Source organism: Allosalinactinospora lopnorensis (genome assembly GCF_000981225.1).
In the GTDB taxonomy this organism is placed as follows: Bacteria; Actinomycetota; Actinomycetes; order Streptosporangiales; family Streptosporangiaceae; genus Allosalinactinospora; species Allosalinactinospora lopnorensis.
The window spans coordinates 1-55,557 of sequence record NZ_LAJC01000035.1; the positions used below are offsets into that span (position 1 = coordinate 1).

The following is a 55,557-nucleotide window of genomic DNA, read 5'->3' on the forward strand; positions in this document are numbered from 1 at the left end:
CGCGGCGCTCGGAGCCTCCGGCCCGCCCTCGTCGGCGTCCTCGTCCTCGTCGTCGTCCGTGGCGCCGACGAGGGCGTGGAAGCCGCCGCGGTCCGACGGCAGCTTCCACGCCGCAAGCGTGTCGGCGACCCCGCGGTCCTCCCACGCGGCCTCGGAAAGCTCGGCGATCGCCCACAGGACCTTCAGGGTGTCCTCGTCGAAGTCGGCGGACTCGTAGTCGGTGTGGTCGCGGTACTCACCGCGGGGGCCGAGGACCATTTCCAGGGCGGCGCCGAGGACGGTCGTGCGCGAGTCGCCCTCAGCGCCCGAGAGCACCTGCGGCAGCATGTCGACACGGACCCCGCGGGTCGCCGCTCCCCCGCGCCCCAGGGCGAGGAAACCGAGCTGCTCCGGTGTCCTCTGCCCGCAGTGAGGCCACGAGTCGCCGAACAGGCCGTCGTAGCCGACCCTGCTCCGGCCGCTCCGCAGGACGCGGCGCACGCATTCCCGGGGGACCTTCTCGCCGTGGATCACGGCCAGGGCGACCGCCGCGGTGAACGTGTTGTACAGGTGGCCCGCGGCCATCTGGTGGGCCAGCGCCACCGTCACGGTGGCGTCCTCCGGAGAGGCCAGCATGCCCAGCGCGAACAGCTCGGCGGACAACGGGTCGTCGCCCACGCTGTTCCCGCCCGCCAGGTCCTTGGGGACGAGCAGCGAGGAGGCCCGGGTGATCGCCGGGACGAGGGTGTCGGCCTCCTCGGGGAAGAACGCGAGAACGTAGCAGGCCCACTCGGCGGCGCCGTCGACGCTCCGCCGGTTCGCCGCGCCTTCGAGCAGCCCCCGCAGCTCGGTCACGCGCTCACGGACCGCGTCGTAGACCGCCAGTTCGGCCTCGAGGAGAGCGGGGCCATTGTCCTGCGCGAGGATGTCCAGGCGGTTGGCCATACTCCGGTACTGCTGTTCGTCGGAGGCTTCGCTCAGCCACGTCCCGTACTGTTCGCGCACCGCCCGCACCTCCGTGCCGACCACCCACGCCACCTCGTCGCGCCAGAGGGCGAGGTCGCGGCGGCGGGGCAGCCGGGCCGCCGGATCAGGGACGACGAGCTCCAGCAGCAGGCTGAGCGGGCGCCACCGGGCCGCCGGCGAGGTCTCCGGGGCGCAGGCGATCGTGACCAGGAACTTCGCTATCTCCGGAGCGGCGAGGTAGCCGGAGGTGGGGAAACGGACGATGTCGTAGAGGGCGGAGAGGCTCTGGACGGGATCGTTCCCGCTCGCGGCCCCGCCGTCGGCGAGGTCCCGGAGCAGGGCGGGGATCTCCTTGCCTCCGTCGGGTGCGAGTGCGTCCCAGTCGACCTCCTCGACCTGGTCGATCCCTGGTCCGCCGCCGTCTTCGCCCCGCACGGCCGCGCCCGGGGTGTGTCTGCCTTCTCCGTTCGGGGCGCCCATGCCCTCATCACCATCCATGGTCGACCATTATCCCTGCTTCGCGGGGGCGTGCGGCACTCCGCACAGGTGGGGCGCGGGAACGCTACGACAGCGCCGAGCGCAGCTCGTCTGCGGGCGGATCGGTACGGGTCGGCGCGGGCCGCGCCACGGCGTCGCGCAGCGCCTTGGTGTTGGCGCCGAACTCCCGAAGGTAGCCGTACACGGTGGAGCGCGACCGCCCGTTGAGGCTGGGGTCGCCCACGCCGACGGCGTCCACCCCCGCCGCCCGGCACAGCGCCACCGTCCTGGGCAGGTGGAAGGACTGGGTGACGACGATCGCCCGGTCAGCGCCGAACACGTCGCGCGCCCGCACGCAGGTGTCCCACGTGCGGTAACCGTGCGGGTCGGCCACGATGGCCTCCTCCGGCACCTCCAGTTCGACGAGGCGCCGGGCCATGGTGTCGGTCTCGAAGCCGGACTCGGGCCGGTTGTCACCGGAGACCAGGAGCGCCCGCACCCGGCCGGAGTGGTAGAGCCGCGCGGCCAGTTGCAGCCGGCGCGCCAGGAGCGGCGACGGCCCGGACGGCCAGGCAGCGGCGCCGAGCACGATCGCGACCGGGCGCCGCGGCACGGAGTCCGCGTTGAACCGGTGGCCCGCGCTGGCGAGGTAGACCCACCCGGTCGGGACCAGGGCCAGCAGCGTCCCCAGCCCGAAAACGGCCACCGCCCAGACTCCCGGTTGCATCCGCGTCTCCCGTCTCCCCTGCTGTGACCGCTGTACCACACCTTAGGACGCGCGGGCGGGTCCCGATCCCGCCGCGCAGGGCCCGGGCGGGAGGGTGATCAGCTGATCGGCCAGAACTCCTGGACTTCGGCGTGCTCCTGCTTCTCACCCTCGGTGAAGGCGCGGCGCAGCGCGGCCGCCTCACGGGCGAGCCGGTCCTCACCGTGCCGCTGGGCGAGGGATTCGGCGTGGTTCAGCGGGGCGTAGATCTCGTCCCGGGCCGCGCTGGCCGCCCGCGCGATCCGGGCCAGCAGGAGCTGGGTGTGGACCTGGCCGGCGTGGTCGGGGGTCTGGGCGTAGGCGGTGAAGGCCTTCGTGGCGTGCTCGCGTGCCGCCTCGATCGGCCTGCGGACCTTTGGGGTGGAGACACCGAGACCAAGCCGTACCGGCAACCCGGCCACGAGGCTCTGCCGTCCGGCTTCGCTGCGTGTCGTGGCCGCGAGCAGCTCCTCGGCGATGATGCGGTGGGCGCGGGCCCGCCACAGCTTGTCGGGCAGTTGGGCGAACCCTTCGGTGGCCCGGTCGAGCGTGCGCGCTCCCGCGGAGTAGTGGCCGTCCCTGATCTGGATACGTCCCAGCGTCAGCCGGGTCCAGTGCACCCCCCACATGTCGCCCATGCGCTCCAGCAGCCCGATCGCCTCCTCCAGCATGGCCGCCCTGCTGCGGTAGGACCAGGAGCGCCGGAGCGCCCGCACGCGGCGCCAGGCGGCCACGCCGGACGCCTGCGAGTCGTCGCTCTGCGCTCTCGCGGCGGCCAGCGCCCGGTACTGCTCCTCCAGGGAGCCGCTGTGCAGCGCTCCCATGGCCCGCAGGCACCGGGCCACGTACCACTGCCTGTCCCCCTGCTCGGCGCGCTCGCGCACCTCCCGCAGCAGGATCCAGGCGTCGAGGTCGCGCCCGCGCCGGGCCAGCACCTCGGCGAGCAGGACCCGGCTGTACTCGCGCTGATCGGTGTCGCCCTCGTCGCCGAAGGCGTCACGGGCCTGCTCCAGCAGGCGCTGCGCTTCGGCGTAGTCGCCGACGTGCGTGTCGACCTCGGCGAGGTTGCACCGGGTGCGCGCCCGCCACCAGTCCTGCCCGTGCTCGGCGAAGACCCCCTCGGCGGCCGCGAGTTCCCTCCTGGCGTCGTCGAGATCGCCCTTGCGCTGCAGGTTGACCCCTAGGGCACGGCGGGCCCGGGCCAGCCATCGGGGGTGGGCCCCTTGCTGGTCGAACTCGGCCTGGGCGGCCTCGGCCAGGCCGACACCGCGGTCGTAGTCGCCGCAGCTGCCGGCGTACTCGGACTCGTCCAGCAGCGCCATCGCGACCGCGTGCCGGTCGCCTTGAGCCTCGGCCAGTTCGCGCTGGGCACGGACCGCCTCGCCCCACTCCTCCCAGTGGGTGCGCACCACCAGGCACACGGCCGCGAACGCCCGCGCCAGGCGGCGCCCCAGCTCGAGGTGGCCGCCCATCCCCGCCAGCCAGACGCAGCCGAGCAGGAACTCGCGCTCGCGCTCCAGCCATGCCTGCGGCATGTCCGGCTCCGTCAGCCGCAATTTCGCGACCAGCTCAGAGGGCACCGCGGAGGTGCGGTCGAACCCGTCCCCGGTGTGGCTGAGCGCCTTGGCGACCTGCTCGGCCAGCCAGGTGTAGGCGCCGATCAGGCGCTCCCGGGCGGCGCGTGTGGGCTCCGGGCCCCAGGCGTCGGCCTCCGCCTCGGACAGGTCGAAGTCGGCGGGCTGGCGCGCGCGCAGCGTGTCGGCCGCGAGCTGGTGCAACTGGTAGCGGTACCTGCCGTCGTCGCCGAGCCCCAGCGGCTCCAGCAGTAGCCGCGCCCGCAGGTCCCTGATGGTCTCCAGTGCCTCCCTGCAGGGGAGATCCAGCAGGGCCGCGGCGGAGAAGTCGGCGATCCGGTCCATACCGGTAACGGCCATGCGCCGCAGCAGCAACCGGCCCCGGGGGCCGCACTGCTGGAACGCGGCCGTGAAGGAGGAGCGGAACCCCTGCGGGGAGTGCACCAGCGGGGTGGCGTCGGCGCGCTGCAGTGTCTCCAGCAGTTCCCGGGCGTCGGCCCCCGACGGCGAGGCCAGCCGTTTGCCGCACATGCCGATGGCGATGGGCAGACCGTGGCAGTGCTCGACGATCCGCCGGCGCAGCCACTCTCCTGGTCGCGCTCCTCCGGAGGCCCGGTGACCGGGGCGAGCCGGTCCAGCAGTTCCAGTCCCACCTCGTCGGGGAAGCCGGAGAGTTCCACCGACTCCCAGTCGAACTCGGCGTCGAGGAACGAGCGCCTGCTGGTCACCAGGACCGCGCTCATCGCGCTGTTCGGGATCAGCGCCGCGATCTGCTCCGGATCCGCCGCGTTCTCCAGCACCAGCAGCAGCCGCCTGCCATCGGTCAACCGCCGCCATGCCTTCTCCAGCTCCCGGCGCGGCCCCCGGGGGGTGTCGCCGACCGAGTCCAGCACCTCCTCGAGGAGGCCGCGCACCCTGCGCGGAGCATAGGGCCCGGGCCGGGCACCGGACTCACCGGCCGGCTCCGGTTCCGTGGCCGCGGTCCCGGCTTCGGAGCCCCAGCGCGGGAACCGCGGGAAGACGCCCCACCGCGACGGGCGACCCCCATCCGGCGTTCTGCCTTCCTCCAGATCCGGGTCGGTCGTGTCGTAGGCCTTCTTGTGCCCGGACAGGTCCATCCACCGGACGCCGTCGGGGAAGCGGCCGGAGAACTCGCGGGCGACCCGGTTGGCGAACTGGCTCTTGCCGGTACCCGGCGCACCGGTGATCACGATGACCAGCGCCGGATGCCCCCCGCTGTCATCCCCCGCGAGCTGGGGTGCAGCAGCCGGCGCCAACCGGTGCGGGGGAAGCGGTCGAACAGCCGGCGCATCCGGACCTGTTCGTCGCCGTAGCCGACGAAGTGCTCAAGCGGCGGAAGCAGGTCGTTGCCCGGCTTTTCGCGGGGCCACAGCGGCCTGTTTCCGCGCCGGAGCCGCGTCATCAGCTCGGGATAGACGATCGCCGCTATGGCCTGGCCGAACGCGCCGATCGCGGTCATCCACACCAGTACGGTACGCGGAAGATCGTCCCCCAGCAGGTCCGGGCTGGTCTGCAGCCAGACGCAGATGGAGGTGAAGGCCACCGCCCCGCCCCACAACACCGTTGGAAACCGGCCCGTTTCGGGGGACCTCCGCTGTCCGCCTCCGAGTGCCTCACCGTCCGGCCGCTCCGGTGCCATCCGACGCTCGCTCCCCACTGTTGTCAAAGCCCCCCACACCCACCTTTGTGCGGAGGCCCCCGGGCCGCCCGGCCCTTCGCCAATGTTTGGGGATCTTTGGCCGACGTGTCCACTCGTCACCCGGAAAATACCGGGAGCGGCCCGGTTCCCGGCATTACGGGGCTTCCCGCGGACCGGGTTCCGCGACTCGGGCCCGCCCGCCGCCCGGCCCGGTTTTCGCAGCGCACCGGGGCGCGAGCGGGGATCCCCGACCGTCCGCTCCCCTGAAAGCGATCCGGACTGTTACTCGGGACCTGCATTATTGTGCAGGTCGCGCCACACCTCTTCATCGTTGGCGATAGGCCACAGCCGGGCCACGTCCCCGGGGTGCTCGACGAAGAAGCTCCGCGACCACCGCCGCGCCTCCTCGGCCAGTCCCACCTCCCCGTGCCACTCTGCCACGGACTCGGCCTCGTTCAGGTGCCTTTCGACCTCGCCCTCGTCCGCTTTGCTGGCCCACAGGATCCGGGCCAGCAGGGTCTGCGCGCGCACCCGGCCGACGTGGTTCTCCAGCTCCCGATAGGTGGTGAACGCCTCCTCGGCGTGCTGGCGGACCTCGGTCATCTGTTCGCGCGCCCCGGACGGAACGGTCAGGATCCCCCTGGCGAGGTTTCTCGCCATCAGCGCCTCGAACAGCTCGGCGGCCATGATGCGCTGGGTGCGGGCCCTGCGCCAACGGCTGCCCAGTTTCTCGAACCCCTCCACGGCCGAGGCGAACACCAGGGCGGCCTCATCGATGCGGCGCACCTTGAGGAGGACCCGGCCGAGCGTGAGCCTCGTCTGGTGCACACTCCTCATGTCGCCCATCTCCTCGAACATCCCGATCGCCCTCTCCAGTAGCGCGATCCTCGCCCACCGCGACCAGTCCCCCGTCGCGGCGGCCCCGCGCCGCCACCGGGAGGAGCGCGCCCGGTTGAACTCCTTCTCGGGATGTGCCGCGTATTCCCCCAGCAACCGCTCGGCGTCCTCCCGGAGCCGCCGGCGGTACTCCGCCCGGACGGCGTGGCGCACCGGCTCCTCGGACGGCGCCCCCTTCGACCTCGCCTCCCTGGCGAAGTGGCTCTCGGCCCTGTTCCGCAGCTCGAACCGGCGATCCTTGTTGAAAACCAGGTCGCAGTGTTCGTACTGCCTGTCGAGTTCCGTGTCGTCCAGCGCCCCCATGACCCGCAGGCACCGCGCCTTGTGCCACAGCCGGCCGTCCTCGTCGAAACGCGCGTACATCTCCCGCAGCATCAGCCAGGCCTGCAGCTGGTACCCGCCCGCGTCCAGCGCCTCGGCCAGCAGCACCCGGGTCAGATCACGGTTCTCGACGTCCCCCGCAGCGGCGAACGTCCGCCACACCTCGCGCAGTAGGCGCTCGGCGGTCTCCTGCGGACCGATGTGGATGCGGATCTCCGCCGCGGCGATCTGGGTGCGCGCCCACCACCACCGCTCCCCGTGCTCCGTGAACACTTTCCCGGCGTAGTGGAGCTCGCGCAGCGCAGTGTCAAGATGGCCCTGCCCGTGCAGATTGACACCGAGCGCGCGGCGGGCGCGCGCGTGCCAGCGCGGAGCCGCGCCACGCCGTTCGAAGACGTAGCGCGCCCATCGCGCGTACTTCGCCCCGAGGTCGTAGTTGCCCCGGCTGGCGCAGAGTTCGGCGTTGTCCAGCATCGCCCTAGCCAGCGCGTGCGGGTTGCGGTCGGCCTCGGCCAGGTGCGCCTGCACCTCGACCGCCTTCTCCCAGGCGAGCCAGTGCGAGCGCACCGACTGGCACATCGCCGAATACGCTCGTGCCAGGCGCAGCCCCAGCGGGTAGTGCCCCTCCTCCAGCGCGATGTAGCAGCAGCCCAGCAGCATGTCGTGCTCCCGGGCCAGCCATACCCGCGGCTGCTCCGGCACCATGGGCTCCAGTCCCGCGACCAGGCCCGGTGGGACTGTGTCCCGCTCGGACTCGATCTCCGGGCCGTGCAGGCGCCGCAGCGCCTGCTCGACCATCCAGGTGTGGGTGGCGAGCAGCCGTTCCAGGGCTTTGGGGGCCTCGTCCACGACCCATTTTTCCGCTTCGGCCTCCGGCAGCCCGAAGTCCTCCGGCCCCAGTTCGAGCAGGGCCTCTCCCAGTGGCTGCAGTAGCTCGTGGCGCAGGAGGCCGTCCGCGTCCTGCCCCAGTGGACGCAGCAGGAACACCTCGGCGAGTTTCTCGATGGTCCGCCGGGCCCGCGACCGGGTGGTGTCCAGCAGAGCCGCCGCCGCGTAGTCGGTGACCTCGTCCATGCCCGTCTGGACCATACGGCGCAGCAGCAGCCGCTCTTCGGCGCCGCAGTACTGCAGGTGCACCGTGAGATGCGTGCGGAACCCGTCGCCGTGGACCAGAGGGGTTTCGAGGTTGCGCAGTTTGTCCAGCAGCTCCTGTGTTCCCGAGGGGCCGGCCAGGCGCTGGGCGCACTGGCGCAGCATCAGCGGCAGCCTGTAGCAGTGGCCGACGATCTTCCTGCGGAGGCCGTCCTCGTGCCGCCGCCGCTCGGGGGGACCGGCGACCGGCGCGATCTCCCCCAGCAGTTTCATTCCGTCCTCGTCGCTCAGTCCTTCGAGATGGACGCCGTGGAACCTGAACCGGGCTTCGGTGAACGCCCGCCGGCTGGTCACGATGACCGCGCTCATCCCGGTACTCGGCAGCAGCCGCCGGACCTGCTCCGGGTCCTCGGCGTTCTCCAGGACCAGCAGCAGGCGCCTGTCGTGGGTCAGGTTGTGCCACACCTGCTCCAGCCGCCACTCCTGGCCCGGTGTCACAAGGGAGGCGTCCCCGAACTGGTCGAGCAGCTCCCGCAGCAGATCCGGCACCGTTCGCGGGGCGATCGAACCGAGGCGCGGGCCGCCGACGAGGTCGGGGCCCTCCGGCTCCACCCGCCTCCCCGTGGCCGTAAGGAACACCAGGTCCAGCACCCGCCATCCGAGGGACCGCCTCTTCTGGTCGGCCCGGTCCCCGCACAGGTCCATCTCGTACACGCCGTCGGGGAACCGGTCTTCGGCGTCCCGGGCGACCCGGTTGGCCAGTTCGCTCTTGCCCACCGCCGGCGCACCGGTGATCACGATGACCTGCGGCGCACCGCTGGTCCGGCGGTCCGAAACCCAGGAGGGCGGATGTATCGCCCTGCGCCACCCGGTGTGCGGAAAGTCGGCGAGCAGGCGGTGCATCCGGGCACGCTCCTCGGTGTAGCCGACGAAGTGCCCGGCCGACGGCCGCAGCCTGAACACCCGCTGCCGGGGCGCGGGCTTCCGCGGCTTCGGCAACCGCCTGACCACGTCGGGGAGCACCTCAGGGATCACCTTCGCGAGGGCGGCGCCCAGGGCCGCGAGGAAGCCGGCCCACACCGCCGCACGGGACACGCCTTCCAGCACACCCTGCAGCCAAATGGCGAACGCGAGGAGCAGCACCAGCGCGCCGACGATCACGGTCCACAGCAGGAAACCGGGATTCCCGTGCGCTCTGCCGCGCCCTTCCGGCCGACTCCGGGTCATTCTGGTCTCCCGCCTCCGCTCTTCCCGAGTCCCGGCGCACGATCAGCCCGGCGCGCCGCGCCCTATGGTTCGCATCTCGGGAGGCCATGTCCACCCGTCCCCGGAAATCCAGGAGGTTCTCTCCGGTTTTCCCGGGATTCGCCGGGTTCACCGGGTCCGGCGGACCTGCCCGGCCCCATGCGAAGCGGCCCGGCGGAACGCTTCCGCCGGGCCGCTCTCCGGGCCGATCAGGCGACCTCGAGGACGATCTTTCCCCGGGTGTGGCCCTCGGCACTGCTGCGCTGCGCGTCGGCGGCCTTCTCCAGCGGGAAGACCTCGGCCACATCGACGGTGAGCCGGCCCGCCTCGGCGAGCTCGACCAGTGCGGCCAGGTCCGCCGCGTCCGGCCGCACGAACACGTAGGACCCCCCGACCTCGGCGACCTCGCCATCGGCGACCGAGGCGATGCGGTGGCCGGGCACACCGAGCTCCCTGGTGGCCCTCAGCGCATCGCCGCCGACGGTGTCAAGCGCGGCCGTCACCGGCCCGAGTTCGCGCACCCGCTCGGCCAGCCCCTCGCCGTAGCTGACGGGTTCGGCGCCGAGGGAACGCAGGTAGTCGTGGTTGCGCTCGGAGGCGGTGCCGATGACCCGCGCACCGGCGTCCCGCGCGAGCTGTACCGCGAGGGAGCCGACACCGCCCGCTGCCGCATGGATCAGAACGGTGTCCTCGCCGGTGATGCGCAGAGTGCGCATAAGTGCCTGGTAGGCGGTGAGCCCGGCGAGCGGCAGCCCCGCAGCCTGCGCCCAGGTGTAGTTGCGTGGCTTGCGCGCGAGAGTGCGTACCGGTGCGGCCAGCTTCTCCGCGTAGCTCCCGTGGCGCAGGACGTCCTGCCGCGCGTACCCGATGACCTCGTCGCCGGGCTCGAACTCAGGCACCGACACCCCGGTGCGCTCGACCACTCCCGCGACATCCCAGCCCGGGATCACCGGGAAGACCGAGTCGATCACGGCGTCCAGGTAGCCTTCCCGCAGTTTCCAGTCGACGGGGTTGACCGCGGCGGACCTCACCTGGAGCAGCACGGAGTCGGGGCCGACCTTCGGCTCCTCGGCCTCCGCCACTTCCAGCACTTCGGGTCCCCCGTACCGCCGATACACGATCGCTTTCACAGCGCTTCCCTTCTCCGGTTGAGACGACTCGGATCCGACGAACAGCAACATCGGCGGCCCACTGTCGATTCCACGGTTCCCGTCGGCGGAGGTCTCCGCGGCTCTCTCGGCTCCCTTGCGCGCGTCCTCGCCCGGTTCCCCTTACATCACCGCACAAGAATAAATAGTGCGAGATCGGCCGGTTCCGGTCGTTTTGTCGTTACCATCGGTTACAACAGCAGGGGAAAGGCAGCTTAAAAGACGTGAACGTGCGGGCGCCGGACGTCACGTGAGCCCGCTACGGAGGAGGCTCATGCCCCAGCTGGCCATCGATGCGACGTGTCTTGCGCAATACGAGAAACTCGACCAGCCCACCCGTGAACGCCTGAAGGCCGCGACCCGCAAGTTCCGCGAACTCCCACTGGACGCCCTGCTTTCCCATCCTGACCTGCGGATCCGGTCACTGCCCTCAGGCCAGGACCCGCGCGTGCGCACCTTCCGGATCAGCGATACCTGGACCGGGGTGATGCTGGCCCCCGAGTCAGGCGAGACCTTCCTGCTGGTGCACCTGCTTCCGCGGGAAAGCGCCGAGGAGTGGGCCGGCGACCAGCGCCACGACGTCAACTCGGTCATGGGCACGTTGGAGCGCCGCGACGCCACCGCTCTGGAGAAGGCCGAAGAGAAGGCGGGGCCGGAGGAGCCTTTCCAGGAGAACGCGGACGACGACGCCCCGGAGCCCGGCGGCGGGAACCCCCCGCACGATCCCGCCCCCTCCGCCGCACTGTTCGACCACGTGAGCACCCACGATCTGCGGCGGTTGGGGATCGACCCGGAGATCCTGCGGTTCGGCCGGTCCCTGAGCAGCCCGCGCGAGCTCCACGACTGGGGGCCGGCCCTGCCGCAGGACCAGTACGAGGTGCTCACGGCCCTCGCCGAGGGCCACTCCGTGGAGCGCGTGCTGAAAGAGGTCGTCGCGCCCCGGCGGCCCGCTATCGGGGCCGTCGCCGGCGACGACTACGACACCGCCATCCGGCACACCCGCGAGCGCGTCATCGTGGTCAACGACGACCGCGAGACCGAGGACGTCCTGGCCGGGGAGTTCAACGCCTGGCGCATCTACCTGCACCCCAAGCAGCGCGACCTCGCCTACCGGCCGCGCTTCAACGGTCCGGCCAAGGTCTCGGGCGGCCCGGGCACCGGTAAGACCGTTGTCGCGCTGCACCGGGTGAAGCACCTGGCCGAGCACCTGCCGCTGAACGGCCGGATCCTGCTCACCAGCTTCACCAACGCGCTGGTGGAGTCGCTCAAGCGAAACCTGGCACTCCTGATGCCGGCTGAGCTGGTGGAGGACGTCGACGTGGTCACCGCCGACAAGCTCGCGCTGGACGTGGTGCGCGAGGAGCGGCCCGACATCCGGCTGCGCCTGGACACCCGCGGCTTCTTCGCGCACTACAGCCGCCGCCACGAGCTGCCGTGGCCCACCGACTTCCTGTTCTCCGAGTACCGGCATGTGGTCATGGCGCAGGGGATCAGTGTCCTGGACGGCTACCTCGACCCCGACGCCCGGCGCGGCCGCAGCACCCCGCTCACGGTGGACGAGCGCCGAACGATCTGGCACGCCATCAGCGACGCCCGGGCCATGATGCGCCAGAGCAAGCAACTGCCGGCCGAGGAGGTGCACATCGAGGCCGCCCGGATCCTCGACGGGCGCGCAGAGAAGCCCTACACCAACATCGTCGTGGACGAGGCCCAGGACCTGCACCCGGCCCAGTGGCGGACCCTGCGCGCGGCCGTCGCCCCGGGGCTCAACGACATGTTCATCGCCGGGGACAACCGGCAGCGGATCTACGACAGCACGGTTTCCTTCCGGCGGCTCGGCATCGGGGTCGTCGGCCGCTCGTATCCGCTGCGTGTCAACTACCGCACCACAAAGGAGATCCTCGACTGGTCCGACGGCATCATGCGCGGGCAGCGGATCGACGAGCTGGGCGAGGCGGTCCCGGAACCGGAGGGCTCCCTGCGCTCCGTGCTGAGCGGCCCGTATCCCGAACTGCACGGCGCGGACGACGAACCCGCCGAGCTGGACGCACTGGCCGAGCGGGTCCGCGGCTGGCTCGCCGAAGGCATCGCGCCGGGGGACATCTGCATCACGGCCCGCACCAACCGGCTCCGCGACTCCGTGGCCGCGCACCTGCGCGCACGCTCCCTCCCCGCTTTGATCTTCAACCCGCGCGAGCACGCGGTCACCGAAACGGTCCACGGGGTCCGCGTCACCACCATGCACGGAGTCAAGGGCCTGGAGTTCCGCGCCGTGGCCGTCTTCGGCGCCACGGCCGACGCCCTTCCGCAGCTCGACCACGTGACCAGCACCGAGCTGGACGAGAACCAGCACCGGGCCGACATCGACGCCCAGCGGTCCCTGCTGTACGTGGCCTGCACGCGGGCCAGGGAGTCCCTCTACGTGAGCTGGCACGGCGAACCGAGCCCGTTCCTGCCGGAGGTGGGGGAGTCAGGCCCTCCGGAGTGAGCGGGGGCCGTCCCGGGGGCCGGCTCAGGGGTCGAGTACCACCGGATCGCTGCCCGCGCCGGAGGCCAGTTCGACCTCGGCGAGGCTCTCCTGCGGCGGGATCGCGAAGATGGCCTCGGTCGTCGCCGAAGCTCCCGGGACGAGGGTGTCCCCCCGGACGTAGTCGCCGGCCACCGCGGACTCCGCCCCGGTGTCGTTGACGTACATCTGCCCGCTGGAACCGGTGGCGACCTGCTCGTACCCCTCCCAGGCGGCGGGAGCGCCGGACGTGTTGGTGATCTCGATGCTGAAAACGGCGTAGTCCATGTCGTCGGGGGCGCTCTTGCGGAGCCCGTGCCCACCGTTGACCGTGCCGTCGCCGTCGATGTAGGCCTCCTCGACGCGGATACCGAAGGCGCCGTCATCGCCGGAGAGGCCGTTGAACTCGGAGATGTCGACGCCGCGCTGCCCCGGCCTGCCGGGAACCGCCGGCGCCCGGTCCTCCCGCTCGGCCCGCGCCTCCGGCGGCGCCCCTTCCGGTTCCAACGCGGGACCGTCCGCTGACCGGAACTCCGGCACCGCGAACCACGCGGTGGCGACGGAGAGCAGTGGAAGGGCCGGCAATGCGAGAAGCACGGCCCCCACCACCAGGATGACGAGGTGCGATCTCTTCATTTCCCACATCTGCTCGGGTTGAGGCCGACACCGTGTCTCCTCCGCCCCTGTCCGGTCTTTCCGGGCCGGAACCGGGACACGGCGGCGGCACACGCCCACCTGTCATTACCCTAGGTAATCAGACTAGGTCAGAAGCTTTAGACCGGCAAAAGGCTGCGCTTTCGGGCGTACTATCGGGCAGCCCTTGCCGCTGCACATGGGACGAGCACCTTCTCCACTTGAGCGGCACAACGGACAGGAGTCCTCCCGTTAGGGCCGAGACAGGCTCGCGGGAGGCGCGGCGACCGGCCACGCTCGGTCCCACCGGTTGAGCAGAAGGCCGCCCACGGCTTCCGGTTTCCGGTAGCGGATCTCGGTCGGGTCTTCACAGCTCCGGAAGGGCCCGGTTTCCACGGGATTGGCGGGTTGTGCGCTGTTCAGCGAGGGCGGTCTCGACCATGGGCGAGCGGAACGCGCGGGCGAGGTGCAGCCACCAGGTGAGCTCGTCGACGCCGGCGCCGTCTCGGGGGGCCTCCTCGCAGGAGCTGTGCCGCTCCGCCGCGGTGTCGGAGGCGCGGGCCCCGTCCCCCCAGGCGCGTGCGGCGGCTTTGAGCTGGGCCGCTTCGATGACGGTGCTGATCTGGTGTTCGGTCAGACCGGCCTGCCGCCCCGCCCGTTGGGCCGCCGCGGCGACCGCGGGGTCGAACAGGGGCGCCAGCATCCAACGCCAGTCGCTGAGCTCCATCATCATGCGGCGCACCCGATGGTGGGGGTTCAGCCGTTTACCGGGGGCCACGAAGACCACCTCGGGGGCGACGGGACGCAACGCGCGGTGGAGCGACCACAGGGCCGGCAGGACACGCCACCGGCGTGCCCACAGGCGCACGGCCGGCCACCGCGGGCCCCAGACGGGAACCACCAGCGCCGCGGCCAGCAGGGCGCCCACCGCTATCCCGGCGGGGAGCGTGAGCCACCTGGCCAGGGGGTTCAGAGCGTGCACACCGAACCAGTTCGCGCACACTGCCGCAAGCTGCAGGAGGGCGTAGGCGTTGCCGATGAGGGGGACGGTCCCGTACAGGCGCAGGCCGCAGCGCAGCCACGGCAGGTTCGAGTCCTCGGCTCTGGCCCAACTGAAGCACCAGTACGCCAGAATCGTGCCCCCGACCAGCAGCGATACCAGCCAGATCCCCACGAACGCGGCGACCGTCGGCTGAGTGGCGTAGTAGACGGGGAAGTCGAACGGGCGCTCCTCCGGCACGGAGGAGAGGCCGAACAGCACGACCATGGCGGCGAGGGTCAGAGCGTAGGCCGTGAGGATCCAGCGTATGGGCGGCCAGGCTCTTTCGGTCGGATAGCGCCACAGCAGCGCCAGCGTCAGGTACGCCGCCGCCACCGCTGAGCTGAAGCAGAGATTCAGCAGCACCGCGAAGTTGGGTATTCCGGTCACCCGGCCGGCCCAACTCTGGCTCGCCGGCGCGGAGAACCACATGATGACGACGAGGAGGAAGAGCACGGTACACAGCGCCCACAGCCTGGGGTCGCCCCACCGGGCCCGCAGATGGCGAAGCTTGTAGACCAGCACCGCGACCAGCACGGCGGCGCAGACCGCGAAAACGATGTCGCGGCTTGTCACGGGCCGCCCCGGCATCGTCGGGACGCACGTGTGCCCCGAGCCGGTGAAGCCTTTCCGCCTCCGGTCACGGTGTGCGCCCCGCAGGCGGGTCCCTGAGCGTACGTCGCGCCAGCGGCCTCGTCCACGTCCAACGCCGATCGGTTGCTGCGGTGTCCCGTCCGGCACACCCTACGTCCACCCCCTCGGCGCCCGGAAGCCGAGAACGACTCCGATGCCGGTCTCGGCGCGGTCGCATCGGCCGACGCATCCGGCGCACCACCCGCATCGTGCGCAACGCTGCGTGACCGGCGACACAACAACCCTTCTGTTGTGTCAACGGCCCCCAGGCCACCCCGCGACGGGGTGGCGAGCGTCACCCCAGGTACGAACGCGGACAGAATGGGCAGGGCGGCACACACCCCCCATCGTGCTCGAAACAGAATCGGGTTCGCCACGGAAGGCTGACCTGGAAATCCCTGGATCACCCGTGAGAATTCCCAGCACAAAACCCTGACATAACTCGCTGTAACCGGTTTTCTTTTTTCTTCCCCCATGGAGTACTCTTCGCATTCCCCACATCCCCTCGAGAAAGGCGAATGGTCTTGAGAGGAAGAAGAGTAGTCCGCGATATCGCCACCACCGGCGGCGTGATCGCGCTTCTCAGCGCCACGCTCACGAGCGGCGCCTACGCGCAGGACACGCGTCACTGCATCATGAACGCCGAGACGGGGGAACAGGAGTGTTTCGACACCCTCGCCGCGGCCATGACCGACGCGAGCACGGGCGAAGGCGGCAACGGCCAGACCGCGATGCGCAGTCTCAAAAGCCAGGGCGAGGTCATCCAGGGCACGTTCTTCGTCGACGAGAACTTCGGCGGAAACAGCCTCACGATCGTCGGTGAAGCCCCGTACACCGACAACGACGGGATCAACTACACGTTCGATTTCCCCGAAGAATGGCAGAACACCATTTCCTCTGCTCAGCCCTGGGCCAACTGCTGGCTCTGGCTCTACCCCGAGCCGGGACTCGGCGGCGACCGCGACGGACCGTTCAAGGAGAACACCCCCTACGTCGGCGACCTCATGAACGACCGCACCCAGTCCGTCGGTTTCAGCTGACCCCTTCCCCCCGCGACGCCCCATCGGAAATGAATTCGAGATGAGAACAAGACACTCGCGTGTCCTCGCCCTTCTTTCGGCGCCGATCGGCCTGATCATGCTCGCCCCGCCGGCCTCCGCCGACCACGAGGACATGCCCACCGCACGCCAACTTCTGGAGAGGTGCGACAACGGCACCGACAAGTGCGTCTTCCACCCCAGCGGTGCCCCCGAGTACTACGCGGAAGCCGCCCACCAGGTCGGCGACTCCGTCTACAACTGCTCCGAGGAGGAGCAGAAGTTCATCGTGGCGTGGGAGGAGACCAAGTCGCAGAGCAACAGCGTCGGTGTCGCCATGACGACCGAGGCCGGCTTCGGCAAGGCCTTCAACATCAGCTACGAGCAGAGCTACGAGCACACCTGGGAGAGTTCGCACACCGAAGCGCAGCGGACCTTCGTCTTCACCGGCCCGTACGAGGTTGGCTGGGTCGAGCGCGCGCCCCGGATGGAACGGGTCAAGGGACAGTACGAACTGAACTTCGGTGACCGCTACCACGGCCACTACTACTGGTACGTCCCGTTCGAGATCACCGGCCCCGCACCCGACGGTACCGAGGCGGTCGTGCAGAAGAGCCGCGAGATGACGGCGGAGGAGAAAGCCCAATGTCCATGAGAGACGAGCGCCGAGGGACAATGAGGCGCAGGGCCGCGGCCACCTGCACGACGACCGGGTTCGCCCTGCTGCTGGCCGTCGGCCTGGCCCCGCCGGCCTTCGCCGACCACGAGGAGATGCCCACCGCACGCCAACTTCTGGAGAAGTGCGACAACGGCACCGACAAGTGCGTCTTCCACCCGAAGGGGACCCCGGAGTACCACCAGGATGCCTCCGAGGTCGTGGGCAACCCGGTGTACAACTGCACCGACCGGAAGCAGACGACGATCGTCGAGTGGTCGGACACCAAGACGGAGTCCAACAGCATCGGCCTGTCGATGACGACCACTTTCGGCGTGATCTTCAAGGTGGCCTTCAAAGTCAGCTACGGGCACTCGTGGAGCGAGTCGCACACCGAAAGCCAGTCCACTTTCGTCGATGCGCCTCCGGGGCACGTCGCCCGGGTCTACCGCGGCGCCATGATGCAGAAGGTGAACGGCACCTACGAGCTGCACTTCGGTGACCGCTACCACGGCCACTACTACTGGTACGTCCCGTTCGAGGCCACCGGCCCCGCCAAGGAGAAGAGCGGCACCGTGACCCAGTCCGCGACTCCCATGACCGAGGAGGAGCGCGCCGCCCACTGCGACTAGGCGACGGAGACGCTCCCTCCCCGCTCCATGCCGTGACCCTGCGGCGGGGAGCTTCCGACCAACCCCGCCCCCGCCAGAGGCGGAGGGCCCGACCAGCAACCGAATCCCCCGACGACGAAAGTGATTTCCGGGTGCCCGCCGAGACTGCGAGAGACCGTCCGTTCCAAGGGCATATGGCGGCACCCGGGCGCCGGTAGCCGAATCGGGCAGCGAAGTTCCGCAGTCGGCGGGCACACGCGTACTGACAGGACCGCGGCACGTGGGAATGTAGACGGCCCCACGCGTCCGCGCCGGGGTTTCCCCGCACCTGTCCATGCGCCTGAGCCGGTGTTGTGGAGACACCGGCTCACACGCCCGCCGGCTGCGGAACCGTTTCACGAGTAGCTCCTCCGGCCTGACTTCGTGTGGACGTACACCGGAACCCGGCTCATGCCGGTCGCCGCAGGGACGACGCCGATCCGCACGGCGGTCCGAGTCCATCGACTCTTCAAGAAAGCACCTTTCCGGAATAAGGCTCCTCGACTTTCGATCTGCCGTATGTTCTATCTAACCGCACGGAGAACCGCCAAATCCGACTCCAGTGGACCGGCCACCCTGCATCACCGCCTTGACCTGCATATTCTCTAGGCAAAAAGAGGAAGACCGGAAATTTTCCCCGAGTGACCCGAACCACTCAACGGCCCTACACACACGATTCCGGTATTTTCCGTGGTCACAGCCTTCCAGCGCCCGCGCAGCCTTTCTTAAAATAGCCATATTTTCCCTTAATGACGTTTTAGGGACACCGCCGGGAGCAACTCCCGAAGAAGAAACCAACGGCTCCGCTGAGCCCCGCGGGGACGGGTGACGGCAGACCGCGCTCGCCGGTGCGCGTGCCGGACGTGCGAGACGCGCACAGATGGGTGACTCCCGTTGAACGGCGCGAACGCGCGCCGGCGCGCATAGAGAGCGGTCGGACGCGTTGTCCACAAGGGATGGACTCAGGTGGTACGGACGGCCGGACGCGCCGGAGCATTGGGACCCGGTGCGCCCGTCCGGGTGCATCGGGTCCCGACGGAAGGTGTGGCATGCGGACCGGCGAACGGGTACTTCTAGTTGCCCTACTCGTGTTTTCCGGAGCGTGGTCGGTCATGGGCGGGGCGCTCGATCCGGGAGGAGGGAACGTGGACGGGTTCACTGTCGCGTACGTGCCTGATGAGGCCGGAGATCTGGTCTCCGACTACTCCACCGAGTGGGGAGGCGTCAGGTTCGAATCGCGCGTATGGGAGCACGAGACCGACGAGGGCGGCTTCCGGGTCGATCTCAAGGTGAACGTGCTCCGGGGAGAGCGGTTGACCGGCGTCGAGGCACTGCGTGAATTCATCGCCGATTACGAGGAGCAGGATCCCGGCGCGTGGGAGCTCGAACGGTTCCAGAACGGCCAGTGGCAGGGGTACCGGACCGAAGGGCTGGCGTTCTGGTTCGTGGGGAAAGGAGTCGGGGTCTCGGTCCGGCTCGACCCGCGCGCCTTCGATGACGAGCAGCTCACCCTGACCGCCCGCGGGATCCGCCCCGGGGACTAGATGTTGCGGGGTGGGAGGTTGTTGACGCTGGGGGCGGGGACCGGCGGATGGGAATCCGAAGACGCGGCTTGGTCTTTCCGGGCGCGTGTCGCCGGACTCGACCGGCGAGTCCTTACCATCGGGTATGTGGCTATCCAACGAAGGGACCACGTGGGCATCGTCGTTACTGTCGTCGCCGGCCTGCAAGCCCGCGGCGCGGAACTCGTGGGTGAGCCGGAGCGCTACGAGGACAACTACCGGCTCTGCTACGTCCGCGGCCCGGAGGGGATCATCGTCGAACCGGCGGAGCAGATCAGCTAACGGTCCGTCGCGGCCGACCTGCGACCAACGGAGCGATCCGACTCGCGTTCCGCACGCGGATCCTCTTGCGGGAGGTCGGTGTGGCGCCCCGCAGCGGCCGCATGGTTGCTCGAACCGGCCGTCGGAGACGATGAGTTTCCTTCCCACCATCAGTCACCACGTCGAGCGCGCTGGCCCGATGGGACGCTGGGCGGACCAAGAAAACAACAATGGAGGGATGACCGTGCAACCGAACGAGATCACCGAGGTTCTGAACCGACCGATCAGTCAAGAACTGTTGGCCCGCGACCTGACCCGCTTGGCCTACGTCGCCAAGGACGGCACACCCCGCAATGTCCCGGTCGGGTTCACCTGGAACGGCTCAGAGATCGTCATGTGCACTGCGAAGAACGCCCCAAAGCTTCCGGCCCTGCGCAAGAACCCGACGGTTGCCCTGACGATCGACACCGAGGTGCACCCGCCCAAGATCTTGCTCATCCGCGGTCGGGCCGAGCTGGACGTCGTCGAGGGCATCCCGGACGAGTATCTCGAGGCGAGCGGCGCCTACGAGATGACGCCCGAGCAACGGGTCGAGTGGGAGGCCGACATCCGCTCGCTCTACGACGGCATGGTCCGGATCGTCGTGACCCCGACGTGGGCGAAGCTGATCGACTTCGAGACGACTCTGCCGAGCGCGGTCGAGGAGCTGGCCCGGCGGCGGGACGAGCGTCAGCGCGCCTGAACACCGCGCGGTCGCCCGCGTTGGGGTGGATCGCCCACGCCTCAAACCCCACCCCGGTGCGCGGACAATGCCTACTTCCGCCGGCCGCACCGGGTGCCGCTCGAACGGCGGCGATCCGACGCGGCTGGGCCTGGCTCACCAGCGTGCCCTTCGCGCCCCGGACGCGAAGCGGCTTCCTGTGCCCATCCGTGGCGCCGCGGAGTGCGTGGTGTCATCGAAGCCCGCCAGGAAATGTCGCGGTGGGACGTCGAGAACCCGCGCGCGGCGCCGTCCCCGGGGTGAACACGGCCACAATGGGCCGTACCGCACCAAGGAGAACACGATGGCCAAGTACCTGCTGCTCAAGCACTACCGGGGCGCGCCGGCAGCGGTCAACGACGTGCCGATGGACCAGTGGACGCCGGAGGAGATCTCGGCCCACGTGCAGTACATGGATGACTTCGCCGCTCGGCTCGAGGGCACCGGCGAGTTCGTCGACAGTCAGGCGCTCTCCCCGGAGGGCACGTTCGTCCGCTACGACGGCGATGGGCGGCCGCCGGTCACCGACGGCCCGTTCGCGGAGACCAAGGACCTGATCGCCGGCTGGATGGTGATCGACGTCGAGAGCTACGAGCGGGCGCTCGATCTGGCCGGCGAGCTGTCCGCGGCTCCGGGGGCGGGTGGGAAGCCGATCCACGAATGGCTCGAGGTGCGCCCGTTCCTGGCCGCGCCCCCCACCATTACGGAGTGACGCACGGTGGACGAGGCCCTGCTCCGGACCCTCACCCCCACCGTGATTGGCGTCCTCGTCCGCCGCGGAGCCGACTTCGCGGCGGCCGAGGATGCCGTGCAGGACGCCCTGGTCGAGGCCGTGCGCGTGTGGCCGGACGACCCGCCGCGGGACCCCAAGGGCTGGTTGGTCGCCGTGGCCTGGCGCAAGTTCCTCGACGCCACCCGCGCCGACGCCTCTCGGCGGCACCGCGAGGTACGCGTCGAGGGCGAGCCCATGCCCGACCCGGGCAAGGTGGTGGACGACACGCTCCAGCTGTACTTCCTGTGCGCGCACCCGTCCCTGACACCGGCCTCGGCCGTCGCGCTCACGCTGCGCGCGATCGGCGGCCTGACCACGCGTCAGATCGCGCAGGCCTACCTCGTGCCCGAGGCGACCATGGCCCAGCGGATCAGCCGGGCCAAGCGGACCGTCTCGGGTGTCCGGTTCAACCAGCCCGGTGACGTCGCCACGGTGCTGCGCGTGCTCTACCTGGTCTTCAACGAGGGCTACTCCGGTGACGTCGACCTCGCCGCCGAGGCGATCCGGCTCACCCGCCAGTTGGCGGCCAAGACCAAGCATGAGGAGGTGGCGGGCCTGCTCGCGCTCATGCTGCTCCACCACGCACGGCGCCCGGCACGGACCCGCACCGACGGCGGCCTCGTGCCTCTCGCCGAGCAGGACCGCAGCCTGTGGGACACCCGCCTGATCGCCGAAGGCGTCGACGTGCTCCAGGCAGCCCTCACCCGCGACCGATTGGGCGAGTTCCAGGCTCAGGCCGCCATCGCCGCGCTCCACGCCGACGCCCGGACGGCCGAGGAGACCGACTGGGTGCAGATCGTCGAGTGGTACGACGAACTGGTGCGCCTTACCGACAGCCCGGTGGTCCGCCTCAACCGGGCCGTCGCGGTCGGCGAGGCCGACGGCCCGCGGGCCGGGCTGGCCGCCCTGGCAGGGCTCGACCCCGCCCTGCCCCGCCACGCCGCCGTCGCGGCGTACCTACACGAGCATGACGGTGACCCAGTGACCGCAGCACGGCTCTACGCCGAAGCCGCCCGATCGGCGCCCAGCCTTCCCGAACGCGACCACCTCACGCGACGGGCCGCACGGCTCAACGCAGAGCTCCGCCGTTGAGCGGCCGTTCAACCGAAACTCATCAACACACCACAGCAGGATCAGAGGACGTTCCCCAGCCAAACGTTCCCCGAAGCCAACTTCTACCAGCACAATCCCGCCTCAGCACCCGTTGATGCGTTACTTCCGAGTCTCCAATGAGCCCGACACAGGACAGTTCGGCGCTTGCCGGTTGTGGAAGGGGGCGCGCGTGTCTGCGCTGTCTGCCATGAGCAGCTCGGGATTGACATCCTCCTCCTCTTATAAAGAGGGGGATTCCAACCCAGGCGGGTTGGGGTTCACGGACGCTCGACCGCCGAGGCGGTGTCGTCCCTCCGGCATGTCCTGCCGCGACGTTCATTGAGGCGTTGGTGTCGGCGTTACAGGTGAAGCCGCAGAAGGAGCAGACGAACTCGGCTTGGCTCTTGCGCGAGTTCTTGTCGATCCATCCGCAGAGGCTGCACCGCAGACTCGTGTAGGCGGGTGGGACGTCCTCTACCCGCCCGGGTGCTTTGTGTTCGGTGCGGGTGCGGAGCATCCCCCACCCTTGGGCGAGGATCATCCGGTTGAGACCAGCCTTCTGGCCGACGTTGCGCCCAGGTTCTTCGCCGGTGCCCTTCGCGGACGCCGTCATGTTTTTGATGCGCAGCCCCTCGAACCGGATCACATCAAAGCTGCGGGCGAGACGGGTGGAGGTCTTCTCCACCCAGTCCTTGCGCCGGTCGGCTTCCCGTCGCTTGAGTCGGTTGGCCTTCGCGTGCTCAGCGGCCTTGCGCGGACTATTCTTGGGGGCTCGGGCCGCACGGCGCTCATGCTTACGCCGTTTAGCCAACTCCTTCTTCGAGGACGGCGGGCAGTTCAGCGTCTTTCCGGTGGACAGAGCTGCGGTGATCGCCACACCCCGGTCCACGCCGACCACCGAACCATCACCCGGAGCCGGCGTGGGATCGGGAACCACGGCGAAGCTGATGTGCCACTGCCCGTGCCGGTAGGTGACCCGGTACGACTTCGCATCCGGCAGCCCCCGACGGGTGTTGCGGAACCTCACCCACCCGCATCCGGGCACCTTAACCTGCGCCCACTTCGTGTTCAGCTTCTGAACGACCACGCGACGATGATGGACCTGCTTGCCCGTGGCGTTCAGCACCGGCTCACCGTCAGGGGTGAACGCGGGCACGCGTCCGGCGCCGATGACACGGAGCCCCTCGTGGCGGTGCTTCTTGCGCCGTTTCGGGTACCCGTGGGTGCCGCCCAGGAAGTTGGGCAGAGCTTGGTCGAAATCCCGCAGCGCCTGCTGCTGAATCTCGGCGTTGCCGGAGGCCACCCACGCGAAGTAGTCAGCCTCCTCAGGAGACATTCCGGTGGTGGCGGTGCGGCGCACTTCGGTGAGCAACGCTGCCATGCCGACGTATCGGGGCGGGCGTGCGGCACGGGCGCCGCCCTTGCGGTAGGTGTCGGTGACCCTCCATGCCAGATTCCAGGCGTGCCGCGCCTGCGCGCAGTGCTCAAACAGTTGAGCTTCCCGCTCGCGGGTGGGGCGCAGCCCAAACCGAGACATGCCGTCATTCTACCATCATATTGCCGGTATTATGACGGCATGCAGAAGATCACGCTCAGGCTTTCCGACGAGTTGAACGACAAGCTCAAAGCGGCAGCCGCAGCCGACGACCGGTCCGTGAACTCCTACCTGGTCGCACTGGTTCGCAGCGCCGTAGACGGTGGTGAGACGACGAACCGCCCCGGGGGCGGTTTGTCTACCTCTTAACCGCTACGCGGCGGACCGCATTCACCCCCGACCTGAAGGCCGAGGCCCCCCGCGGAAACCCAGATGGCCACGCTTCCCGAGGCCCGCGGGAAGGGCGCGGCCCGCGGTGTGATCGCCGCGCTGGCCGCCTGGGCCGGCGCGCACGCGGCCGACCGGATGTATCTCCAGGTGGAGCGGGACAACATCCCGGCTCTCCGGCTGTACGGGCGGGCGGGGTTCAGCGAAATATGCGGTTACCACTACCGCACCGCGGAGTGAGCCTCCGGCTCTGCCTCCGTTCGGATACGGTCACGGCCGTTCACTGCCGCCGACGGTGCGGCCTACTCGCCGTTCCAGCCGAACCAGTCCTCGAGGCGCAGCTTGTAACGCACCTTCAGCGCACCGCCCTTGACCTTGCCGGTGACACGGAAGTGCGGAGCCGGCGGCGCGGGGATCTCCGGAACGCGGCTGTCCACGCTGCCGAACCATGAGGTGTCGACGCTGATCTCAGCCGTGCCTCCCTCAGGGAGGATGAGCTTGGCGTCGCCCCAGGAGGCCACCACCTCAATCTCGACGAAATCACTCAGCAGCGTGGCCTGCCGGAAATCCAGCCGGGTGTCGCCGTAGGGGTTGGTGACCTCGATCCGGCTGGGCACCCGCCACCTACCGCGTCGGGTGATGGTTCCCGCCTTGGCTCTGAGCAGCAGAGGGTGCTCGGCTCCGGGCCGGCTCACCGAGACAGGAACGGATGGCGACAGCGATGACGCTGCCGACCGGTGCACGGGCAGGTCGGCGGTAAGCGGTTCGAGGTCGGCGTAGGTGCGGGCCCGATACCCCAGCTCAAGCCGCTCTTCCAACTCTTCGAGGGTGATGCGCCCCTCGCCCGCGGCGTCGCGCAGGATTCCCGCCACCCGGTCACGGTCGGCGTCCGATATCCGCATCCGGCGGCTCGCCTCGTCTGGGCTCACGTCTCTTCCGTTTCCGGTCAGTATGCTCCTTATTCATCGTAGTTGCGCAGTCCTTTCCCGGGCACCCGAACTCGACCCGGAACTCCCCGGGCATGTCCGACCCCGGTGCTAGAGTCATCGCCCGTTGACGCGCAAGCTGAAAACCTCTTCGAATTCTGCGTCCAATGGGGAATTCGTTTCAGCGGAGCGTGGGTACTGCAACGGTGTGGCCATCCTGGAGAGCGGGTCCGCACCGGGTCCGGCCGCAGGGCGGTTGAGGCCCCTGCCGGGGTAGGACGGGCTCCGGCAGGGACCTCAGCCGCTTGTGCTCCCACGCGCATGCTCAGCGACCAGAGCGCGCCGGCGCCTTCCGGCGCCCTCGGCCGGCGACTGAGGCGTCCCTGCCGGCCCGTTACGACTCCATCCGCTGGTCGAGCCCGTCGATACGCACCTCGTCGGCTTCGGCGAGGGGCCGCTTCACCTCCAGATCGGTGACGACCATGGAGGGGAGCAGCAGCGGAGGCGGGAAGTCCGGGGTGAACGTGAGCGGGATCCCGAGGATCCGGGCTTTCATGTGTGTCACGTGCAGGACGACATCGCCGGACATCGTCATGTCGGGGAGCCCCAGTGTGGTCGTGGCGCCGCCGCGCTGGTACCACTGTTCGGCCCCGGTGAACTCGGACTCGTCCATGGACCACTATTACTCGGCAGCAATGAGGAACATTACAATAACCAATGTCACACTTCCAAGTGGCGAACCGCACACGGGCGGTCACCTACCGCTCGCACCCTCATTGCCGAAATCACTGGAGGCGTGTCCGTGGGCACTGAAAACGCGCACCCGCAGCCCCCCGCAGAGGAGCTCTCCGACTCCGGCGGCCGCGGAGCCGGGGAAGCCGACACGAACGGCGTCTTCGACTACGACGTCATCGTCGTCGGGTCCGGCTTCGGCGGCTCGGTGAGCGCCCTCCGGCTCACCGAGAAGGGCTACCGGGTCGGGATCCTCGAAGCCGGCCGCCGTTACACCCCGGACACGCTGCCGAAGAACTCATGGGACCTGAAGAACTTCCTCTGGCTCCCGCCATGGGCATGTACGGCATCCAGCGCATCCACCTGCTGCGCGACGTCATGATCCTGGCCGGTGCGGGAGTCGGCGGCGGCTCCCTGAACTACGCCAACACCCTCTACGAGCCTCTGGAGGACTTCTTCGACGATCCGCAGTGGCGCGACATAACGGACTGGCGCTCCGAACTGGCCGCGTACTACGACCAGGCGCGGCGGATGCTGGGCGTTCGCACGAACCCGACCATGACCCCCTCCGACGACCACCTCAAGAAGGTCGCCGAGGACATGGGGGTGGGCGGCACCTTCCGGCTCGCTCCGGTCGGCGTCTTCTTCGGCGACGGGAACGACGGCGCAGGGGAGTGCCGCGGCGCTCCCGGCAAGCGGGCCGGCGACCCCTACTTCGGCGGGGCCGGGCCGAGCCGGCGCGCCTGCACCGAGTGCGGCGAGTGCATGACCGGCTGCCGGCACGGCGCCAAGAACACCCTCACCGAGAACTACCTGTACTTCGCCGAGCGGAACGGCGCCCGCATCCACCCGATGACGACCGTGGCACGGCTGCGCCCGCGCCCGGACGGCGAGGGCGGCGGATACGCGGTGGACACGCTCGCCACGGGCGCCCGGAGGCGGCAGAGGAGCGCCCGGACGTTCACCGCGCGCGAGGTAGTGGTGGCGGCCGGGGCCTACGGCACGCAGCGCCTGCTGCACTCCATGCGCGATCAGGGGCTGCTCCCCCGCGTCTCCGAGCGTCTCGGAACGCTCACCCGCACCAACTCCGAGTCACTCGCCGGGGCGATGACCCGCGGCGTCCCCCCTCCGGAGGACTTCTCCCAGGGCGTGGCGATCACCTCGTCCATGCACCCCGACCCACACACCCACGTGGAGCCAGTCCGCTACGGCAAGGGGTCCAACTCGATGGGGCTGCTGGCCACCATCCAGGTCCCCGGCGGCGGGCGCCTCCCCCGCTGGTTGCGGTTCCTGGGGCTGGCGGCGCGGCACCCCTACGTCTTCGCGCGCAGCCTGTCGGTGCGCCGCTTCTCGGAGCGCACCATCATCGGGCTGGTCATGCAGTCGCTGGACAACTCACTGACCACCTACACCAGACGCGCCCTGTTCGGCGGGCGGAAGCTGACCTCGCGCCAAGGGCACGGCCGGCCCAACCCCACCTACATCCCGCAGGGCGAGGAGGTCATGAGCCGGCTGGCCGACGAGATCGGCGGTTTCCCGGGAAGCACCGTGGGCGAGGTGCTCAACATCCCGTTGACCGCGCACTTCCTCGGGGGCTGCCCGATCGGCACGAGCGCCGAGAATGGTGTGGTGGACCCCTACCATCGGCTGTTCGGACACCCCGGGGTGCATGTCGTCGACGGGGCCGCGGTCACCGCGAACCTCGGAGTCAACCCCTCGCTGACCATCACCGCGCAGGCCGAGAGGGCCATGTCGTTCTGGCCGAACAAGGGTGAGCGGGATCCCCGGCCGGCTCCCGGCGCCGACTACCGGCGCATCGAGCCGGTCTTCCCGCACCGTCCCGCTGTGCCCGCGGGGGCTTTCGCCGAGCTGCGCTTCGGCAGGCCCGCCCGTGGACGCGCCGCCCCTTCCCGTACCACCGAGCCCGGATGAGGACCCTTCCCCCATGACCCCGCTGCACCACGCCACAGACAGGATCGCGACCGTCCGCACCCGTGACGGCGCCGAACTGCGCGTGCACACCCGAGGCCCGGAGAACGCGCCGCTGACCGTCGTGCTCGCGCACGGCTGGGCGCTCCCCTCGGACATCTGGCGCCCTCAGGTCTCCCGGCTCACCTCGGATTCGGACCGCGTGGTCCGGACCGTCCGCTTCGACCAGCGAGGCCACGGCGGTTCCACCCGGGGCACGCGGCCGCTCGGGATCGACCTGCTCGGCGAGGATCTGGCGCGGGTTCTGGACACGCACGCCCCCACGGGACCCGTGGTGCTGGGCGGGCACTCCCTGGGAGGCATGGCCGTCATGGCGCTGGCCGGCGCCCGTCCGCGGCTGTTCGAGGAGCGGGTCGCGGGCACGCTCCTCGTGGCGGCCTCCGCCGGTGACCTCGCCCCGGACCGCCCCGGCATCCCGCTGCGGGCGCGGGTCGCGGCGCGCGGCGGGCGAGCGGCGATGCGGCTGCTGTCGTGCCTCCCCAACGGCGTGGACCGGGTCCGCGGGCTGGTGCCGCCGCACCTGGGGATCACCCGGGCCGCCGTCAGGCGTACCGTCTTCGGGCCGGACGCCGATCCGACGCGCGTGCGCGAGTGCGCCGAGCTGATCCGCGGAACGCCGACGGAGACCATCACCGGCCTCTGCGAGCCGCTGATGCGCCTCGACATGACCGAGCGGCTCGGCGCGCTGCGGGACGTCCCGGTGACCATCATCGCCGGCGGCCGGGACCGGATGGTCCCGCCCCGGCACGCACGGACGCTCTCCCGTGCGCTGCCGGGAGCCCTCCTGCGGATCCTGCCGCAGCACGGTCACATGCTGACCCTGGAGGCACCCGAGGTGGTGACCGAGCACCTGGCGGAGTTGTGCCGCGTCGCCGCGCCCGATGGTGGGGGCCTCTGACCTTCCGCCGCGGGGCCGGCCCCGCGGACCGGGGTGCTCTCCCGCCGGTCGCCGCCGGCGGGCCGAGCGGCTCAGGCGGGCTGCTGCTCCTTGTCGGTGCCCGGCTCCTCACTGTCCCGGTCCTCCCGGCCGTCCTGCCGCAGGTGCTCCAGGACCTCGGCGAAGTGCTTGCCCACCGCCTCGTGCAGGTGGCGGGACATCGACCGGGCCAGCATGGCGTCCACGGCCACCTGGGCGAGGGGGCGCAGCCGCCGTGTCAGCTCGGCGACCTCGGCGATCTCATCGCCTTTGATCATTCCGTCGGGTGCGTGTGTGGCCAGGATGTGGTCGGCGACCGTGCCGACGAGCTCGCGGGCGGCGGTGTCCACCCGCTTCTGCAACTGCTCGGCGATGTCGAGGACCGTGGTCAGCGGGATCCCGGCCCGCACCAGCTCGGCCCCGGCGTGCAGCAGGCGCGGGCTGGGCACCCGGAACCGGGCCCCCTCGCGCTCCACCAGGCCGGCCCTGAGCGCGCGGGCCGTGGTGACGGGGGTCACCTGCTCTCCGTATATCTCCCGCAGTTCGTCCATGGTGACGTACCCGGGGAGCTCATCGGTCCAGGGATCCCCCACCGCCGACTCCAGACCGAGGATCTCGGTGAGACCGCCGCCTCGTTCCCAGACCGAGACGAGTTCGCGGATGTTGGCGAAGGTGTAGCCGCGCTTGAGCAGTTGCCCGATCAACCGCAGGCGCGCCAGGTGGGCCTCCGTGTAGATGCCGACCCTCCCTTCGCGGCGCGGTGGGGAGAGCAGCCCGCGGTCCTGGTAAACCCGCACGTTGCGAACGGTGGTTTCGGCAAGCCGCGCGAGCTCGTCGATCCGGTATTCGGCCATGCCCCCACCCTACGGACATCAGAGCCGCCAGTCGTGTACGCGATCTCGCCGCCGGTCGCCCGCTCCTTGGCTCCTCCGGCTCTCCGCGCGGAAGAAAACGCCCTATTGAATTGTAACAATGAGCATTGTTAAAGTTCAGACCACAGTAGTGGAGGAGACCACACATGACCGTACGCACCCTTGACGGCCTGTCCGGACGCACCGCGATCGTCACCGGCGCATCGGGGGCGTTCGGCAGCACCACCCTCACGCTGCTGCGGCACCTGGGCGCCGAGGCCGTCGGGGTCGACCGCAAGCCCGCCGAGGGGGTCCTCGCCTGCGACATCACCGACGACGCCCAGGTGCGGGAGGTCGTCCCCGAGGCCGTCGAGCGGCTCGGCGGCCGGGTCGACAGGCTCATCCACTACGCCGGTATCGGGCCCGCGGTCGACGTCGGTGCCGCCCCCGACGCCGACGTGCACGCCGCCCTTGAGGTCAACCTCCTCGGCGCCTGGAGGGTCACCGCCGCCGCGATGCCCGCCCTCGCCCGCGAGCGCGGCCGGGTCGTCCTCGTCGCGTCGCTGCTCTCCGGACTGCCCGTCCCGTTCGCCGGCGCCTACACGGTCTCCAAGCGCGCGCTCACCGCCTACGCCGACACGCTCCGCGTGGAGTACGGCACGCACATCGGTGTCACCACGGTTTACCCCGGCTACGTCGACACCCCGATCCACGACCACTCGCGGGCCGCCGGTGTGGGGATGGACGGTACGGTCCCCGCCGAACGGGTGCGCGACACCGTGCTGACGGTACTCCGCTCCGCTGCCGCGCCCCGGCCGCCCCGCGATGTCGCCTCGACCGGGCTCGGCCAGAGCGCCCTGCGCTTCACCCGGCATTTTCCCGGGGCCGTCGACCGGATCGTCACGGCCCGGCTCGCCCTCCTCATGCGCTCCGGCCACTTCAGCGACGCCGAGATCGCGCGCGGACTGCGCGAACGCCACAGCGCCGCAGGCCCCTCAGCGCCCCCCGCCACCTGACCCCGAACCCCTGCCCTCGCCGCACCGCCAAGGAGGCGACCCCATGAACGTCCCGAGGCAGACGAGAACCGCGGACCGCGAGGACACGGCCCACCGGCTGCTGGCCTCATCGGCGAAGGCGTCCTTCGACCCGTTGGTCGAGATCGACTGGGACGCCCCCGTCGAGAAGGACAGGTACGCGATCAGGCCCGAACGGATCTCGCTCTACGGCACCGAGCTGTGGGACCGGCTCACCGAGGAGCAGCGAACGGAGCTGAGCCGGCAGGAGGTCGCCAGTATCGCCTCCATCGGCATCTGGTTCGAGACCATCCTGATGCAGATGCTGGTGCGGCACGCCTACGACCGGGACCCCACCACCGACCACGTGAAGTACGCCTACACCGAGATCGCCGACGAGTGCCGGCACTCGATCATGTTCGCCAAGATGATCGAGAAGCTGGGCGCTCCCTTCTACGCGCTCGACAGGCTCGCCCACCTCCAGGGAAAGCTGTTCAAGGCCGTCTCGAACGGGCCGCTGACGTTCAGCGGGGCGCTCTTCGTCGAGGAGATCCTGGACCAACTGCAGCGCGAGGCCATGGTCGACGAGTCGCTGGAGCCCCTCGTACGCGCGGTCTCCCGGATCCATGTCGTCGAGGAGGCCCGGCACATGCGCTACGCCCGCGAGGAACTGGCCCGCGACTGGCGGACCCGCGGTCCGCTGGTGCGGGCCTACAGCCGGCTCGCTCTCGGGATCGTCGTGTACTACTCCGCGACCCGGCTGATCAACCCCCGGGTCTACGCGAAGGTGGGGCTGGATCCCCGGCGGGCGCGCAAGGCGGCCCGCCGCAACCCGCACCACATCGACACCAAGACCTGGGCCGCCCGCAAGGTGGTCGCGACCATGGACAGGGCCGGCATGATCGCCGGCCCCGGCCGGTTCCTCTGGCGCGCGGCCGGCCTGCTGGGCCGCTGAACGACCGCCTCCGAACCCGGCCTTCGGGCCGCCCGCACCCGCCTTCGGAAAGGAAGCCGGCAACGTGACCGAACACGAGACGACACCGCGGCACTACCGGATCGCCATCATCGGCACCGGTTTCGCCGGGCTCGGCATGGCGGCCCGGCTCAAGCGGGCGGGGTTGTCCGACCTTGTGCTGCTGGAGCGCGCCGAGGATGTCGGCGGGACGTGGCGCGACAACACCTACCCGGGCGCCGCGTGCGACGTCCCCTCGCACCTGTACTCGCTGTCCTTCGCGCCCAATCCCGGATGGAGCCGCAGTTTCTCCGGGCAGCGGGAGATCTGGGAGTACCTGCGCGGGGTCGCCGAGGATGAGGGGATCCGCCGCCACATCAGGTTCGGCTGCGAGGTGCGCTCGTGCCGCTGGGACGACGGCGGCAACCGCTGGTCGATCCGGACCTCCGGCGGCACCATCACCGCACAGTTCCTGGTGAGCGGGGCCGGGGCGCTCTGCGAGCCGTCGCTGCCCGCCCTGCCCGGGCTCGACGCGTTCGGGGGCACCGTCTTCCACTCGGCGCGCTGGGACCACGAGCACGACCTGACCGGGCGCGACGTGGCGGTGATCGGTACCGGGGCCTCGGCGATCCAGTTCGTGCCGCAGATCCAACCCGAGGTGGGCCGGCTGCACCTGTTCCAGCGCACCCCGCCGTGGATCATCCCCCGGCACGATCGGGACATCACCCGCGCCGAGCGGTGGCTCTACCGCACCCTGCCGTTCACCCAGTCGATCGCCCGGAGGAGCATCTACTGGGGCCGGGAGAGCTACATCTTCGGATTCGTGAAGAACCCGAACCTGCTGAAAGGCGTGGAGGCGATCTCGCGGGCGCACATGAGGCGCCAGGTGCGCGACCCGCGGCTGCGGGCCAGGCTGACCCCCGACTACCGCGCCGGCTGCAAGCGCATCCTGCTGTCCAACGACTACTACCCCTGCCTGGAGCGGCCCAACGTCTCGGTGGTCACCGACGGGATCGCCGAGGTCCGGGAGAAGTCCGTCGTCACCCGCGACGGCACCGAGCGGGAGGTCGACACCCTCATCTTCGGCACCGGGTTCCACGTCAGCGACCTGCCCATAGCGGACCGGATCCACGACGCCGGCGGGGTCTCCCTCACCCGGCGGTGGGGCGACGATCCGCAGGCGCTGCGCGGCACCACCGTGGCCGGCTACCCCAACCTGTTCATCCTGGCCGGGCCGAACACCGGTCCGGGCCACACCTCGCACGTGTTCTTCATCGAATCGCAGATCAACTACACGATGGCCGCGCTGCGCCACGCGTGCCGCAACCGCATCGACCGCCTGGACCCCCGGCCCGAGGCGCAGGCGGCCTACGTCGAACAGGTGCGGCGCAAGATGCGCGGCACGGTGTGGGTGACGGGCGGCTGCGACAGCTGGTACCTGAACTCCCAGGGCCGCAACGTGACACTGTGGCCCGGTTTCAGCTGGGAGTTCGCGCTGCAGACCCGCCGGTTCGACCCGCACAACTACCACCTCCGCAAAGAGGGGCCCATCCGGCGCTTCCCGTCGAGGGCCGGGCGATGAGCGGGACCGGAGAGGAGGAGGGGTACCGCGGGCCGCTGACCGTCGTCGCCGGCGGGGTGCGGACCACCGTCGAGGGCCACATGGCCGGGCACTTCGACCCGCTCACCGGGGAGTACCGGTGGGTGGGCCGGCTCTCCCCCGATTCCGCCGTGGCCCGGGCCTTCGAGGAAGGCCGGACAGCGGTCCTGCTGCGCACACCCGGGGGCCACGAGGGCAGCGGCGTCCTGGCCGGACCGAACGTATGGGGCGGGCACACCGTCTCGGGCTCCGGGCGGCCGCCGTTCGCACTCCCGCGAGTGGCCCCCGAGGAGTGAGACGGGCCGCGCCGCTTCCGTCACGGCTCGGGGGCATCGGCGGCGTAGGGGTGCACCGAGCAGAGGTCGTCCACGGCCGTGAACCAGGCGGAGGGCCCGCGCGGGCAGGGGACGCCGCTGAACGGGTCGGTCCCGGCGTCGAGCAGCTGGAGCGGAAGCAGGTGCTCCGGGTCGAAGGCGTTGGCGGTCAACTCCTCGAAGTAGCCGTCGGATCCGGCCAGCAGCCCGTGGTCGGTGAGGTAGCCGTGCGCGCGCCGGAACACCATGCGCACCGCGAGGGCCTCGGCGAAGCAGGACGGAGGCTGCCAGTACGGTTCGACCAGGCGGTGCGCGCCGGTGCCGGCCACCAGCAGGAAACGGCGTACGAAGGCGGTGTCGTAGCGGTCGGCGAGCGCGGCCGGAAGCTCGTCCAGGACCGATGGTTCGTACAGGTTGGCGACCGTGCCGCGGATCCGCTGCAGGGCGTCGAGATCGCGGTAGAGGCCGTCGAAGACCTGGTGGACGCCCGCGAAGAGCGAACCGGCCAGCAGTTCGGCGGTGGGCTCCGGGCCGGCGTGGACGTCCTCGGCCAGTCCGAACATCCGCGGGTCGAAGGCGCGCAGCCGCGGGGCGTGCGCCAGCGCGTAGCGGCGGGCCTGCTCGGGGTCGCACCCGATCTCGGGAACGGGCCGCCGTGCGGGGCGGGCTCTGCCCACCGGGGCCGCCGTGCCCCGTCTCGCTTCCGGCCCGGGTGCGGCAGCCGGCCACCGACCACCCGGCGAACTCCGGGCGCTCTGCCAGGAGACGCTGCATGGTGAGCGCGAGGCCGGTCTCGGCGGCCCGCGCCGACGGCGCCTCGGCGGCGGCGTCGATGGCGAGGCCCCGTTCATGGGCCAGGCAGCGGACCTCGTGCACCAGGACGACCTCGCCGTCCGGTCCGTGGATCCGCAGGACCGCGTCGAGTTCCGCCAGGATCAGTTGGGCCGCGCCGCGCGAACTCAGCCCTCCGAGGTCCGCGGAGTCCTCGGGAATCTCCACCCGGATGTGAACGGCGAAGTGCATGGCCGCCTCCCGTCGATCGATAGGGACCTTCGACGGTAGGCGCGGCCGGTCAGGACGTGTCGCGGCCGTCCACAGGGCGGCCGCAGGCGGTCACCAGGCGTCCTCCTGGCGGAAGAACGCCGCGCTCGCGTGCCGGCTCCGCTCGGCGGCGTAGCCGGGCTTGATCGTCTCGTTGATCAGCGCCAGCCGTTCGTCGTGGTCGATGAACGCCGACTTCATCGCGTTGACGGTGAACCAGCCCAGGGTGTCCAGGCCGTAGCCGAACTCGTGGGCGAGCAGGGCGAACTCCCGGCTCATCGAGGTCCGGTCGAGCAGCCGGCAATCGGTGTTGACGGTGACGCGGAACCGGAGCCGCCGCATCAGGTCCACCGGGTGCTCGGCGAGGTCGCGCACCGCACCGGTGCCCACGCTCGACGTGGGGCACAGCTCCAGCGGGACCCGCTTGTCGCGCACGTAAGCGGCGAGCTGCCCCAGCTTGGCCGACCCGTCGTCGGCGACGGCGATGTCGTCGGCGAGCCGCACGGCCTGGCCGAGCCGGTCGGCCCCGCACCACTGGATGGCCTCCCAGATCGAGGACAGCCCGAACCCCTCGCCGGCGTGCAGGGTGAGGTTGAAGTTCTCGCGCTTGACGTACTCGCAGGCCGAGATGTGGCGCGTGGGCGGGTACCCGGCCTCGGGGCCGGCGATGTCGAAGCCGACCACGCCGGCGTTGCGGTAGCGGACCGCGAGATCGGCGATCTCCAGGGAGTCCGCGGCCTGGCGCATGGCGGTCAGCAGCAGGCGGACGTCGGCGGTCCGGCCGAACAGCCGCGCCCGGGCCGTCCCCACCCGCACGCCTTCGAGCACCGCGTCGACGACCTGCTCTCGCCGCAGCCCACCGCGGGTGTGCAGTTCCGGCGCCACCTTGACCTCGGCGTAGACGACGCCGTCGGCCGCCAGGTCCTGCACGCACTCCGCGGCCACCCGGGTCAGGGCCGGGGCGCTCTGCATCAGGTCGACGACGGGGTCGAACCGGGACAGCCGGGCTTCCTGGGAGCCGGTGCCGGTGTCGGCGAACCACTCCTGCAGGCGGTCCGGATCGGTGGCGGGCAGCCCGGTGTAGCCGGACTCCGCCGCGAGTTCCAGCAGGGTGCCCGGGCGGGCGCCGCCGTCGAGATGGTCGTGCAGCAGCACCTTGGGCAGCCGCCGGATGGTCTGGTGGTCGAGTCGTGTCATCGTCCTCCTCGGTCGGGAACCGGTATCCGGCTAAATTGCCCGAGAGTCTAGACGACACACTCGTCCGCGCCGTGATTCAGGCCTGTGAGCCGCCTCTCGCCCAGGTGGGGCGCGGGGAGGTGGCCGGAACGACGTGTTCTGAGACCTCGGAGTGCACCTGATGCAGCCGCGCCTGGACGGTGCGGCGCAGTTTGCCGAGGCATTCCAGGGCGGTCATCTCGTCGCCGACCAGGCCTCCCTTGGTGACGACCGGGGTCCCGTCCAGCGGGCCGCCGCTCAGCGAACCGTAGACGGCCATCGGGATCACCTCGCCGGCGACGTCGAATGCGTGCACATCGAGTTCGTCCAGGAGGGTGGAGGTGACGTCGCCCCCGGTGAGGTAGAGCCCGCTCGGCAGGGCGTGCGCCCCCGCTGACGTCTCGATGTCGCCGATGACCTCCGCGACCAGCTCCGCGAGACGCGCCGGCAGCCCGCGGCGGGCATCGAGGGGCAGCTTCTCCAGGTCCGCGGCCGGGGTCACCGTGCGCAGGATGACCACGTCCGGGAAGACCGCCGTGGCAAGGTGAGCGGTCAGCTCGCGCGCGACCTCCTCCACGTGGCCGTCGTCGGCACCGGTGAACCGGAGGGTGTCGATGTCGACGAACCTGGCCGGGCCGGTACGGGCGAGGGCGTCGAGCTGGCGCCGGGTCAGGCCGGTGTGGCTGCCCGAGACGGCCAGCATCGGGCCCCGCGCACCGCCCTCCCCGCACAGCCGCAGCGCCGCGGCCAGGAACGCGCCGGCGGGCCCGGGATCCACGGACACCCACACCGTGCCGTCCCTGCGCTGCGCTCGGCCGCGGCCTCGGCGATGTCCTCGAGGTGCCGTTCGTCGAGGGCGTCGCAGAGCACCACCGCTTCGTCTCCGGTCATCAGGTCGGCGGCGAGCATGGTCTGGGTGACCTGCCGGATCGGCACGTGGCGCACCGAGAGGTCGGTCTGCTCGGCCAGGAGGTCGGCGACCAGGCCGGTGCTCATCGGCCAGGTCGGATCGAAGGCGAGCTCGGTCCGCTCCAGTGGAACCCCGTCGAGCAGCTGCACTCCGTCGACGGTGACCCGGCCGGAGGCGGGGAACGCCGGGACGAACAGGGCGCGGGCGCGCGTGTGCGCCGGCGCCCGATCGCGCACCGCCCGGAGGGCGGCCTCCACCTCCGCGCCGATGTTGCCGCGCAGGGTGCTGTCGACGCGCTTGACCACCAGGCTCACCGGCCACACGGCCTCGACCACATCGGTGACGAGGTCGGCCGCGTGCTGCGGGGGAAGGCTCCTGCTGTCCAGGTTGGCCACGACGACGTCGTAGTCGTCGGCCACCACCGCCACGTGTTCGGGGGTCACGGTCGCCACCCGCATCCCTGTGCGCGCGAAACGGGCACCGGTGGCGTTGGCGCCGGTGAGGTCGTCGGCGACCACGAGGACCTGGGCCACGGCGCGACTCCTGTTCCGGGTTCCGAAGGGGTGGGGCGCCGTACCGCCCCGAGCCGGGAGTGCGGGGGCACCACGCGCCTCCCCCCAACATAGGCCCTTCCCGCCCCGGTCACACGGAGGTCGCGGGTTCGCGCTCCCCCACGGTGCTCCCGTGCGGGCCCCGCACGCGCAGTCCCAGCCCGGCCAGCGCCGCCGCGGCGCACAGGGCGATCACGTAGCCCACCACCCCGTTCCAGCCGAGGTGGTCGTAGACCACACCGCCGAGCCAGCCGAAGACGCTGGAGCCGACGTAGTACGCCAGGGTGTACAGCGCCGCGGCCTGCGCGCGGGTGGCGGTGGCCCGGTGGCCGACCCACGCGGAGGTGGTGGCGTGCGCGGCGAAGAAGAAGAACGTGAACGACAGCAGGCCGAGCGCCGCGGCCGCGAGTGACGCGGCGAGCAGCACGAGGGCGCCCACCACCATTCCGGCCACGCACGCCAGCAGGACCGGGTGGCGTCCCGCGCGCTCGACCACCCGGCCGACAACGGCCGAGCTCACGGTACCCGCGAGGTAGGCGGCGAACAGGAAGGCCACGACTGTCTGGGAGAGGCCGAACGGCTCCCCCATCATCCGGAATCCCAGGTAGTTGTAGATCGTCACGAACGCGCCCATGAGGAACAGGGCCTGGCAGTAGAGCGCGACCAGCCCCGGGTCGGCGAAGCTGCGCATCACGCGCCCGGTCAGGCCGGGCCCTCCCTCGCGGCGCCGTCTGGGGACGAATCCGCGCGGCCGCGGGACCGCGGCGAGGAACACGATCAGCGCCACCAGCGCCAGCAGGGAGTCCGCGCCGACCCCCCAGCGCCACCCGCCGATGTCGGCCACGAGCCCGGCGACAAGCCGCCCGCTCATCCCTCCGACGGTGTTGCCCGCGATGTAGACCCCGGCCACCCGCGCGAGGTAGCCAGGCTCGATCTCCTCGGCGAGATAGGCCATCGCGACGGCCGGTACGCCGCCGAGCGTCGCGCCCTGAAGGGCGCGCAGCACCAGCAGTACCCACATCTCGGGGGCGAACGGGGCGGCCAGCCCCAGGACGGTGGAGACGGTCAGGGCGGCCGTCATCACCCGCACCCGGCCGAAGCGGTCCGCCGCACCGCTCCAGACCAGGGTGAACGCGGCCAGCCCGCCGGTCGCGAACGAGACGCTGAGCGCCGCGGAGGCGGCCGAGGCGTCGAAACTCTCGGCCAGCCCGGGAAGCACCGCCTGAACCGCGTAGAGCTGGGCGAACGTCGCGATTCCGGCGGCGGTCATGGCGACCATGACACGCCGGTATCCCCAGCTACCCAGGCTGTGCCGGTGCTCGCCGCACCCTCCGGTCAGACTGTGATCCACTCATCCGACGTTAGCGAGTGACCGCGACACCACCGCAATGTGGGACGGGTCACGCCGGGTGGATCCCGGAGGCGGGGCCGTGCGGGTCAGCCCGGCTCGACTCCGGCGACCTGCCCGGTCCGGGCACTGCGCAGGGCGGCCTCGATGACCTCGAGCCCGTGGACCACCTCGTGGAGCTCGACGGGAAGAGGTTCGCCTTCCGCGACGGCGTCCCGAACCCCGGCGTAGAAGGCCGGGTAGGCGCCGCGTTCGCTGGGAACGGTGCGGACGTCCTCGCCCGCGCCGACCCGTCCCCATGCCGCCTCCGGCTCCACGCCCCAGTCGGGTGCGCCGGGGTGCCCGCCGAGGCCGAGCCGCTCCTCCTGGCCGTCGAGCCCGTCAATGGTGAACGCGGCCCGGTTGCCGAGGGCCCGGAATCGCGGTCCGAGCCGGGCCGCGAGGGCGCTCATCCACAGGTGCGAACGCGCACCGGAGGCGTGGGTGAGGGCGAGGAAGGTGTCGTCGTCGGCGGTGACCCCCTCACGGCGGGCGTCGAGTTCGGCGTACACCGCGGAAACCGGGCCGAACAGCGTGACCGCCTGGTCGATGAGGTGCGGTCCGAGGTCGTAGAGGATCCCCGCTCCGTCGTCCCTGCTTCCCTGCTCGCGCCAGTTGTCCTTGGCCTCGGGGCGCCACCGCTCGAACCGGGACTCGAAGCGGTGCACCCGGCCCAGCGTCCCCTCGTCGACGAGCTTCCAGAGGGTGAGGAAGTCCGAGTCCCAGCGGCGGTTGTGGAACACGGTGAGGACCTGGTCGAGCCGTTCGGCCTCCTCGGCGAGATCGCGGGCCCGCGCGGCGGACAGCGCGAACGGCTTGTCCACGACGACCGCGAATCCGGCCTTGAGCGCCGCGCGGGCGAGTGGTTCGTGCGTGTCGTTGGGGGTGGTGATCACGGCGATCTCGAACTCGCCGGTGCGCTGCCACAGCTCGCCGGACGAGGCGATGACCTCGGCCTCCGGGTACCGTTCCCGGACGGCCGCCGCCCGCTCGGAGTTGCCTGTGACGACCGCGGACAGCCGCAGCCCGGGGGTGGCGTCGATGAGTGGGGCGTGGAAGACCTCGCCGCCCTTGCCGTACCCGAGGAGGGCGACGTGCAGTTCCCGTTCACCTTCGTGCGCAGAGCTCATGCGCCCAACTGTATTCAGGCGCCGGCCTTGAACTCCCCGGCGGAGTGCGCCTTGGTGGCGATGAGCCGCCGAAGGTCGGCCACCGTCAGTACGTCGTCGTCCGCACCGTCGGTGGCCAGCCGCTGCTCCAGCCAGTCCCGCATGAGCGCCGTGACCTTGATGCCGCGTTCGGCGGCGATCTCCCGCAGCCGCTCCAGCACATCGCGCGGCAGCCGGAGCGAGGTGGTGACCATGGGGTTCTCGACGACACGGTCATCCCATTCCCCGCTCTCAACCTCGGCGGAGAAGTCGTGCTCATCGACGTACTCGGCCAGTTCGTCCCACTTCTTGTCGTCCATCTCAACGCCCCTTTCGCCGAAAGTTCCGCTTTTCCACCGCCGTCATGTCTCGCGCCGTGACGACATAGATCCGGCCGTCCAACGCGTCAGCAACGACCACCATCAGATGACGCCCGGCCCCACTGGTATCGAAGATGTAGCGCGTGTTCTCACGACCCCGCTCTATGACACGAGGGCGTGTGTACAGAACATCCTCAATCTCGTGCGGGCTGACGCAGTGGCGGGCGATGTGCGCCTCCGACCTCTCGGTCCACAGAAGCCCCTCGAACACAGCGTAAGCGTATTGCCATCTGCATTGCAATGCTGGAAAACCGGCGAAACCCACCTCGAACGGGGAAAGGCCGCCGGAGCGGCTCCGCCTTCGGGCACGAACAACGGGGCCGCCGGCTCCCCCAAACCGGCGGCCCCGTCTCCTCGGTGGCTTGTTCTTCTCGGTGGTCCAGCGGTCACGCGGCCAGCGGCTGAACCTCCTCGGCGGCGCCGGCCGGCTCCAGGGCCAGCTCCAGCACCTCCCGGACGTCGCTGACCGTGTGGACGGTGAGCCGGTCGAGCACGTCCTCGGGGACGTCGTCGAGGTCGGGTTCATTGCGGGCCGGGATGAGCGCCGTTCCGATCCCCGCACGGTGCGCCGCGAGGAGCTTCTGCTTCACCCCGCCGATCGGCAGCACCCGTCCCGTCAGGGAGACCTCGCCGGTCATCGCGACGTCCGAGCGCGCGGGGCGTCCCGACAGCAGCGACGCCAGCGCGGTCGTCATGGTGATCCCGGCGCTCGGGCCGTCCTTTGGCGTGGCGCCCGCGGGGACGTGCAGGTGCACGCCGCGTTCCTTCAGATCGCCCACCGGGAGCTCCAGCTCCGCCCCGCGCGAACGCAGGTAGGAGAGCGCGATCTCGGCGGACTCCTTCATCACGTCGCCGAGCTGGCCGGTCAGGGTCAGCCCGCTCGCGCCGGACTCCGGGTCGGCCAGGGACGCCTCGACGAAGAGCACGTCGCCTCCCGCCCCGGTGACCGCCAGCCCCGTGGCCACACCCGGGACCGCGGTACGCTCGGCCGACTCCGGGGTGTGCCTGGGCCGGCCGATGTAGCCGCGGAGGTCGCCGGCTCCCACCCGCACCGGCAGCTCGCGCTCACCCAGCGCGACGCCGGCGGCGAGCTTGCGGAGCACGCGGGCGATGTGGCGCTCCAGGTCGCGCACGCCCGCCTCGCGCGTGTACTCGCCGGCGATCATGCGCAGCGCCTCGTCGCCGAACTCCACCTCGGCTGCCTCCAGACCGGCCCGCTCCAGCTGGCGCGGGAGCAGGTGGTCGCGGGCGATGGTGGCCTTCTCATCCTCGGTGTAGCCGTCCAGCAGCACCAGCTCCATGCGGTCCAGCAGCGGACCGGGGATGGTCTCCAGCGCGTTGGCGGTGGCCAGGAAGACCACGTCGGAGAGGTCCAGGTCGACCTCCAGGTAGTGGTCCCGGAAGGTGTGGTTCTGCGCCGGGTCCAGGACCTCCAGCAGGGCCGCCGCGGGGTCGCCGCGGAAGTCGCTGCCGATCTTGTCGACCTCGTCCAGCAGCACGACCGGGTTCATCGAGCCGGACTCCTTGACGGCCCGGACGATGCGGCCGGGCAGTGCGCCGACGTAGGTGCGCCGGTGGCCGCGGATCTCCGCCTCGTCGCGCACCCCGCCCAGGGCGACACGGGCGAAGGAGCGGCCCATGGAGCGGGCCACCGACTCCCCAAGCGAGCTCTTGCCCACGCCGGGCGGGCCCACCAGGGCGAGAACGGCGCCGCTGCGGCGCCCTCCGACGACACCGAGCCCCCGCTCCTCCCGGCGCTTGCGCACCGCGAGGTACTCGACGATGCGCTCCTTGACGTCGTCGAGCCCGGCGTGGTCGGCGTCGAGGGTCGCGCGGGCGTCCGCGATGTCGTAGGCGTCCTCGGTGCGCTCGTTCCACGGCATGTCCAGGACGGTGTCGAGCCAGGTGCGGATCCAGCCGGACTCCGGCGAGGAGTCGCCCGCCCGCTCCAGCTTGTCGACCTCGGCCAGCGCCGCCTTGCGGACGTGCTCCGGCAGCTCAGCGGCCTCCACGCGTTCGCGGTAGTCGGCCTCCTCGCTGTCGGGCGTGCCGTCGAGCTCGTTGAGCTCCTTGCGGATCGCCTCCATCTGGCGGCGGAGCAGGAACTCCCGCTGCTGCTTCTCGACGCCTTCCTGGACGTCCTTGTCGATGGTCTCGGTGACGTCGAGCTCGGCCAGGTAGTCCCGGGTCCACTCGCCGAGCAGGCGCAACCGCTCGGCGACGTCGTAGGTCCGCAGGAGCTCCAGCTTCTGCTCCGTCTTCAGGAACGGGGAGTACCCGCCGCGGTCGGCCAGCGCCCCCGGGTCGTCGATCTGCTGCAGCCCGTCGAGGACCTGCCAGGCTCCGCGCTTCTGCAGGTAGCTAGTGAGCAGCGCCTTGTACTCGCGGGCCGCCTCCTGCACCTTGCCGGGGTAGCCGTCATCAGGCGCCTCTTCGGCGTGGACATCGGTCAGCACCCAGAGCGCGGCACCGGGGCCGGTCGTCGCGCTGCCGACACGCGCCCGGGCCACACCGCGCACGACCGCCGCCGGTTCGCCGTTGGGGGTCCGGCCGACCTGCTCGATAACGGCGACCGTGCCTATCTCGGCATAGGAGCCGTCGATGCGCGGCACGATCAGCACGCGCGGGCGGTTCGCCTTCGCGGGCGAGCGGATGCCGGGCACCTTCGCCGTCCTGTCGTCGCTCGCCTGGGCGGCCTCGACAGCGGCGCGGACCTCGGCATCGGAGATGTCCACCGGCACCACCATGCCGGGGAGGACGACGTCGTCGAGAGGGAGAACGGGCAACGTGGCGCTGGACTGCGCTTCAGTCATTGAACCCTCCTTCTTGAGTCAATATCACTCAATAAAGAAGAGCCCGGTTTTGTTCCCTCCCCCGCGTTCGCTGTGAGCGATACTTCTCCTCGCGCCCGCACCGACGGACGCTCCACTCCGCGGGCGGCCTCGCGGTCGAGGGCCGGGCGTCCGGACGGCTCCTGGGCGCCCCGCCGCTTCCCCGGGCCCGTTGTCAGTGCCCGCCTCTACCGTTCACCTATGGGCATGGTCGGGGAGTACGCACGGCTGACGCCCCTCGAACCCGATCGCGCACCGCGGAGGCCCATCCGGTGATCGTCCGGAAACGCGGAGAACCGCCGGAGTACGTCACCGGCCACTACGGCTCCCCGCTCCCGTTCTTCCAGGCAGCGGCCCGCGACGGCGGCGCCGCGCCCGTCCGGCCGGACCGACCCGCCACCCGCCTACCACAAGGATTCCGATGAGCTGGGACGTTCTTCTGCTTCGGCTGCCCGGCAACGTCACCTCGGTGCGGCACGTCCCGGACGGCTACGAACCGCCGCCGCTCGGCTCCCGGCAGCACGTCACCGCGACCCTGCGCCGTGCCGTCCCCGGCGCGGACCTGTCGGACCCGACCCGGGGAGGGCTGCTCGGCCCCGGCTGGTCGATGGAACTCGGCATCGGGGCGAGCGACCCCGTGGAGTCGGTCATGCTCCACATACGCGGCTCGGGAGACGACGTGCTCCCCCACGTCTTCCGCATGGCCGCGGCACTGGACTGCAAGGTTCTGGACTGTTCCGCCGGCGACCTGATCACCGCGCAGGAGGCCTCCGGGTGGCACGCTTTCCAGACGTTCCGCGACCACGCGGTCGGGCCGCCTCGGTGAACTCCGAACGGTTCACCGCCTCGCCTTGAGACGGCCGGCCCGCGCGAATCGACGCGGTGGAAGACCGGCCCACCCCGCCCCGGCGGCCCCGCAGCACCGGGGGCCTTTCCGACACGCCCGAACCGGGACGAGTGCGCACTATCACCCATTGCCTTCATAATTACTGAATGAGACACAACCGTTACAGAGAGGATGCGTCGAAATCGTGGACACACGGCCACAAAGGCATTTCCATCGGTATTTCCGGTCCATACCGGTACCGGGTGTCCGCAGGAGGTGCAGATATGCCCATGCCCCGAGCGCGCCGGCGCGGCACCGTCGCGGCGGTCTCGCTGTCTCTGGTCCTCATCGCCACCGGCTGCGCCTACCTTGAGGGAGGCGGCGGCGGTGGCGCCGATCCCGATTCCGCCGATTGCGAGCCCTTCCGGGAATGGCAGGACGTGGACGGCGGCACCGTCGAGATCTACGCCTCGATCCGCGACGAAGAGGGCGAGCGGATGCGGCAGGCCTGGCAGGACTTCACCGACTGCACCGGGATCGACATCGCCTATGAGGCAGCGGGGAATTCGAGGCGCAGGTCCAGGTGAAGGTCGACGGCGGGAACGCCCCGGACATCGCCTTCTTCCCGCAACCCGGCCTGCTGAACCGCTTCGTGCGCTCCGGCGACGCCCTGCCGCTGCCGGACCGGGTGAGCGAACGCGCCGAGGAGGGCTGGGACGCGGACTGGCTCTCCTACGCCTCCCACGGAGGCGATCTGTACGGCACTCCCCTGGGTGCCAACATCAAGTCCTTCGTCTGGTACTCCCCCCGTTTCTTCGCGGACAACGGGTACGAGACCCCGGAGACCTGGGACGAGCTGATCGAGCTCAGCGACCGGATCGCCGGCGACGGCGTCAAGCCGTGGTGCGCCGGCATCGAGTCCGGGGAGGCCACCGGATGGCCCGTCACGGACTGGCTGGAGAACGTGATGCTCAGCGAGCACGGCCCCGAGGTCTACGACCAGTGGGTCGATCACGACATCCCGTTCAACGACCCGCGGGTGGCCGGGGCCCTGGACCGGGTGGACGAGGTCCTGCGCAACCCCGACTACGTCAACGGGCCGTTCGGCGGCGTCGGGAGCATCGCCACGACCTCCAGCCAGGACGCCGGCCTGCCCATCCTCGACGAGGAGTGCGGGATGTACCTGATGGGCTCCTTCTACGCGGCCCAGTGGCCCGACGGCGTCGAGATCGCCGAGGACGGCGACGTGTTCGCGTTCAACTTCCCGGTCATCGACGAGGAGATCGGCACCCCGGTCCTGGGCGGCGGCGAATGGGTGGCGGCCTTCGACGACCGGCCCGAGGTCGTCGCGGTGCAGGAGTACCTCGCGACCGTGGACTACGCGAACCGGCGGGCCGAGGCCGGCGCGTGGTTCTCCGCCCACAAGGACCTCGACCTGGCCCGGCTGCACAACCCCAACGACCGGTTCGCCGCCGAACTGCTGCGCGACCCCGACACCGTGTTCCGCTGGGACGGCAGCGACTACATGCCGGCGGCGGTGGGGTCCGGCACCTTCTGGCGCGGGATGACCAACTGGATCAACGACGGCGACACCGGGGACGTCCTCGACTTCGTCGAGGAGTCCTGGCCGAGGGAGTGATCCCGCTCGGCCGCACCGCGCTGCAACGGCCGCCCCGGGTGCCGACGCGCCCGGGTCGCCCTCCGGCGAAAGGGAACGCATGGGCTTCGACATCCACTCCGAACTGCCCAAACTGCTCTGGCTGGGCATCGGCACCGCCGCGTTCCTGGCCGTCATCGGCCTGCTGCTGGTACTCGTGGACCACGGGCCGAAGAGCCGGCGGGACTGGTGGCAGGCCGCCTGCTTCCTGAGTCCCGCCGGCCTGCTCCTCCTGGTCGGGCTGATCTACCCGGTCGTGCGGACCACGGTGCTGTCCTTCCGGGACCGCGCCGGCGCCGAATGGGTGGGCCCGAGCAACTACACCTGGATGTTCACCCAGCCCGAGATCCTGCTCGTGCTGCGCAACACCCTGCTGTGGGTGCTGTTCACCCCCGCGCTGGCCACCACGATCGGGCTGGTCTACGCGGTGCTCGTCGACCGGTCGCGCTACGAGGCCGTCGCCAAGTCGCTGCTGTTCATGCCCATGGCGATCTCGTTCGTCGGCGCCTCGATCATCTGGAAGTTCGTCTACGAGTACCGGCCGGCCGAGACCGACCAGATCGGACTCCTCAACCAGATCGTCGTCTGGCTCGGCGGGCGGCCGCAGCAGTGGCTGCTCGACCAGCCGCTGAACACGCTGCTGCTCATCGTCGTGCTGATATGGATCCAGGCCGGGTTCGCGATGGTGGTGCAGTCGGCCGCCATCAAGGCGGTGCCCGACGAGATCATCGAGGCCGCCCGGATCGACGGGGCGAACGGCTGGCAGCAGTTCTGGCGGGTCACCCTCCCGATGATCTGGCCGACCGTGACGGTCGTGCTGATCACGATCTCGGTGCAGACCCTGAAGGTGTTCGACATCGTCCGCACCATGACCGGCGGCCAGTTCACCACCTCCGTCATCGCCAACGAGATGTACAACCAGGCGTTCCGCTACGGCGAGATCGGCCGGGGCTCCGCGTTGGCGGTCTTCCTCTTCGTGCTGGTCGTCCCGCTCGTCCTGGTCCAGGTCCGAAAGATCCGACGCACCCGGGAGGCACAGTGACCCACGCCCCGATGACCTCGCCGGTCGCCCGCGTCCGGCGGCGCCTCTCCGGACGGACCGCCAGCGCCGCCGCGATCGTCATCGCCGTGGTCTGGACCGTTCCCACGGCCGGGCTGCTCGTCTCCTCGCTGCGTCCCGAAGAGCAGATCAAGACGACGGGCTGGTGGTCGTTCTTCACCGATCCCACGATGACCCTGCGCAACTACGACGAGGTGCTGTTCGGCCGGCCCAGTTCGGGGCAGTTGGCGAGCTACTTCGTGAACTCCTTCGTCATCGCCGTGCCGACCATGGTCTTCGTGGTCACCCTGGCGGCGCTGGCCGCATACGCGCTGGCGTGGACGCGCTTCCCGGGGCGCGACTGGCTCTTCGTCGGTATCTTCGCTCTGCAGATCGTCCCGCTGCAGATGTCGCTGGTGCCGCTGCTGCGGCTGTTCTCCGAGGGGGTCGCCATCGGCGGCGTCGAGGTCATGCCCCCTTGGGACCTGCAAGGAGCCTTCCAGTTCACGACGGTGTGGCTGGCGCACACGGTCTTCGGCCTCCCGCTGGGGATCTTCCTCATGCACAACTTCGTCGCCCAGTTGCCGCACAGCCTTGTCGAGGCCGCCCGCGCCGACGGCGCCGGCCACGGGGTGATCTTCCGCCGGGTCGTGCTGCCGCTGATCGTGCCCGCGCTGGTGTCGCTGGCCATCTTCCAGTTCCTGTGGGTGTGGAACGACCTGCTCGTGGCGCTGATCTTCGCCGGGGGAAACGTCGAGGTCGCTCCGCTCACCGTGCGGCTCGCCGAAATGGCCGGTACCCGGGGCGACGAGTGGCAGCGCCTCACCGCCGGCGCGTTCGTCTCGATGATCGTGCCGCTGATCGTGTTCTTCTCGCTGCAGCGCTACTTCGTCCGCGGCCTGCTCGCGGGAAGCATGAAAGGCTGACGCGCGGCCGTAACACCAGCCCGGCCCGGCGGGCGGCCACCACGAGCCGGGCGCGGTCCCCGGCCCCCAGTTTCACCATCGCCCTGCTGACGCGGGTGCGGGCGGTCGCGGGGCTGATCACGGGGCGGTCGGCGATCTCGGTGTTCGACACCTCCTCACCGACCAGTGCGAGGACCTCGCGCTCCCGCTCGGTGAGCGCCTTCAGCTTGGGGCGGGCCGGAGGCGTGCCGCCAATGGGCGGCCAGCAAGGAGAGGACACCGACCAGCAGCCCCGGGAACACGTCCACGGCGAGCCTTCGGCCGGCCGGCGACCGCACTGTCCAACGCCGCTGACGGATCATCGCTTCGAGCCTATGCCGGTCGGGCATCGCCGTCGTCGTCCCTACCGCGTATCCGGTGTAGTGCCGCGCGCGCAGCCGCACCGCGGGCCGACCGCGGCATGCCCCGGCTTGAACGGTTCGCCAAGGGAGCGAGGTCCTCTGGGGGAGGCGCGGTGTCGCCTCCGAGCCAGAGACGCTCCCGGTCACCGCACCGGCGGTCCTTAGCCGCCCGTCTCCTGGGAGTCGCGGAGGCTGTTGAGGATCGTCTCGATCGTGTCCTCGCCGAGCGAGTCGTCGTAGCCGGTGTCGGCGATGACCGAGAAGGCGCGCACCTGGTCCTCCTCGTCCCGGTAGGGCACCACCACCGTGTGCACCACACCGCCCTCCGAGAAGCACTCGTCCTCGGAGCCCTGGGGGGTGGCCTCGACGATGCCGTAGTGGCCCTCCAGCCCGTTGGCGCTGAACTCCTCGACGGAGCGCAGCGAGACCTCGGGGACGCTGCTCTCCGTCTCGTAGCCCAGCTCCGCCCATTTCCTCGCGACGCCCTCGGCCATCTCCTCGGTGTCGTCGGTCTCGCTGATCCCCTGCGCCCCGGCGACGGCCAGCGAGTTGGAGGGGTCGCAGGGCGAGACCCCATAGCTGGAGATGCCGCTCATCGCGAGTTCGGGGATGCCCTCATCGTCCGGGTTCACGCCGTACAGGGTCTCCGCCCCTTCGAAGATCCAGTCCTCGTCGGCTCCGGGAACCTCGTAGACGAACCCCCACTTGGGGACGCTCGCGCGCTGCCAGCCGGGGTTCAGCAGCTCTTCCTCCTCCGGGGAGGGCCGCTCCTCGGCGGACTCCTCCTCGGAGGCCGGTTCGGCGGTCGGCTCGGGGCTGGGAGCGGCCTGACCGCCGCTGTCGCGCAACACGTTCACCACGACACCGATAGCGGTGATCACCACCGCGATGAAGACCAGCACTAGTGTCGTCAGCATGACCGGGCTCACGCCCGGCGGTCGCGATGGGGGCTGCTGCCCGTACTGCCCGTACTGCGGGTGCTCCCACCCGCCGCCCTGGTAATTCCCCGGCCACGTCACGGCCCTGACTCTAGAGGATCCGCGACAAATCCACACCAGGGGGATCCGTCCGGGGTTGGCCGGTTCCGGACCGGAGCGCTAAACCCGCAGCGCGGTCCGGGCCGCCTCCATCGTCGTGGTGCGGTAGGCGGCGCCGAACAGGCACACGTGCACGAGCAGCGGGTGGAGCTGGTGCAGGGCGACCCGCTCGCGCCACCCCGCGGCGAGCGGGGCCGCCTCGTTGTAGGCGTCGCGGGCCCGGTCCAGGTGCGGGAGCCCGAACAGTGCGAGCATGGCGAGGTCGGTCTCCCGGTGCCCGCCGTGCGCGGCGGGGTCCACGAGGACCGCGCCGTCGGCCTGCCAGAGCACGTTGCCGCTCCACAGGTCGCCGTGGATCCGCGCCGGCGGCTCCGGGGCGCCCGCCAGGTCCTCAACGGCGTCGATGACCTTCTCGACGGTGCGCGCATCGACGGGCGTGAGCGCGCCGCGGTCGACCGCGCGCCGCAGGTAGGGGGCGAGGCGCTGCTCGGCGTAGAAGCGGGACCAGTCGGTGGCCGGCGTATTGTCCAGCGGCAGCGGGCCGATGAACCCGTCCCGCTCCGCCCCGAAGAAATCCGCCCCGGCCAGGTGCATGGCCGCGAGCCGGTGCCCGAAGCTCTCGGCCGCCTGCGGTGTGGGCGGGCGCTCCTCCACCCAGGACAGGACGAGCGTGTGGGAGTCCCAGGCGATGACGTCGGGCACCAGGGCCCCGAGGGAGCGGCCCAGCCAGTCCAGGCCCAGCGCCTCCTGCTGGAACATGCCGGTGAACTCGTCTCCCGCAGCCGTCTCCGGAAGCGCCTTGACGAAAAGCGGAACACCATCGGCGAGTTCGGCGCGGTACTGCTTCCAGGCGTGGCTGCCGCCGAGGGAGACCACGCGGGCGACCTCGCGGCCGGTCAGCCCGGCGACGCGGGCGTCAAGAGTGTCCACCTGCGCCTCCTAGTCCGAACCGAGCCGCGCCACCAGCTCCTCCGTGAGCCCTTTGGAGGCGGCCTGGACCATGTTCAGTACCGTGGTGAAGCCGTCGTCCCCGCCGTAGTAGGGGTCGGGCACCTCCGGGTTGGAGCCGGTCCCCGGCGCGAACGACCGGAAGAGCCGGAGACGCTCACCGGCATCGGCGCGGCCCCCGGCGAGCTTGCGCAGGTCGTCGAGGTTGTCGGTGTCCATCGCCAGAATCAGGTCGCACTTGGCGAACCGGGCGGGGTCGAAACACCGCGCGACATGGTCGGTGGGGTAGCCGTGCACGCGCAGTATCGCGGCCGCGCGCGGGTCCATGCCCTGACCGATGTGCCAGTTCCCCGTTCCGGAACTGTCCACCTCGACCGCGTCGGCGAGTCCCGCGTGGTCGAGATCGGCTGAGAGGACCTTCGCCGCTATCGGCGAGCGGCAGATGTTGCCCAGGCACACCAAGCTGATGCGGTACGGCCCGGAGGGGTCGCGAGGTTCCGGCAAGCTCATGGTCAACACCGTAATCCAGATCGGCTCCATAAGCAGGTCGGACAGGGCCGCAGGTCCGGACGGTTCAGCCGTTGGGCAGCCGCACGACGCTCACGAAGAAATCGTCGATCTGCCGTACGACCTGGATGAACTGCTCGAAATCCACCGGCTTGGCGACGTAGGCGTTGGCGTGCAGCCGGTAGCTGCGGATGATGTCCTCCTCCGCTTCCGAGGTGGTCAGGACCACGATCGGAATGTGTGAGAGGGCCTCGTCCTTCTTGACCTCTTCGAGGACCTCGCGCCCGTCCTTGCGGGGCAGGTTGAGGTCGAGCAGGATCAGATGCGGCTGCGGCGCTTCGGCGTACTCGCCTTCGCGGCGCAGGAAGCGGAGGGCTTCGACACCGTCGGAGACCACGTGCAGGCGGTTGCCCACCTTGTGCTCCTCGAACGCCTCTTTGGTCATGAGGACGTCACCGGGGTCGTCCTCCACCAACAGCACCTCTATGGCCTGCACCAAAGTGACCTCGCTCAATGTCTCAGACCTTCCCGGGGTCGTCCTCGGCCGCGTGGGGGGAATCCTCCGTGCCGACCGAGGCGGGCTCCGAATCCGCAGGGACGCCCTCCGCATTCTCTTCGACCGTCTCGTCCTGGGCCTCGACATCGGCGGGCAACGACCAGCATATCCGGGTCCCCTGGCGGTCCGGCTCGGTGGCCAGCCAGATGTGCCCCCCGTGGAATTCGATGATCTTCTTGCACATGGCGAGGCCGATCCCCGTCCCGCCGTACTTGTCGCGGGTGTGCAGCCGCTGGAAGATCACGAAAATCCGCTCCGCGTACTGCGGCTCGATACCGATCCCGTTATCCGTACAGCAGAGGATCCATTCGTCTCCTTGGTGTCTGGCGCTCACGTGCACCTGCGCCGCCCGGTCGCCGCGGAACTTTACCGCATTGCCGATGAGGTTGAAGAACACCTGTGTGAGCAGGGTCCGGTCGCCCTGGACGGTGGGCATGTCGTCACCGGTGACGACCGCGTCGGCCTCGTCCAGCCTGGTTTCCAGACTCCCCAAGGCGTCCTCCAGGGCCACGTTGAGGTCCACCGGAGCGAAGTTCTTGGTACGGCCGACCCGGGAGAACGCCAGCAGATCGTTGATCAGCGTCTGCATGCGCTTGGCGCCCTCGACCGCGAAATCGATGTAGGAGTCGGCCCGGTCGTCCAGTTGCCCCCGGTAGCGGCGCTGCAGTAGCTGGCAGAAACTGGCCACCTTGCGCAGCGGCTCCTGCAGGTCGTGCGAGGCGACGTAGGCGAACTGCTCCAGTTCCAGGTTGGACCGACGCAGCTCGTCGGTCTGGCGCTCCAGCAGTTCCGACTGCTCCTGCAGCTTGCGGCGGGCCGTGCCCACCTCGTGCAGGTCCTGGACGATGCGCTCGCGCATGGCGTCGACGTCGCGGCCGACACGCTCGATCTCGGGCGGCCCGTGCAGCTCGATGCGGTGGGCGTAGTAGCCTCGGACACCTGCCGCAGATGCGAGACCAGCTCGTCGAGGGGACGCAGCACCCAGTGCTGCAGCATCACCCAGAGGAAGACGGAGAGGACCGCCACCACGACCCCCACCAGGATGAGCAGTGCCACGACCTGCTGGGTGGCCACGGTAAGCCCCTCGCGTGCCTCGCGCAGTTCGTTCTCGACCTCCGTTTCGGCCTGCGTCGCAGCGGTGCGCAAGGCATCGAAGCGCTCCCGGCCGAGCTGGTAGTCCTCGGCGCTGACCTCTTCACCGGCGTGCACCTTCTGCAGCGTCGGCTCGGCGAAGTCCTCACGCCACGCGTCGCCGGCCTCGAGCAGCCTGCTGATGGAGGGATCGGCCTCCTCGCCGTCCTCGAGGGCCCCCTCCAGGATCGGCCGGTTCTCCCGCAGTGCGCGGCTCCCCTCCTGGTAGGGGGTGAGGAACTCGATGTCGGAGGTGAGGGCGTAGCCCCTGATCCCGTTGTCCTGGTTCAGGTAGGCGGCCATGGTCTGCTGGACGGCGCTCTGCGCCGGTGTGAGCTGGTCGACCTGCCTCGCGAGCGAGTCCCGGGCGGAGAGGGCGGCGAAGGTGATGGTCGACACCGAGGCGACCAGCACCACGGTCACGGCCGCCAGCAGGATGGTCACGCGGCGCCGAAGCGACACTGGGACGCGAGCCGTCTTCGGAACGCCTTTCGGCGTCCCCCAGGGATATCGGCTCACGCCTGCTCCCCATACGTCATGAGCAGCATGGCGACGTCGTCCTGCAGCGGCCCGCCGTTGTGGCGTTCGGCCTCGTCCACCACCTGGCCGGGGAGGTCGGTGAGAGAGGTCCCGCGGTCCAGGACGTCGATGAGGATCCGGCGCAGCCCGTGCACCTCAAGCCGGTCCGGCGGGCCGCCGTCGAAGGCGTCGACCAGGCCGTCGGTGTAGAACAGCAGCGTGCTCCCCCGCGGGAACGCGACCTCCTCCACATCGCTCTCGTCCTCGGGGAAGACGCCCAGCGGAGGGCGCGGCACCGCCAAGATCTCCTTGACCTCGCCGCTCGTGATGAGCAGCGGCGGCGGGTGTCCCAGCAGCCGGATCCGCGCCTGCTCGCGCTCGACGTCCAGGCTGGTCTGGCACAGCGTGGCGTACATCTCCTCCTGGGCGCGCTCGCTGATGAGGATCTCCTCCAGGGCGGGAAGCAGCCGCTCCTCGGCCACCCCGCCCATGACCAGCGCCCGCCAGGCGATGCGCAGGCTCACACCGAGCGCGGCCTCATCGGGGCCGTGTCCGCTGACGTCGCCGATGACGATGTGCGTCGTGCCGTCCTTCTGGACCGCGTCGAAGAAGTCCCCTCCGACGATGGCGCGCTTGCGTCCCGGCCGGTAGAAGGAGAGATGGCTCAGCGGGGAACTGTCGAGCAGGACCTGCGGCAGCAGGCCGCGTTCCAGCCGCATGTTCTCCCGGGCGTACATCTCGGCTTCGCGGAGTTGGCGGGCGTTCTCGTCGGCCCGCTGGCGTTCGATGGAGTAGCGCAGGCTGCGCGCCAGCAAGGAGCCGTCGACCTGCCCCTTGACGAGGTAGTCCTGAGCGCCGGCCGCGACGGCGGCGATGCCCTCGTGCTCGTCGTGGAGACCGGTGAGCACCACGACCGCGGCCGACTCCACGGCGGTCAGTACCTCGCGCAGCAGCCCCAGACCGGAGGCGTCGGGCAGGTTGAGGTCGAGAAGCACGCAGCCGCGGAAGCCGGTGAGGTGCTTGCGCGCGTCGCCCAGCGTGGGAACCCAGGTGATACGGGAGTCCAGCGGGGTGTCGGCGAGCAGTTCCTCGACCAGGAAGGCATCCTGGGCGTCGTCCTCGATGAGCAGTATGTCGGCCGGTTCGACGGAGACGTGGGCCGATACGGCAGCCCCGTCAGCGGGGCCGGCCTTCCTCGGCCCCGTGTTCTCGGGATCTGTCGCGGTCACGGGATCGCGTCCTGTTTTTCTAGTATCCACACATCGCCTCTACGTCGCCCGGTTCCCCAGCGCTCGTCGGCGCCTTCGTCTCGACTCCCCCGATCCCGAACTCCTGCCCCGTTCCAGATCCGGGATCACATGAGACCGGACCGGAACCCGTCGAAGGCGGTGACCACCCGCTCCGTGAGGCGTCGGAACACAGGTCATTCGCGACTGCCAAACGATAATCGCCCGGCTGCTGCTTTCGCTAACGGGATAGCACGAGAGACATCCGACCTTTGACCCGGGGCCCTCCGTGGCAACCGCGCAGTGGGCCATCGCCCGGCCACCAGGGTATCGGCCATGCCACCTCAGTGAGCTGCGCTCACCCCATTGAGCAGAGACGACGAAGGACCCTGGACACGCGTTCCCGCCGGATGTTTCCTGACACGGTGTCGCGATAACCTTGACAGTGGCCGCATTCTTTATGACATCATGTCAGAAAAATTGTCCGGCGCACGGTGGCCCACGGCACGGTTTCCCCGTTTCTCCGGACATCCACGCGACCGAGGGGAAACGCGGGATATGGACACCGGACAGCGAGCCGCCGACGTCCCGGACGCCTTCTCCGCACGGTTGAAAGCGGCCACCCGGAGCGAGCACGAGGAGGCCGAGCAGCACGCGTTCACCCAGGCGCTCCTCGAGGGCCGGCTGCCGCGCGAGGGCTATGCGGCGATGGTCGCCCAGCACCACTTCATCTACCTGGCGCTGGAAGAGGTCGGACGCTCCCTCGCCGACGACCCGGTGGCCGGTTCCGTCCTGTTCCCCGAGCTGTTCCGCGTTCCCGCCCTGGAACGCGACCTCACCACGCTCTACGGCCCCGCCTGGCGCGAGCGGATCGAGCCGATGCTGACGCCGCCTACGCGCACCTACGTCGCCCGAATCCGGCAGATGGCCGACCAGCCCGCCGGGTACGTCGCCCACCACTACACGCGCTACCTCGGCGACCTCTCCGGCGGCCGGTTCATCCGCGACGCCGCGGCGCGCGCCTACGGCCTGGCCGGCGACGGCGTGGCGTTCTACGCCTTCGACCAGCTCGCGAGCATTCCGCGGTTCAAGGCGGAATACCGCTCCCGGCTGGACGCGCTGGAGCTGGACGAGACGACGCGGCGCCGGGTGGTCCGCGAGACGCAGCTCGCCTACCAGCTCAACATCGAGGTCATCGCCGATCTCGGCCGCAGGCACCCGCCGGAGCTGGCCGCCTGACGACACGGATCCCTCCGGAGTCCTGGGAGCCGACACCTCCGGCCGCCCCGCCGGCCGCACACCGGGTCCGCCCGCCCCTTCCCGCCGAGCCAGGGCGCACGGGATCGCGCCGTGCCACCATGGGAGCATGCCCAAGATCTCGGCCCCGACCATCGCCGCCCACCGCGCACAGATTCGCGAGCGCATCCTGGAGGCGGTGGCGAACCTCACCCGTTCGCAGGGGATCGACGGGATCTCCATGACGGACGTGGCATCCGAGGCGGGGGTCACGCGCACGGCGCTGTACAACTACTTTCCGGACAAGCCCGCGCTGCTGCTCGCCTTCACCGAGCACGTCACGGCCGGGTTCGTCGAGCGCTACCGGCGCGAGCTGCCCGGCGGCGCCTCGGCGGCGGAGCGGCTGTCGGCGTTCGTCCACCTGCAGTTGCAGGGGATCGTCGAGCATCCGCATCCGGCGGCGGCCGAACTCGGCGCCAGCCTGGGCCCCGACGCCTACCAGGCCCTCGCCGACCACGTGGCGCCCATGCAGCGGCTGCTCGCCGAAATCGTGCAGGAGGGCGCGGCCGCCGGCGAGTTCGCCGCGATGTCGGCGGAGGCCACCGCCCGGCTTGTCCTGGCGATGATCGGCGCGCAGCGCGTACCGTTGCTGCGGGGCGAGACCGGCATCGGAGAGGCGCACGCGCTGGTGGCCCGGTTCACCCTCAAGGCCCTCGGCGTGGACGCCGAGACGGCGGAACGCGCCGTGCGCTCCCCCTTGGGCTCCGGCCCTCAGGAGGGAGGAACGGCCATTGGGGAGCGACCATAACCGGCCGGGACACCGCTCGCCCGGTGCTGGCCTCGGCCCCGTGCGGCAGAATCGGGCACCGTTGGTACCCGCCCTCCTCTCGAAGGGACCGCCGCAACGTGTCGCTCGTGCTGATCCTGGCCGGTGCCGCACTGGTGTCAATCGCATTGTTCAACCGCGTTCCGCGGCTCGACCCGGGCGCGGTTTCGTCGGCGCCGCCCTCCCGCGGCACCGCGCGGAGCCGGCCGCGCCTGCGGTTGGTGCACGCCCGGCTCACCGAGACCGGCCGCGCCGCGCTCACGACCGTGGGCGGCAGCGTCCTGATCATCGCGTTCTTCCTGGCTCTCTCCGGCTTCTAAGGCGAGGCCGGCGCCCCTGCGATCAGCGCAGCCGGCGGACGAGGGTCCGGGCGCCGCCGAAGCGGCCAGCACACCGATGGCGGCGGCGGAGGCGGCGAGCACCTGCCGGCCCTGGCTGCGGCGTTCCGCGTCGCGCGCCGCTGCGGCCCGCTCCTGCGGCCCGACGCTCCGCGCACAGCTCCGGGTCCAGCGTCCAGCGGA

45 protein-coding genes and 5 pseudogenes are annotated in these 55,557 nt (G+C 70.5%); 24 read left to right on the forward strand and 26 right to left on the reverse strand.

Annotated elements, in window-relative coordinates; translation table 11 throughout:
- From VS93_RS14110 to VS93_RS14120, 3 genes are all read right to left on the reverse strand, one after another.
- The coding region (locus VS93_RS14110) for a hypothetical protein (protein ID WP_156184836.1) at nucleotides 1–1,443 on the reverse strand (1,443 nt) is incomplete at its 3' end.
- A 64-nt stretch (nucleotides 1,444–1,507) separates the two neighbouring features.
- Nucleotides 1,508–2,149 (reverse strand): SanA/YdcF family protein, encoded by a 642-nt coding sequence (locus VS93_RS14115; RefSeq protein ID WP_046470400.1) that lies wholly within the window; start codon nucleotides 2,147–2,149, stop codon nucleotides 1,508–1,510.
- Between the two features lie 98 nt (nucleotides 2,150–2,247).
- Complete coding sequence (locus VS93_RS14120; RefSeq protein ID WP_046470401.1) at nucleotides 2,248–4,272, reverse strand: tetratricopeptide repeat protein; 2,025 nt, start codon at nucleotides 4,270–4,272, stop codon at nucleotides 2,248–2,250.
- 21 nt (nucleotides 4,273–4,293) lie between these two features.
- On the opposite strand from VS93_RS14120, the gene VS93_RS14125 reads away from it, so the two are divergent.
- On the forward strand, nucleotides 4,294–4,671 hold the full coding sequence (locus tag VS93_RS14125; RefSeq protein ID WP_156184837.1) for a hypothetical protein: 378 nt from the start codon (nucleotides 4,294–4,296) through the stop codon (nucleotides 4,669–4,671).
- Nucleotides 4,672–4,948: 277 nt separating this feature from the next.
- On the opposite strand, the gene VS93_RS14130 is transcribed toward VS93_RS14125, so the two are convergent.
- The 3 genes from VS93_RS14130 to VS93_RS14140 all read right to left on the reverse strand — a co-directional run bounded on the left by VS93_RS14130 (nucleotide 4,949) and on the right by VS93_RS14140 (nucleotide 10,086).
- On the reverse strand, nucleotides 4,949–5,305 hold the full coding sequence (locus VS93_RS14130) for a hypothetical protein (protein ID WP_156184838.1): 357 nt from the start codon (nucleotides 5,303–5,305) through the stop codon (nucleotides 4,949–4,951).
- Between the two features lie 378 nt (nucleotides 5,306–5,683).
- A complete protein-coding gene (locus VS93_RS14135; RefSeq protein ID WP_046470404.1) occupies nucleotides 5,684–8,938 on the reverse strand; it encodes a P-loop NTPase family protein in 3,255 nt (1,084 codons plus the stop codon).
- A 227-nt stretch (nucleotides 8,939–9,165) separates the two neighbouring features.
- Nucleotides 9,166–10,086, reverse strand: a complete 921-nt coding sequence (locus VS93_RS14140) for an NADP-dependent oxidoreductase (protein ID WP_046470438.1) — start codon at nucleotides 10,084–10,086, stop codon at nucleotides 9,166–9,168.
- A 292-nt stretch (nucleotides 10,087–10,378) separates the two neighbouring features.
- Here VS93_RS14140 and VS93_RS14145 point away from each other — a divergent pair, with 292 nt between their 5' ends.
- Nucleotides 10,379–12,592, forward strand: a complete 2,214-nt coding sequence (locus VS93_RS14145; protein WP_046470405.1) for a UvrD-helicase domain-containing protein — start codon at nucleotides 10,379–10,381, stop codon at nucleotides 12,590–12,592.
- A 24-nt stretch (nucleotides 12,593–12,616) separates the two neighbouring features.
- On the opposite strand, the gene VS93_RS14150 is transcribed toward VS93_RS14145, so the two are convergent.
- Nucleotides 12,617–13,246: a hypothetical protein gene (locus tag VS93_RS14150; RefSeq protein ID WP_156184839.1), complete on the reverse strand. Its 630-nt coding sequence runs from the start codon at nucleotides 13,244–13,246 to the stop codon at nucleotides 12,617–12,619.
- 364 nt (nucleotides 13,247–13,610) lie between these two features.
- Nucleotides 13,611–14,858 carry an MAB_1171c family putative transporter gene (locus VS93_RS14155; RefSeq protein WP_046470407.1) on the reverse strand — a complete coding sequence of 416 codons (1,248 nt, stop codon included), beginning with the start codon at nucleotides 14,856–14,858 and terminating at the stop codon, nucleotides 13,611–13,613.
- Nucleotides 14,859–15,433: 575 nt separating this feature from the next.
- Between VS93_RS14155 and VS93_RS14160 the strand changes: the two genes are divergently transcribed.
- The 8 genes from VS93_RS14160 to VS93_RS14190 all read left to right on the forward strand — a co-directional run bounded on the left by VS93_RS14160 (nucleotide 15,434) and on the right by VS93_RS14190 (nucleotide 21,704).
- A complete protein-coding gene (locus VS93_RS14160; protein WP_046470408.1) occupies nucleotides 15,434–15,955 on the forward strand; it encodes a hypothetical protein in 522 nt (173 codons plus the stop codon).
- A 40-nt stretch (nucleotides 15,956–15,995) separates the two neighbouring features.
- Nucleotides 15,996–16,607 carry a hypothetical protein gene (locus VS93_RS14165; protein WP_046470409.1) on the forward strand — a complete coding sequence of 204 codons (612 nt, stop codon included), beginning with the start codon at nucleotides 15,996–15,998 and terminating at the stop codon, nucleotides 16,605–16,607.
- The gene (locus VS93_RS14170; RefSeq protein ID WP_394298821.1) at nucleotides 16,598–17,239 is read left to right on the forward strand and encodes a hypothetical protein; all 642 of its coding nucleotides are present in this window, start codon (nucleotides 16,598–16,600) and stop codon (nucleotides 17,237–17,239) included. Before VS93_RS14165 ends, VS93_RS14170 begins: the two co-directional genes overlap by 10 nt.
- A gap of 1,067 nt (nucleotides 17,240–18,306) precedes the next feature.
- Complete coding sequence (locus VS93_RS14175; RefSeq protein ID WP_046470411.1) at nucleotides 18,307–18,801, forward strand: hypothetical protein; 495 nt, start codon at nucleotides 18,307–18,309, stop codon at nucleotides 18,799–18,801.
- Nucleotides 18,802–18,951: 150 nt separating this feature from the next.
- Nucleotides 18,952–19,101 carry a hypothetical protein gene (locus tag VS93_RS28165; RefSeq protein ID WP_338022738.1) on the forward strand — a complete coding sequence of 50 codons (150 nt, stop codon included), beginning with the start codon at nucleotides 18,952–18,954 and terminating at the stop codon, nucleotides 19,099–19,101.
- A gap of 217 nt (nucleotides 19,102–19,318) precedes the next feature.
- A complete protein-coding gene (locus tag VS93_RS14180) occupies nucleotides 19,319–19,822 on the forward strand; it encodes a pyridoxamine 5'-phosphate oxidase family protein (RefSeq protein ID WP_236700547.1) in 504 nt (167 codons plus the stop codon).
- A 322-nt stretch (nucleotides 19,823–20,144) separates the two neighbouring features.
- Nucleotides 20,145–20,552 (forward strand): YciI family protein, encoded by a 408-nt coding sequence (locus VS93_RS14185; RefSeq protein ID WP_046470412.1) that lies wholly within the window; start codon nucleotides 20,145–20,147, stop codon nucleotides 20,550–20,552.
- Nucleotides 20,553–20,558: 6 nt separating this feature from the next.
- Nucleotides 20,559–21,704, forward strand: coding sequence for an RNA polymerase sigma factor (locus VS93_RS14190; RefSeq protein ID WP_046470413.1), 1,146 nt, complete (start codon nucleotides 20,559–20,561; stop codon nucleotides 21,702–21,704).
- A gap of 22 nt (nucleotides 21,705–21,726) precedes the next feature.
- Here VS93_RS14190 and VS93_RS28170 read toward each other — a convergent pair whose 3' ends face one another.
- Complete coding sequence (locus VS93_RS28170; RefSeq protein WP_236700548.1) at nucleotides 21,727–23,241, reverse strand: RNA-guided endonuclease InsQ/TnpB family protein; 1,515 nt, start codon at nucleotides 23,239–23,241, stop codon at nucleotides 21,727–21,729.
- Nucleotides 23,242–23,511: 270 nt separating this feature from the next.
- Here VS93_RS28170 and VS93_RS14195 point away from each other — a divergent pair, with 270 nt between their 5' ends.
- Nucleotides 23,512–23,706 (forward strand): GNAT family N-acetyltransferase, encoded by a 195-nt coding sequence (locus VS93_RS14195; protein WP_046470414.1) that lies wholly within the window; start codon nucleotides 23,512–23,514, stop codon nucleotides 23,704–23,706.
- Nucleotides 23,707–23,768: 62 nt separating this feature from the next.
- On the opposite strand, the gene VS93_RS14200 is transcribed toward VS93_RS14195, so the two are convergent.
- Nucleotides 23,769–24,395 (reverse strand): DUF1707 domain-containing protein, encoded by a 627-nt coding sequence (locus VS93_RS14200; protein WP_046470415.1) that lies wholly within the window; start codon nucleotides 24,393–24,395, stop codon nucleotides 23,769–23,771.
- 391 nt (nucleotides 24,396–24,786) lie between these two features.
- Complete coding sequence (locus VS93_RS14205; protein WP_046470416.1) at nucleotides 24,787–25,065, reverse strand: hypothetical protein; 279 nt, start codon at nucleotides 25,063–25,065, stop codon at nucleotides 24,787–24,789.
- Between the two features lie 237 nt (nucleotides 25,066–25,302).
- Between VS93_RS14205 and VS93_RS14210 the strand changes: the two are divergent.
- Both VS93_RS14210 and VS93_RS14215 read left to right on the forward strand, forming a co-directional pair.
- Nucleotides 25,303–27,056, forward strand: a pseudogene (locus VS93_RS14210) (GMC oxidoreductase).
- Between the two features lie 13 nt (nucleotides 27,057–27,069).
- Nucleotides 27,070–28,011 carry an alpha/beta fold hydrolase gene (locus VS93_RS14215; protein WP_046470417.1) on the forward strand — a complete coding sequence of 314 codons (942 nt, stop codon included), beginning with the start codon at nucleotides 27,070–27,072 and terminating at the stop codon, nucleotides 28,009–28,011.
- 71 nt (nucleotides 28,012–28,082) lie between these two features.
- Here the strand turns inward: VS93_RS14215 and VS93_RS14220 are convergent, their stop codons facing one another.
- Nucleotides 28,083–28,883 carry a MerR family transcriptional regulator gene (locus VS93_RS14220; RefSeq protein WP_046470418.1) on the reverse strand — a complete coding sequence of 267 codons (801 nt, stop codon included), beginning with the start codon at nucleotides 28,881–28,883 and terminating at the stop codon, nucleotides 28,083–28,085.
- Nucleotides 28,884–29,047: 164 nt separating this feature from the next.
- Here VS93_RS14220 and VS93_RS14225 point away from each other — a divergent pair, with 164 nt between their 5' ends.
- From VS93_RS14225 to VS93_RS14240, 4 genes are all read left to right on the forward strand, one after another.
- Nucleotides 29,048–29,896, forward strand: a complete 849-nt coding sequence (locus tag VS93_RS14225) for an SDR family NAD(P)-dependent oxidoreductase (RefSeq protein WP_046470419.1) — start codon at nucleotides 29,048–29,050, stop codon at nucleotides 29,894–29,896.
- A 43-nt stretch (nucleotides 29,897–29,939) separates the two neighbouring features.
- Entirely contained in the window at nucleotides 29,940–30,848 is a 909-nt protein-coding gene (locus tag VS93_RS14230; RefSeq protein WP_046470420.1) for an AurF N-oxygenase family protein, read from the forward strand.
- 64 nt (nucleotides 30,849–30,912) lie between these two features.
- Nucleotides 30,913–32,427 carry a flavin-containing monooxygenase gene (locus VS93_RS14235; RefSeq protein WP_046470421.1) on the forward strand — a complete coding sequence of 505 codons (1,515 nt, stop codon included), beginning with the start codon at nucleotides 30,913–30,915 and terminating at the stop codon, nucleotides 32,425–32,427.
- On the forward strand, nucleotides 32,424–32,741 hold the full coding sequence (locus tag VS93_RS14240) for a DUF4873 domain-containing protein (protein WP_046470422.1): 318 nt from the start codon (nucleotides 32,424–32,426) through the stop codon (nucleotides 32,739–32,741). Before VS93_RS14235 ends, VS93_RS14240 begins: the two co-directional genes overlap by 4 nt.
- Before the next feature lie 20 nt (nucleotides 32,742–32,761).
- Here VS93_RS14240 and VS93_RS14245 read toward each other — a convergent pair whose 3' ends face one another.
- The 7 genes and pseudogenes from VS93_RS14245 to lon form a co-directional block, all read right to left on the reverse strand.
- Nucleotides 32,762–33,436 (reverse strand): hypothetical protein, encoded by a 675-nt coding sequence (locus VS93_RS14245; RefSeq protein WP_046470423.1) that lies wholly within the window; start codon nucleotides 33,434–33,436, stop codon nucleotides 32,762–32,764.
- A gap of 436 nt (nucleotides 33,437–33,872) precedes the next feature.
- On the reverse strand, nucleotides 33,873–34,997 hold the full coding sequence (locus VS93_RS14255; protein ID WP_082126886.1) for an adenosine deaminase: 1,125 nt from the start codon (nucleotides 34,995–34,997) through the stop codon (nucleotides 33,873–33,875).
- 76 nt (nucleotides 34,998–35,073) lie between these two features.
- Nucleotides 35,074–36,458: pseudogene (locus VS93_RS14260) on the reverse strand (four-carbon acid sugar kinase family protein).
- Between the two features lie 109 nt (nucleotides 36,459–36,567).
- Nucleotides 36,568–37,827: an MFS transporter gene (locus tag VS93_RS14265; RefSeq protein ID WP_394298822.1), complete on the reverse strand. Its 1,260-nt coding sequence runs from the start codon at nucleotides 37,825–37,827 to the stop codon at nucleotides 36,568–36,570.
- 86 nt (nucleotides 37,828–37,913) lie between these two features.
- The gene (locus VS93_RS14270; RefSeq protein ID WP_046470426.1) at nucleotides 37,914–38,993 is read right to left on the reverse strand and encodes a Gfo/Idh/MocA family oxidoreductase; all 1,080 of its coding nucleotides are present in this window, start codon (nucleotides 38,991–38,993) and stop codon (nucleotides 37,914–37,916) included.
- Nucleotides 38,994–39,007: 14 nt separating this feature from the next.
- A complete protein-coding gene (locus VS93_RS14275; RefSeq protein ID WP_046470427.1) occupies nucleotides 39,008–39,331 on the reverse strand; it encodes a CopG family antitoxin in 324 nt (107 codons plus the stop codon).
- A 446-nt stretch (nucleotides 39,332–39,777) separates the two neighbouring features.
- Entirely contained in the window at nucleotides 39,778–42,204 is a 2,427-nt protein-coding gene (gene lon, locus VS93_RS14285) for an endopeptidase La (protein ID WP_046470428.1), read from the reverse strand.
- Nucleotides 42,205–42,643: 439 nt separating this feature from the next.
- Here lon and VS93_RS14290 point away from each other — a divergent pair, with 439 nt between their 5' ends.
- From VS93_RS14290 to VS93_RS14305, 4 genes and pseudogenes are all read left to right on the forward strand, one after another.
- A complete protein-coding gene (locus VS93_RS14290; protein WP_046470429.1) occupies nucleotides 42,644–43,048 on the forward strand; it encodes a hypothetical protein in 405 nt (134 codons plus the stop codon).
- 284 nt (nucleotides 43,049–43,332) lie between these two features.
- A pseudogene (locus VS93_RS14295) lies at nucleotides 43,333–44,687 on the forward strand (ABC transporter substrate-binding protein).
- 79 nt (nucleotides 44,688–44,766) lie between these two features.
- Nucleotides 44,767–45,747 (forward strand): carbohydrate ABC transporter permease, encoded by a 981-nt coding sequence (locus VS93_RS14300; protein ID WP_046470430.1) that lies wholly within the window; start codon nucleotides 44,767–44,769, stop codon nucleotides 45,745–45,747.
- Between the two features lie 11 nt (nucleotides 45,748–45,758).
- On the forward strand, nucleotides 45,759–46,670 hold the full coding sequence (locus VS93_RS14305; RefSeq protein WP_046470442.1) for a carbohydrate ABC transporter permease: 912 nt from the start codon (nucleotides 45,759–45,761) through the stop codon (nucleotides 46,668–46,670).
- Nucleotides 46,671–46,683: 13 nt separating this feature from the next.
- Here VS93_RS14305 and VS93_RS31690 read toward each other — a convergent pair.
- From VS93_RS31690 to VS93_RS14335, 7 genes and pseudogenes are all read right to left on the reverse strand, one after another.
- Nucleotides 46,684–46,881: pseudogene (locus VS93_RS31690) on the reverse strand (LuxR C-terminal-related transcriptional regulator); the annotation flags it as partial.
- 330 nt (nucleotides 46,882–47,211) lie between these two features.
- On the reverse strand, nucleotides 47,212–47,967 hold the full coding sequence (locus VS93_RS14310) for a hypothetical protein (protein WP_046470431.1): 756 nt from the start codon (nucleotides 47,965–47,967) through the stop codon (nucleotides 47,212–47,214).
- Nucleotides 47,968–48,147: 180 nt separating this feature from the next.
- Nucleotides 48,148–49,017, reverse strand: coding sequence for a fructosamine kinase family protein (locus tag VS93_RS14315; protein ID WP_046470432.1), 870 nt, complete (start codon nucleotides 49,015–49,017; stop codon nucleotides 48,148–48,150).
- Nucleotides 49,018–49,026: 9 nt separating this feature from the next.
- On the reverse strand, nucleotides 49,027–49,545 hold the full coding sequence (locus tag VS93_RS14320) for a low molecular weight protein-tyrosine-phosphatase (RefSeq protein ID WP_046470443.1): 519 nt from the start codon (nucleotides 49,543–49,545) through the stop codon (nucleotides 49,027–49,029).
- Nucleotides 49,546–49,609: 64 nt separating this feature from the next.
- Entirely contained in the window at nucleotides 49,610–50,056 is a 447-nt protein-coding gene (locus VS93_RS14325) for a response regulator (protein ID WP_269082857.1), read from the reverse strand.
- A gap of 4 nt (nucleotides 50,057–50,060) precedes the next feature.
- A pseudogene (locus tag VS93_RS14330) lies at nucleotides 50,061–51,748 on the reverse strand (sensor histidine kinase).
- Nucleotides 51,745–52,977, reverse strand: coding sequence for a PP2C family protein-serine/threonine phosphatase (locus VS93_RS14335; protein ID WP_046470433.1), 1,233 nt, complete (start codon nucleotides 52,975–52,977; stop codon nucleotides 51,745–51,747). The pseudogene VS93_RS14330 and the gene VS93_RS14335 overlap by 4 nt, the downstream one beginning before the upstream one ends.
- Before the next feature lie 555 nt (nucleotides 52,978–53,532).
- On the opposite strand from VS93_RS14335, the gene VS93_RS14340 reads away from it, so the two are divergent.
- The 3 genes from VS93_RS14340 (at nucleotide 53,533) to VS93_RS14350 (ending at nucleotide 55,356) form a co-directional block, all read left to right on the forward strand.
- Nucleotides 53,533–54,213, forward strand: coding sequence for a biliverdin-producing heme oxygenase (locus VS93_RS14340; protein ID WP_046470434.1), 681 nt, complete (start codon nucleotides 53,533–53,535; stop codon nucleotides 54,211–54,213).
- Between the two features lie 127 nt (nucleotides 54,214–54,340).
- Nucleotides 54,341–55,018: a TetR/AcrR family transcriptional regulator gene (locus VS93_RS14345; protein ID WP_046470435.1), complete on the forward strand. Its 678-nt coding sequence runs from the start codon at nucleotides 54,341–54,343 to the stop codon at nucleotides 55,016–55,018.
- Nucleotides 55,019–55,116: 98 nt separating this feature from the next.
- Nucleotides 55,117–55,356 carry a hypothetical protein gene (locus VS93_RS14350; protein ID WP_046470436.1) on the forward strand — a complete coding sequence of 80 codons (240 nt, stop codon included), beginning with the start codon at nucleotides 55,117–55,119 and terminating at the stop codon, nucleotides 55,354–55,356.
- Nucleotides 55,357–55,557 lie beyond the last annotated feature (201 nt).

Coding starts and splice junctions, on each gene's coding strand:
- VS93_RS14115 (WP_046470400.1), bottom strand. CDS start 2,149: ATGCAACCGGGAGTCTGGGCGGTGGCCGTTTTCGGGCTGGGGACGCTG.
- VS93_RS14120 (WP_046470401.1), bottom strand. CDS start 4,272: ATGTGCGGCAAACGGCTGGCCTCGCCGTCGGGGGCCGACGCCCGGGAA.
- VS93_RS14135 (WP_046470404.1), bottom strand. CDS start 8,938: ATGACCCGGAGTCGGCCGGAAGGGCGCGGCAGAGCGCACGGGAATCCC.
- VS93_RS14145 (WP_046470405.1), top strand. CDS start 10,379: ATGCCCCAGCTGGCCATCGATGCGACGTGTCTTGCGCAATACGAGAAA.
- VS93_RS14150 (WP_156184839.1), bottom strand. CDS start 13,246: ATGAAGAGATCGCACCTCGTCATCCTGGTGGTGGGGGCCGTGCTTCTC.
- VS93_RS14160 (WP_046470408.1), top strand. CDS start 15,434: ATGGTCTTGAGAGGAAGAAGAGTAGTCCGCGATATCGCCACCACCGGC.
- VS93_RS14165 (WP_046470409.1), top strand. CDS start 15,996: ATGAGAACAAGACACTCGCGTGTCCTCGCCCTTCTTTCGGCGCCGATC.
- VS93_RS14170 (WP_394298821.1), top strand. CDS start 16,598: ATGTCCATGAGAGACGAGCGCCGAGGGACAATGAGGCGCAGGGCCGCG.
- VS93_RS14175 (WP_046470411.1), top strand. CDS start 18,307: ATGCGGACCGGCGAACGGGTACTTCTAGTTGCCCTACTCGTGTTTTCC.
- VS93_RS14180 (WP_236700547.1), top strand. CDS start 19,319: ATGACCGTGCAACCGAACGAGATCACCGAGGTTCTGAACCGACCGATC.
- VS93_RS14185 (WP_046470412.1), top strand. CDS start 20,145: ATGGCCAAGTACCTGCTGCTCAAGCACTACCGGGGCGCGCCGGCAGCG.
- VS93_RS28170 (WP_236700548.1), bottom strand. CDS start 23,241: ATGTCTCGGTTTGGGCTGCGCCCCACCCGCGAGCGGGAAGCTCAACTG.
- VS93_RS14195 (WP_046470414.1), top strand. CDS start 23,512: ATGGCCACGCTTCCCGAGGCCCGCGGGAAGGGCGCGGCCCGCGGTGTG.
- VS93_RS14205 (WP_046470416.1), bottom strand. CDS start 25,065: ATGGACGAGTCCGAGTTCACCGGGGCCGAACAGTGGTACCAGCGCGGC.
- VS93_RS14215 (WP_046470417.1), top strand. CDS start 27,070: ATGACCCCGCTGCACCACGCCACAGACAGGATCGCGACCGTCCGCACC.
- VS93_RS14220 (WP_046470418.1), bottom strand. CDS start 28,883: ATGGCCGAATACCGGATCGACGAGCTCGCGCGGCTTGCCGAAACCACC.
- VS93_RS14225 (WP_046470419.1), top strand. CDS start 29,048: ATGACCGTACGCACCCTTGACGGCCTGTCCGGACGCACCGCGATCGTC.
- VS93_RS14230 (WP_046470420.1), top strand. CDS start 29,940: ATGAACGTCCCGAGGCAGACGAGAACCGCGGACCGCGAGGACACGGCC.
- VS93_RS14240 (WP_046470422.1), top strand. CDS start 32,424: ATGAGCGGGACCGGAGAGGAGGAGGGGTACCGCGGGCCGCTGACCGTC.
- VS93_RS14255 (WP_082126886.1), bottom strand. CDS start 34,997: ATGACACGACTCGACCACCAGACCATCCGGCGGCTGCCCAAGGTGCTG.
- VS93_RS14270 (WP_046470426.1), bottom strand. CDS start 38,993: ATGAGCTCTGCGCACGAAGGTGAACGGGAACTGCACGTCGCCCTCCTC.
- VS93_RS14275 (WP_046470427.1), bottom strand. CDS start 39,331: ATGGACGACAAGAAGTGGGACGAACTGGCCGAGTACGTCGATGAGCAC.
- lon (WP_046470428.1), bottom strand. CDS start 42,204: ATGACTGAAGCGCAGTCCAGCGCCACGTTGCCCGTTCTCCCTCTCGAC.
- VS93_RS14290 (WP_046470429.1), top strand. CDS start 42,644: ATGAGCTGGGACGTTCTTCTGCTTCGGCTGCCCGGCAACGTCACCTCG.
- VS93_RS14300 (WP_046470430.1), top strand. CDS start 44,767: ATGGGCTTCGACATCCACTCCGAACTGCCCAAACTGCTCTGGCTGGGC.
- VS93_RS14305 (WP_046470442.1), top strand. CDS start 45,759: ATGACCTCGCCGGTCGCCCGCGTCCGGCGGCGCCTCTCCGGACGGACC.
- VS93_RS14310 (WP_046470431.1), bottom strand. CDS start 47,967: ATGCTGACGACACTAGTGCTGGTCTTCATCGCGGTGGTGATCACCGCT.
- VS93_RS14320 (WP_046470443.1), bottom strand. CDS start 49,545: ATGAGCTTGCCGGAACCTCGCGACCCCTCCGGGCCGTACCGCATCAGC.
- VS93_RS14340 (WP_046470434.1), top strand. CDS start 53,533: ATGGACACCGGACAGCGAGCCGCCGACGTCCCGGACGCCTTCTCCGCA.
- VS93_RS14345 (WP_046470435.1), top strand. CDS start 54,341: ATGCCCAAGATCTCGGCCCCGACCATCGCCGCCCACCGCGCACAGATT.